This window comes from Hydrogenophaga sp. LT287 (assembly GCF_055702805.1).
Window position 1 is genome coordinate 1 of the sequence record NZ_JBVPZC010000026.1, and the last position, 52,271, is coordinate 52,271.

The window sequence follows — 52,271 nt, forward strand, 5'->3', positions numbered from 1 at the left end:
GCGTTCAGACCTGACCAAGGCCGCCGTAAGGACCACGCCAAACAACGGAAGCGATCAAATCGCCCGAGGCACCGCGCAGCGGTCCTCAAATCAGTACGCGAAACGTTCTGCCGCGCAGACTCCTAGGAGCCTGCGCGGCAGAAGGCATCGTAGCGAAACGGGTGGGAAAAGAGCCCAATTTGGCCCTGCTTTTGAGGACTGTGGCCGTCGCCACAGCCGGAAAAACAGGGGCGAAGTGGGACTTTTCTCCATCCGTTGCAGCCGATGCGCTTCTGCCGCGCAGGCTCCTAGGCCGGCAGCCATGGCCGTCTGGCGCAAGACTTGCTAGCATGGGTACGGGCCGCGACGGCAACGCGCGCGCCAGCGAATTCATTGTTTTTATCCCCTGTTGAAAGACACCAGCATGGCCATTCATGTTGCCCTGAGCCACATTACCCATTATCGGTACGACCGCCTGGTCAAACTCGGTCCGCAGGTGGTGCGGCTGCGCCCTGCGCCACACAGCCGCACCAAGGTGTTGTCTTATTCCCAACGCATCGAGCCGGCCGGCCACTTCATCAACTGGCAGCAAGACCCGTTTGCCAACTACCAGGCCCGCCTGGTGTTTCCCGAGCCCACCACCGAGTTCAAGGTCACCATCGACCTGGTGGTGGAAATGGCGGTGCACAACCCGTTTGACTTCTTTCTGGAGCCCAAGGCCGAGAAGTTTCCGTTTGCCTACGACGCCGCCCAGCTGCAAGAGCTCGCGCCGTACCTGGCCACGGCGCCGGTCACACCCCTGCTGAAGGCCTACCTGGCCAAGGTGGACCGCACCGAGCGCCGCACCATCGACTTTCTGGTGGACGTGAACCAGATGCTGCAGCGCGATATTTCGTACACCATCCGCATGGAGCCGGGCGTGCAAACGCCGGAAGAAACGCTCACGCTGGGCAGCGGTTCCTGCCGCGACACCGGCTGGCTGATGGTGCAAATCTTGCGCCACATGGGCCTGGCGGCGCGCTTTGTGTCGGGCTACCTCATTCAGCTCAAGTCGGACGTGAAGTCGGTCGACGGCCCCAACGGCCCCGAACAAGATTTCACCGACCTGCACGCCTGGTGCGAGGTGTTTTTGCCCGGCGCCGGCTGGATCGGCCTGGACCCCACCTCGGGCCTGCTGGCGGGTGAAGGTCACATTCCGCTGGCCTGCACGCCGCAGCCGTCCAGCGCGGCGCCGGTGGAAGGCGCCATGGACAAGTGCGAGGTGGAGTTCAGCCACCACATGGGCGTGACGCGGGTTTATGAGTCACCCCGCGTGACCAAGCCCTACTCCGAAGAACAATGGGCCGGCGTGCTGGCGCTGGGCGAGGCGGTGGACGCCGACCTGGACAAACACGATGTGCGCCTGACCATGGGCGGCGAGCCCACCTATGTGGCCACCGCCGACCGCGACGCCGCCGAATGGAACACCGACGCCCTCGGCCCCACCAAGCGCGGCTACGCCACCGAGCTGCTGGGCCGGCTGCGCGAGCGCTACGGCGCGGGCGGTTTTGTGCACATGGGCCAGGGCAAGTGGTACCCCGGCGAGCAGCTGCCGCGCTGGGCCCTTTCGCTGTTCTGGCGCGCCGACGGCGAACCCTGCTGGAACAACCCGGCGCTGCTGGCCGACGAACGCGACCAGGCCCGCTTTGACGCCGAAGACGCGCGCCGCTTCACCCAGGCGCTGGCGCGCAAGCTCGGCCTGTCCACCCAATACATCACGCCGGGCTATGAAGACACCTGGTATTACCTGTGGCGCGAGCGCCGCCTGCCGGTCAACGTGGACCCGTTTGACGCCAAGCTGGACGACGAGCTGGAGCGCGCCCGCCTGCGCCGCGTCTTCACCCAGGGGCTGGACGCCACGGTGGGCTTTGTGCTGCCGCTGCAGGCCGATGGCGACGGCCCGCTGTCCAACACCGGCAAGAGCGGCTACCACCGCGTGTCGGGCACCCGCTGGTCCACCGGGCCGTGGTTCTTCCGCGACGAGCGCATGTACCTGGTGCCCGGCGACTCCCCCATGGGCTACCGCCTGCCGCTGGACTCGCTGCCCTGGGTGTCGGCGGGCGACTACCCGTACCACATTGAACAAGACCCGCACACCGCCCGCGACCCGCTGCCCACCGGCGCCACCGTGAAGCACCAGGTGTCGCCCCACCAGGTGGGCGGTGGTTTTGCCGAAGGGGGCACCGTGGCCATGCAGGGCATGGACTACAACGCCACCGGCCCCGCCGTGGACGGCCTGCGCCCCGGCCAGCCCGGCCCCGGCGCGGCACCGGCGCAACCGCTCTCGGCCAAGTTTCCGCAGCGCAACGAGTCGGCCGCCTGGCTCACCCGCACCGCCTTGTGTGTGGAAACGCGCGACCCGCACCGCGCGAATGGCCCCAAAGCCGAAAAAGTAGGCGGTGGCAAAAACCAGCACATCTATGTGTTCATGCCGCCCATGCAGCGGCTGGAAGACTACCTGGACCTGCTCGCCGCCGTGGAAGCCACCGCCGAAAAGCTGGGCATGGCGATCGTGCTGGAAGGCTACCCGCCACCGCGCGACCCGCGCCTGAAAACGCTGCAGGTCACGCCCGACCCGGGCGTGATCGAGGTCAACATCCACCCCGCCCACAACTGGGGCGAGCTGGTGGACCACACCGAATTTTTGTACGGTGCGGCCCACGAAACCCGGCTGTGCGCCGAAAAGTTCATGACCGATGGGCGCCACACCGGCACCGGTGGCGGCAACCACTTTGTGATGGGCGGCGCCACCCCGGCCGACTCCCCGTTTTTGCGCCGCCCCGAGCTGCTGGGCAGCCTGGTGGCCTACTGGCACAACCACCCTTCGCTGTCGTACTTGTTCAGCGGCATGTTCATTGGCCCCACCAGCCAGGCGCCGCGGGTGGACGAGGCGCGCAACGACCAGCTCTACGAACTGGAAATTGCGCTGGCGCAGATCGAGAAAAACCGCCAGACCTACGGGCAGGACATGCCCCCGTGGCTGGTGGACCGCACGCTGCGCAACATCCTGATCGATGTGACCGGCAACACCCACCGCAGCGAATTTTGCATTGACAAGCTGTATTCGCCCGACGCGCCCACCGGCCGCCTGGGCCTGCTGGAACTGCGTGCGTTCGAGATGCCGCCGCACGCCCGCATGAGCATTGCGCAGCAGCTGCTGTTGCGTGCGCTGGTGTCGCGTTTCTGGCAACAGCCGTGGCACGGCAAGCTCACCCGCTGGGGCACCGAGCTGCACGACCGCTACCTGCTGCCCACCTATGTGCGCATGGACTTCCAGGACGTGCTGACCGACCTGGCCGACTTTGGCTACAAGTTCGACCCGGCCTGGTTTGAGCCGCACTTTGAATTCCGCTTCCCGCTGGTGGGCGAGGTGGCCGCGCGCGGCATCGAACTCACCCTGCGCAGCGCCCTGGAGCCCTGGCATGTGATGGGTGAAGAAGGCGCGCCGGGCGGCACCGTGCGCTATGTCGACTCGTCACTGGAGCGCATTGAGGTGCGGGTGAGCGGCTGGAACGACAGCCGCCATGTGATCACCTGCAACGGCCGGGCCCTGCCCCTGCACAGCACCGGCACCGTGGGCGACTACGTGGCGGGCGTGCGCTACAAGGCCTGGAGCCCGCCGTCGGCGCTGCACCCGTCCATACCTGCGCATGCTCCGCTCACGTTTGACATTGTGGACACCTGGATGCAACGCTCGCTGGGCGGCTGCCAGTACTTTGTGGCCCACCCCGGTGGCCGCAATTACGACACCTTCCCCATCAACGCCTACGAGGCCGAAAGCCGGCGCATGTCGCGCTTCTTCCAGATGGGCCACACGCCGGGCAAGATGGTGGTCACGCCCGCTGCATCGAGCCGCGAGTTCCCGTGCACGCTCGACCTGCGCACCTGATCAGCACGGATCGCCGAAGTTCGTGAAGGAAGCCCCCGGAGCTCCATCGGTGCACGGGCCGCCCGCTCCCCAGCGGGCATACTCGGAGCCCGTGACAAAAGAAGACCCCGACCCGCTGTTTGACGAGCCCAGCCCCCGCCAGCCCGGGGACTGGGCTTTGTCGCTCTCCATTCCCGCAGACGCCGGCCACCGCGACGAGCTGCGCCAGCACAGGCCAGGCAAGCCAGCCAGTGAAGATGCGCTGGACCCCCACTGGGCCAGTTTCTTTGAGCACATAGGCGCTGACGGTTTTGCCGACCTGAACCGCCGCGCCGACAACCTGCAGCGCCAGGTGCGCGACAACGGCGTGACCTACAACGTCTACGCCGACGCCGCCACCGGCCAGCAGCGCCCCTGGGCGCTCGACCTTTTCCCCACCATCGTCAGCCCGCAAGACTGGGCCCATATAGAAACCGGCGTATTGCAGCGCGCCCGCCTGCTCAACGCCATGATGGCCGACCTGTACGGCCCAGGCGAGCTGCTCAAGCGCGCCATGCTGCCCGCCGCGCTGGTGCAAGGCCACCCCGGCTATTTGCGCGCCATGCAAGGCGTGAAGCCGCCCGGCGGCACCTGGCTGCACATCGTCGCATTTGACCTGGCCCACGGCCCCGACGGCCGGTGGTGGGTGGTGGGCCAGCGCACCCAGGCACCGTCTGGCCTAGGCTACCTGCTTGAAAACCGCATCGCCATTTCGCGGCAGTTCCCCCAGGCGTTTGCCGACATGAAAGTGCAGCGCCTGGCGGCCAGCTACCGCGCGCTCATGGACGGCATCAAGGCCATGGCGCCCGAGGGCGACAACGCCCGCATCGCCCTGCTCACGCCCGGCCCCTACAACGAAACCTATTTTGAACACGCCTACCTGGCGCGTTACCTGGGCCTCACGCTGGTGGAAGGCAACGACCTCACCGTGCGCGACCAGCGCCTGTACCTCAAGACCCTGAAGGGCCTGGAGCCGGTGCACGCGCTCATCAAGCGGCTGGACGACGAGTGGCTGGACCCGCTGGAACTGCGCTCGGACTCCACCCTGGGCGTGCCCGGCCTGCTGCAGGTGCTGCGCGCGGGCAACCTGCTGCTGGCCAACGCACCGGGCTCGGCGCCGCTCGAATCCAGCGCCTTGCTGGGCTTCTTGCCCGCCATCAGCCGCCACCTGCTGGGCGAAGAACTGGCCCTGCCGTCGCTGGCCACCTGGTGGTGCGGCGAAGACGCTGCCCTGCGCGAGGTGCTGCCGCTGTTGAAAAACAGCGTGATCAAGCCCACCTACCCGCGCTCGGGCCTGGAAACCGCCATGGGCCAGAGCCTGAGCGCGCGCGAACTCGACGAATGGTCGGGCCGCATGGTGCGCCACCCCGAGGACTACACCGTGCAGGCCTGGCTGCCACTCAGCCAGACGCCCACCTGGGCCGACGAGCGCCCCCGTGGTTCGCCGGACCGTACCAAAAACGACGGCACCCCCTCAGCGGGCCAGGCAGCGCCGGGTGTGGGGTCCATTGCGCCGCGCTCGGCCATGCTGCGCGTGTTCGCCCTGGCCGACGGCCCGCAGAGCTGGCGGGTGCTACCCGGCGGCCTGGTGCGGCTGGCACCGCGCGGCCAACTCATTGCCGCCATGCAGCGCGGCGGCAGAAGCGCCGACTGCTGGGTGCTCACCGAAGGCGCGGTGGACCGCACCACGCTGCTGCAGTCAGCGCCCAGCACGCTGACCATTGCCACCCAGAAACGCCCGGTCACCAGCCGCGCGGCTGAAAACCTGTTCTGGCTCGGCCGCTACACCGAGCGCACGGAAAACAGCATCCGGCTGGCCCAGATCGTGCTGAAACACCTGGGTGGCGAAGAGCCCAACGCCCCCACGCTCATGGCCTGGCTGTCGGCCACCGCCCGCGAACACGCGCTGGTGCTGCCCGACGTGCCGGGCGCCGTCCAGTCGCCTCGTGTGTTTGCCCGCAGTCTCATGGCCGCTTTGGCGCCCCCGGCGGGCAGCCCGCAGGCCAGGCAGTCGTACAGCGTGGGCTTCAACCTGCGCGCCCTCAAGGCATCGGCTGCTCAGGTGCGCGAACGCCTGTCGCAAGAACACTGGAACCTCATTGAGCGCACCGAAGCCGCCTTCGCGCACGACTGCACCGCGATGGCGGCTGATGCCGAATACGCCACCACCGAGGCGCTGGCCGCGTTGCAAAATGCCAGCGAGTTGCTGGCAGCCATCACTGGCGCACAGACCGACCGAATGGTCCGCGACGACGGCTGGCGCCTGCTCTCGGTCGGCCGGCACATCGAACGGCTCATCACCCTGTCACGCGCCCTCAGGCTTGGGCTGGAACACGGCTGCCTGCACGACCCGGACGGCTTCGAGGCCGTGGTGGCCCTGTTCGACAGCACCATCACCTTCCACGCCCAGTACCAGCAGCGGCGCGACATGGTGGCGCTGATCGACCTGCTGGTGATGGACCGCGACAACCCGCGCTCGCTCGCCTGGGTGGTGCAAACACTGCGTGCGCGCCTGGCCAAACTGGCGCTCAGCGCCATGCCGCAAGACGCGCAACTCGCCATGGATCTGCCCGATCCCGAGACCTGGGTGCTCACCGACCTGAGCCACAGTCAGCAATCACCCGAAAGCCAGCGGACCTGGGGCGAACTGGTCACCCTGCTCGACGCCTGCGAACTGGCCGCCGGCAACCTGTCCAACGAAATTTCGCGCCTGCATTTCAGCCACGCCGACCGGCAAAACCAGAGCCTATGAACATGCTCCCCCCCGTTGCTTGCTCGCTGCGCGTAGCCGCATACCCCCTCAAGGGGGCAACACCAGCGGCCCGGCAAAGCCGGTTCCGCGGTGTTCCCGGCTGGACGCTCTTGGCATGCCAGCAACCCACGCATCGGCTGAATGGCGATCTGACATGCTCTTGAGGATTCTTCACCGCACCACCTACCGCTACCAGGGCAGCATCGACATGTCGCAGCACATGGTGCACCTGTCGCCGGTGGACACGGCGGGGCAGCGGGTGCTGTCGCACACCTTGCGCGTGCACCCCGAGCCCGCCAGCCGCAGCCAGACAACCGACGTGTTTGGCAACCTGCGCACCTTTTTTTCATTGCAAGCGCCGCACGACTCGCTTACCGTAGAAGCCGACAGCGAAGTGGAAACTTGTGCCCCGGCCGAACTGCCCCACAGCACTGCATGGCAAAAACGCACCTGGGAATCGGTGCGCGAGCACTTCCGCTACCGGGCCCGGGCCCCGTTTGACCCCGCCAGCGAATTCCTGTTTGCCTCCCCCTGCGTGCCGCGCGACGACGCCTTTTCCGACTTCGCCCGCGCCGCCTTCAAACCCGGCCTGCCCATGCTCGAAGCGGCGCGCGCGCTCATGGAACGCATCCACAACGAGCTGAAATACGAGACGGCCAGCACCGAGGTCAACACCCCCGCCCTGCAGGCGCTGGCACAAGGCAAGGGCGTGTGCCAGGACTTCGCCCACATCATGCTCGGCTGCCTGCGCAGCCTGGGCCTACCTGCACGGTATGTGAGCGGCTACATGCTCACCCGGCCGCCACCCGGCACGCCCCGCCTCATTGGCGCAGACGCCTCGCACGCCTGGGTGTCGGTGTACGTACCCTACCCGCCTGACATGCTGGGCCGTGATGCGAGCCGCGCAGCGCAAGACCCAGAAGACGCTGAAGCTGAGAACGCTGAGGAACCACAAGCCGGTGCAGAGAGCCCACCCGCCACGGCAGCCGGCGCCTGGTTCGACTTCGACCCCACCAACAACCGCTGCGGCTGGGGCAGCCCAGGCGAAGACTACGTCACCCTCGCCACCGGGCGCGACTTTTCCGACGTCTCGCCCATGCGCGGCGTCATTCAGGGTGGCGCACGCCACACCCTCAGCGTGGCCGTCACCGTGGCGCCACCCGATGAGATCGACGGGTTGGCTTGAGGCCCAACCCCGCCACTAGAATGGTTTGCACCCCTGCCGCCGCACGCGCCGCAGGCCCCGCCACCCCCACTTCTGGAGCCTTCCCATGAGCGTTTACGACAAGCTGAAGCAACTCGGCATCGAACTGCCCCCCGTGGCCATCCCCGCCGCCGCCTACGTGCCCTTCGTGCAGACCGACAACCTCGTGTTCCTGAGCGGCCACATCGCCAAGAAAGACGGCAAACCCTGGGTCGGCCAGCTCGGCCTGACCACCACCACCGAAGAAGGCAAGCTCGCCGCCCGCGCCATCGCCATCGACCTCCTGGGCACCCTGGCTGCCGCCTGCCTGGCCGCCGGCAAGACGCTCGACGACGTGACCCGCATCGTCAAGGTCATGAGCCTGGTCAACAGCACCGGCACCTTCACCGAACAACACCTCGTCACCAACGGCTGCAGCGAACTGCTGGGCGAAGTGTTCGGCCCAAAGGTCGGCGCCCATGCCCGCAGCGCCTTCGGTGTGGCGCAGATCCCGCTGGGTGCCTGCGTGGAAATCGAACTGATCGCTGAGCTGGGCTAAACCTCCACCCCTCTTCAGGAAGGAGTGAGGACATGGCCATGCAACCCATCCCGCTCGACAAGGCCAGCCGCCTGCTCAACCACGGCCCCACTGTGCTGGTGGGTAGCGCGCACGCCGGGCGCGTCAACGTCATGGCTGCGGCCTGGGCCATGCCGCTGGACTTCACGCCGCCCAAGCTGGCGGTCGTCATCGACAAAGCCACCCTCACCCGCGAACTCGTGGACGCCAGCGGGGTGCTCAGCGTCTGCGTGCCCTGCGTCGCCCAGGTCGACCTGACCCGCGCGGTGGGCGGCGAGAGTGGCAAAGACCACCCCGACAAACTGCAACGCTGCGGCGTGGTCTTCGAACTCGGGCCTCTCACGGCCTGCCCGCTGGTGCAAGGTGCCATCGCCTGGATGGAATGCCGCGTGTTGCCCGCCACCGCGCATGTAGCGGGACCACACGACCTGATCTTGGCCGAAGTGGTCAGCGCCTGGGCCGATGAACGGGTGTTCAGCCGCGGGCGCTGGCACTTCGAGAATGCATCCAGTGAACTGCGCAGCCTACACCATGTGGCAGGTGGATTCTTCTACAGGATTGATGGAAAAGCGGTCTGACACAGTTAATCAAAAAGCATCTACGCCATTAAAGGACGAAGTCAAACCAATACCTCGCTTAAAAATGAAATTCTTCAAAGATCAATCTTTTGCCCTCTTTTTTCTCTATGACGAACTGCAATTTTGCACAAATGATATCCCAGACATGATAGTAGACAAAAGCGGAAACTCATTGGTGATAGCAGCACGAGGCGGCGAACAAACAGATGGGATTCATATACTTGACAACGGCAAACACTTAGTCAAAGGCAACAACCCAGAAAATGGATGGCTGGACATTTATTTGGCCACAAATCATTTAACAAACGAGGAGAAGAATAATATATTTCAAAACAAACAAGACCTAGATTCCATAAATCATGTGATTTCACTTGGAAGTTCAAAGTTCGTCAAACATTTGGTCATTCTAGCTTACTCAGATGGCACAGAATGCGAGAATACACCAGACCGCTGCATAATTAAATCAAAAGTTGGCGGCCCTGAAATTGTCGCGGAGTTCATGCTATCGAAATTCGTCAACAATTTCCGAAGACTAACAAATGAACAAATAGAAAGAGGAGAAATCCCGACGCAAATTGAATACAACAACGACACTACAAGTTCACGCAGGTACACATTCGACTTTAGTCTAGCAGAATCACTTGCAGAATTAGACCCAACCGATGACAGCAATGTGGAAGTGGAAATGGATGGAAGCATTTGGGGAGAAGCATTTTCACGATATCAATTCAACATCAACAACGATGCCGTCAACAAGCTCGCAAAGGAGTTGACAATTCCAGATAGAGTCTTCGCAGTGTTGACACAAGAACAAAAAGAGACACTCAAAAATCAAATTCCAAAAATATTAATAGAGAGAATGGATTTCATTGGTCGTGAAATTTTCGGGCAAAAATTCCCTAGCTACGAAAGCCACATTAGACACCTTGATTCAATTGCCAGGTCCAGAAGCTGGGACCAATCAATGAGCGACCTGCTTGGCGCGGAAGGAAGATACCTTGGCAACGGAATTTCCTATAACAGCGATGGAACCCTTGAAGACTAATAATAGGCAAACCAGCAAGGGGGTCCGGCACGGCACGTAAACAGCGGGGTCAAGTCTTGCCTTTTGCCCAAAAAACCCAGCCAGGATCGACTTGACGTAACGTACTGAAAACGTACGCCTCAGGATCGCGGGCGAAAGCCATGCCCTCCACCCTCACCGCCAGCGAAGCCCGCGCCAACCTCTACCGCCTGATGGACCAGGCGGCAGAGTCGCACCAGCCTGTGACCATCATTGGCAAACGCAACGACGCGGTGCTGGTTTAGGCTGAGGACTGGCAGGCGATCCAGGAAACGCTGACTCTGCTCTCAGTGCCGGGAATGCGCAAGTCGATCAAGGAAGGCATGGCCGAGCCGGTGGACGGTTGCACCACGGAGCTGGACGGTGAGCTGGGCCGTCGTCTTCGCAAAGCACGACCTGAAAGTGGCTCGGGCACGAGGGTCAGGTCTTGCCTTTTGCCCACGCGCGGGCATGAGAGGGTCGTGGGCATGAGGGTCAGATACCGTCTTGCCTTTTGCCACCAAAATTTCCAGCTTGACCAAACGTACCTAAAAACGTACGCTCCTCAACATCAGGAGCTCACCATGACCACCACCCTTACCGCCAGCGAAGCCCGCGCCAACCTCTACCGCCTGATGGATCAGGCAGCCGAGTCGCACCATCCGGTGACCATTGTGGGCAAGCGCAACAATGCCGTGCTGGTGTCTGCCGAAGACTGGCGAGCGATCCAGGAAACGTTGTATTTGCTTTCTGTGCCGGGCATGCGTGAGTCGATCAAGGAAGGCATGGCCGAGCCGTTAGACGGCTGCGCCACGGAGCTGGACTGGTGAACTGGGAGCTTGTCTTCACCAAACACGCGCAAAAGGACGCCCAGAAGCTAGCCGCCAGTGGCTTGAAAGCCAAAGCGCAGGAACTGCTGGCTGTGATGACAGAGAACCCTTTTCAGAACCCGCCGCCTTACGAGAAGCTGGTGGGTGATTTGGCAGGGGCGTATTCACGGCGCATCAACATCCAGCACCGGCTTGTGTACCAGGTGCTCGAAAAAGAGCGCTTGGTGAAGGTGTTGCGCATGTGGTCGCACTACGCGTAACCGCAGCAAACGGGCAACGCACCCACGCAAAAAAGGCTCCCGAGGGAGCCTTTTTTGTTTCGGTGGAGCCAACGGCCCAAAGACCGTTTGCGTCAGACCGGAATCAGACAGCCTTAGCGGCTTTTTTCACCATGTCGGTGGTCTGCTTGGTGGCCACGGCAAAGTTGGCCTGGGCGGCTGCCGTGGCTTTCTTGATGCTGGCCTGGGCCGACTCAACAGCTTTCTGGCTGTTGCTCAGGGCGCTCTGGAAAGCGGCCACAGCGGTTTCGGAACCGGCTGGTGCACTCTTGACGAGCTGGTCCACCGAGGCGCCGAAGGCTTTTTGTGCGTCGGCCATGTTGGCTTCGATCTGCTTGGTGATGTCGGCGCTGCCTTCGGTGGCAATGCTCTGCACGTGCTGGAAGTAAGCGGTCGACTTTTCAGCCAGGGGCTGGAAGAAACCGGTTTGCAGGGTCATGAATTCCTGGGGCGTCTTGGCCGACATGGCGGCTTTGGCGTGGCTGAAAGACTCGCTCACGGCGGCTTTGGAAGCGGCCATGTTGAGTTCCACCAGCTTTTCTGCACCGGTGAAGGCCTTTTTGAAGGCGGCTTCGAAGGCGTCCATGTTGGCTTTGTTGGCGGCGATGATCTGGTCGGCGGGGTTGTTCATGTTCATTTCGGTTTCCTTAAAGTGGAGGTGACAGGGGAGCCGCCGGTAGAACATGCATCGGGTCGCCGATTTATGTTGCAGTGCAGCATGGGTTGAATTCTACGGGTATTCCCGCAGATGGCAAGTGTTTTTGCTGCACTGCAACAAAATTAGAGGCATTCCCCCAACACCTGCGCAGAGCCCCGGTTCTAGACGGTTTCGCCCGGCGCCGGGAAACCATTGCGTCCGGGAAACTCGGGCGCCAGGACGCGAGCGTTGGGCATCTTGAGCCACAGACGCACCATTTTTCGGTGCAGCGCGGGGTCGGCATCGTCCTGAAAATCGTTGCGCGAATGCAGCACGGCGTAGTTGTTGGCAAACTGCAGGTCGCCAGGCTCCAGCATCATGTCCAGGCGGATGCTGGCTTGGTGCATGACAGCATCGAACAGGTCCAGCGCCTCGACCTCCACCCGCGAGAGCGGCTGCTGACGGATCTCGTGACCGAGCTCAATGTATTGGCGCAGGTAACGGCAACTGAGCTTGCCCTGGTGGTGGCTGAAGATGGGCGACAGGCTGGGCTGCGGCTCGCACAAGTGGGCAAAGTACAGAGGCCGGTAATACAGGCCCAGGTACTCGGGGTGCTTTTCCAATATTTCGTTGTAGATGGCGGCCACACTCACCAAGCTGCTCAGCCCGCCCGCTCTGGCTTTGCGCACGCACAGCAGGCCCACCACATCGGACGGGTCGGAGTGGTAGGGCAAATACAGGTTGGTCTCGTAGACGCGGGTGTTTTTGTCGCTGGCATCGCCCACGTTCATCACCGTGCCCAGCAGGTCGCCCCGGGGGTTCTGCCGCACAGGCACACCGAGGTGCAAGCCCAGGCCGTAGTAAACGGTGTTGATGTCGTCGTCGGTGTAACGCTCCACCGGCAGGCCCCGCAGCACCAGGAAGCCGCGCCCATTTTCCAGTTCGTCGGCGCAACGCTGAAGATCGGGTAACAAGGCCTGGAGAGGGAAGTCTTCTTTGCTGAAATGGGGGAAGCTCAGCCCTTGTGCTTTGACGTGCGCAAGCGCTGCGTCAAGCTCCGCAACCGAGGCGCGGCTGAGTTGGTGCAGCCACGCGAAGTCACCGGCGAGATCAGCACCGCGCCAGGCCGCCGGGCCCGTGATGGGTTGTTTCAGAATCAGGCTCACAGAAGGGCTCCTTGACATCGTTCAAAAGTGCTGCGTTGACGAACCGGCCATAGACCATACCCCGTCAAAACCAGGTGGTCACAGCGTCCACCACGCGGTAGGCGTCGTCCACCACCGGCAACCAGCGCCATTTGTCGAACGTGGTGCAAGGGTGCGAGATACCGTTGGCGACCGTCTCGCCCAAGCCGGGCCATTCGGCCTCGGGCGCTGCCGGGTCGTAGCGCAGGTAGGCGTGCTGGTCATTCAGGGCGTCTATGCGCCAGTGGCTTGGCACCGGTTGTGGTGCCCCACCGTTGCCGTGTGAGCGCCACACGGGCTGTGGCAGGTCCAGGTCGTAAGACACATCGCGCTTGCCCATGCTCAGCAGCGCCAGGCCTGGCTCGGGACAGCTCTGCACGCAGGCCAGCACTTCCAGCGCGGGTTTGAGCGTTTCGCGCAGGTTCAGGCGTTCGCCCACACAGCACAGGTAGCGCGTGTAGCGCTGGTGGTCGTGCGTGAGGTAGCAGCCCGAGCGCAGCACGCCCCGCACCGGGCGGCCCAGTTCGGGTGCAAGCCGCTCGGCCACCAAGTCAAAAATGGCCGAGCCGCCGGCCGTAAAGATGATCTCGTCGTCTTGTGCAAACCAGCCGCACGCGATGGCTTCTCGCGCGACCGCGTCCACACGGTCCATGAGGTGCTGCACGGTGGCGCGGTCTTTGGCGTGGTCACACGTGGCGGTGGTGCCTTCGTAACACTCGATACCCGCCAACCGCAGCGCCGGGCTGGCGGCGATGCGTTGCGCGACCTGCCGCGCTTGCCCTGCTGTGCGGCAGCCGGTGCGCTGGCCGATCATGCCCAGTTCCAGCAGCACCTCAAACTGGCCCTTGAAACCACGGGCCGCGGCCCAGGCTTCGATCTGATCCACCTGCCCGAGCGAATCAACCAGAAACAGCGAGCGCAGCGCGGGCCGCTGTGCGTGCAGCAGCGCCAGCGCGTCCAGCTCGGCGCGCTGAATCACCTGGTTGGCGATCAGCAGCACCGGCACGCCGTGGCGCGCACCCACCACCGCCTGGAACACGGTGGCAAAGCTGATACCCCAGGCGCCGGCGTCCAGCTGCATCTGCCACAGCTCGGGCGACATGCTGGTTTTGCCGTGTGGCGCCAGATGCAGGCCACGCTGGGCGCAAAAATCGCGCATCCAGTGCAGGTTGTGCTGCAGGGCGCTTTGTTTGATGACGGCCAGCGGCAAGGCGAGGTCGCCGCGCAGCAGTTGCCAGCCTTGTTCGGCCATTTGCTCCCGCGACAGCTCGGCGTGGCCTGTAGGGAAGCCCTTGAGGTGGGGGCCGAAGCGGGGCGCGGTGGGCATCGTGGGGCTTCAGTTGCGCTTTTTGCGCGCCTGCGCACGCCGCACCTGCCGGCTTTGCCCGGCCAGCTGCTGATGCGCCTGCTGGGCCGCACGGCGGGCTCGCAGGCGTTTGCCCAAGGCGCGGGCCACGATGAAGGCCAGCACAGCGCTGGCCACGATGACGAACAAGGCAGTGGTGTCCATACCGGTCACTCCACCCGCGTGATGCGGTTGGGCTTGAAGCCCAGGTCGGCCGCCTTGCCTTTGCGGCCACGCACAGCTCGGGCGTTGTTGAGGCTGCGAATCTCCAGCGTTTCGTCGCGCTCTTTGCCGCCACGGCCGATGCCTTCAATCTTCACGCTGCGGGTGTAAGCCGCCGCACCCGCCAGGGTGTCTTTGGCGTCCAGGTCGATCAGCATCAAACCGCGCCCGCCTTTTTCCATGGCCTTGAGTTCGGCGATTTCAAAGGTCAGGATGCGCCCGCCGGTGGAGGCGCAGGCCACATGCGTGGCCGCATTCAGCGGCTGGCCGCCCGAGGTGTTGGCTGCGTGCGACGGTGCGCAGATGGTTTCGCCCTCGCCCACGCTGATGAAGGCCTTGCCGGCTTTCTGGCGCGACACCAGGTTGTCCACCGTGGCCAAAAACCCGTAGCCACCGGTGCTGGCGAGCAGCAGCGTGGCGTTGGCCGGGCCGGCAAAGTAGTGCATGGGCTGCGTGCCGCTTTCCAGCTCGATGAGGGTGGTGATGGGCTGGCCGTCGCCACGCGCACCGGGCAGGCTGGCCACCGGCACGCTGTACACACGGCCATTGCTGCCAAACACGATCAGCGTGTCTACCGTGCGGCACTCAAACGTGCCGTACAGGCCGTCACCGGCCTTAAAGGCGAAACTGCCCGCCTCGTGGCCGTGGCCGGTGCGGGCGCGCACCCAGCCTTTGCTGGAAATGACGACCGTGACCGGCTCGTCCACCACCTTGATTTCGGCCACGGCCTTTTTCTCGGCCTGAATCAGTGTGCGGCGCTCGTCGGCAAAGGTCTTGGCGTCGGCCTCGATCTCTTTCACCATCAGGCGCTTCAAGCTGCCGGGGTTGCCCAGAATGTCTTCCAGCTTGCCCTGCTCTTCGCGCAGCGAGCTCAGTTCTTGCTCAATCTTGATGGCTTCGAGCCGCGCGAGCTGGCGAAGGCGAATTTCCAGAATGTCTTCGGCCTGGCGGTCGCTGAGCTTGAAGCGCTCGATCAGCGCAGCCTTGGGCTCGTCGCTCTGGCGGATGATGGCAATCACCTCGTCAATATTGAGCAACACCAGCTGCCGGCCTTCCAGAATATGGATGCGGTCGAGCACCTTGTTCAGCCGGTGCTGCGAGCGCCGCACGATGGTGGTCTGGCGGAACTCGATCCATTCGCTCAGCATGAGCCGCAGGCTCTTTTGCGTGGGCCGCCCGTCCAGGCCGATCATGGTCAGGTTGATGGGCGACGAGCTTTCCAGGCTGGTGTGGGCCAGCAGCGCGGTGATGAGCTCCTGCTGCTCGATGCGGCTGCTCTTGGGCTCAAACACCAGTCGCACCGGGGCGTCCTTGCTCGACTCGTCGCGCACCACGTCCAGCACCATCAGCATGCTGGCTTTGAGCTGCGTCTGGTCCTGGCTAAGCGCCTTCTTGCCAGCTTTCACCTTGGGGTTGGTGATTTCTTCAATTTCTTCCAGCACCCGCTGGCTGCTCACGCCGGGTGGCAGCTCGTTCACCACCAGCTGCCACTGGCCGCGCGCCAGGTCTTCAATTTTCCAGCGCGCGCGCACTTTGAGGCTGCCGCGGCCGGTGCGGTAGGCGTCGGCAATGTCACCGGCCGGGCTGATGATCTGGCCGCCGCCGGGGTAGTCCGGGCCGGGCAGGATCGTCAGCAGGTCTTCTTCACTGAGTTTGGGGTTCTTGATCAGCGCCACGCAGGCGTCGGCCACTTCGCGCAGGTTGTGGCTGGGGATTTCGGTGGCCAGTCCCACGGCGATGCCGCTGGCGCCGTTGAGCAGGTTGAACGGCAAGCGAGCGGGCAACTGCCTGGGCTCTTCGAACGATCCGTCGTAGGTGGGGATGAAGTCCACCGTGCCTTCGTCAATCTCGTCGATCAACAAGCTGGTGATCCTGGCCAGCCGGGCTTCGGTGTAGCGCATGGCGGCAGCGCCGTCGCCGTCGCGGCTGCCAAAGTTGCCCTGGCCATCGATCAGCGGGTAACGCTGGCTGAAGTCTTGCGCCATGCGCACCAGCGCGTCGTAGGCGGCGCTGTCGCCGTGCGGGTGGTACTTACCCAGCACATCACCCACCACGCGCGCACTCTTGACCGGCTTGGCGGCGGTGTTGTTGTTCGGCCCGGAAAAGCCCAGTCCCATGCGGTCCATGGCAAACAGAATGCGCCGCTGCACCGGCTTCTGGCCGTCGCACACATCGGGCAGCGCACGGCCCTTGACGACGGAGAGCGCGTATTCCAGGTAAGCCCGCTGGGCGTAGCTGGCCAGGTTGTCTTCGCCGGGCAATTCAACCGGTGCGAGATCGAGTTCAGGGGTGTCGTTCATGGGGTTTCAGGCATTCGTACAAACAGGCGCGTGCAGAGGGCTGGATCAGAAACACCGCCGGGCTGGCTCCGCCAGACGGCTGGTGTTGCCCCCTCGGGGGGTGACGCCGCAGGCGGCGCGGGGGGAAATCAAATATCCACTTCCACCGAGTCGCCGTGCAGCTCCATCAGCTCGCGGCGCGAAGCGGCTTCGCCCTTGCCCATGAGCTTGGTGATGAGCGCCTCGGTGCCGGCAAAGTCCATGCTACCCAGGTTCACCTGCATCAGGCGGCGCGTGTCGGGGTTGAGCGTCGTGTCCCACAGTTGCTCGGCGTTCATTTCACCCAGGCCTTTGAAGCGGCTGATCTGGCATTTTTCGCGCGGCACGCCGTCCTTGGCGCATTTGTCCAGAATGGCGGTGAGCTCGCCCTCGTCCAGCGCGTACTGCTTGATGGCGGGTTTTTTGCCGCGCGCGGGCACGTCCACCCGGAACAGCGGCGGACGCGCCACATACAGGTGACCGTTTTCAATCAACTTGGGGAAATGGCGGAAAAACAGCGTGAGCAGCAGCACCTGAATGTGCGAACCGTCCACGTCGGCGTCGCTCAAAATGCAGACCTTGCCGTAGCGCAGACCGCTCATGTCGGGCGTGTCCAGCGGGCCATGCGGGTCAATGCCGATGGCCACCGAAATGTCGTGGATTTCGTTGTTGGCGAACAGGCGATCGCGCTCCACTTCCCAGGTGTTCAGCACCTTGCCGCGCAGCGGCAAAATCGCCTGGCTCTCCTTGTCGCGGCCCATCTTGGCACTGCCGCCGGCCGAATCGCCCTCGACCAGAAACACCTCGTTGTGCGCCAGGTCTTTGCTTTCGCAGTCGGTCAGCTTGCCGGGCAACACCGCCACACCCGAGCCCTTGCGCTTTTCCACTTTCTGGCCGGCCTTCTGGCGAAACTGCGCGGCCTTGATGGCGAGTTCGGCCAGCTTCTTGCCGTAGTCCACATGCTGGTTCAGCCAGAGTTCGAGCGCGGGGCGCACAAAGCTGCCCACCAGGCGCACCGCATCGCGCGAGTTCAGCCGCTCTTTGATCTGGCCCTGGAACTGCGGGTCGAGCACCTTGGCGCTCAGCACATAGCTGGCGCGCGCAAACACGTCCTCGGGCAGCAGCTTCACGCCCTTGGGCAGCAGCGCGTGCAGTTCAATGAAACCCTTCACCGCCTGAAACAGGCCGTCGCGCAGGCCGCTTTCGTGCGTGCCGCCCGCGCTGGTGGGGATCAGGTTCACATAACTCTCGCGCACCGGCTGGCCGTCTTCGGTGAAGGCCACGCACCAGCTGGCGCCCTCGCCTTCGGCAAAGCTGTCGTGGGCGCTGTCGGCAAAGCCTTCGCCTTCAAACAGCGGAATCACTGGCTCGCCGTGCAGCGTTTGCTGCAAATAGTCGCGCAGGCCGCCCTTGTAGAGCCACACCTGCGTGTCTTTGGTTTTTTCGTTGACCAGCGTCACCGTCACGCCCGGCATCAGCACCGCCTTGCTGCGCAGCAGGTGGGTCAGCTCGTTCATGGGCAGCGCGGCCGACTCGAAATACTTCGCGTCGGGCCAGGCGCGCACCGTGGTGCCCTGCTTGCGGTCGCTCTCGCCTTTGGGCGCGATCACCAGCTGTTCGATCACGTCACCGGCCGAGAACGCCAGCTTGGCCACCTTGCCCTCGCGGTAGCTGGTCACTTCCAGCCGGGTTGAGAGCGCGTTGGTCACGCTCACGCCCACACCGTGCAGGCCGCCCGAGAAGCTGTAAGCGCCGCCGCTGCCCTTGTCAAACTTGCCCCCGGCGTGCAGCCGGGTGAACACCAGTTCGACCACCGGCGCGTTTTCTTCCGGGTGCAGGCCAAACGGAATGCCACGGCCATCGTCTTCCACGCTCACCGAGTGGTCGGCGTGCAGCGTGACCTTGATCTTTTTGCCATGGCCAGCCAGCGCTTCGTCGGCCGCGTTGTCCAGCACTTCCTGGATGATGTGCAGCGGGTTGTCGGTACGGGTGTACATGCCCGGCCGTTGCTTGACCGGCTCCAGTCCCTTGAGGACGCGGATCGAACCTTCGGAATAAGCGTCGCTGGCGGCGACGGACTTGGGGGCGGCGGGTTTCTCTGTCATGCGCGGCATTGTAGTGCGCGCCCCGCCTTTTCACTGTATGCAACAACAGCTTGCCGGACTGGCGGCTTGCCTGCGTGTGACCGGTTTCGCACAGGTGGCAGCGGGCATGGGGCAAATTCGCTACATTCCCCGGATGTCCATTGCCTCACCCACCCCGTCCGGCGCGCCCCCAACCCAGGGCCCCGCTGGTCTGTCTACCCTGCAGGTGCTCGCCTGCGGTGCTTTCATCGTCACACTGTCCATGGGCATCCGCCACGGTTTCGGCCTGTGGCTGCAACCCGTCACCCAGTCTCAGGGCTGGACGCGCGAAACCTTTGCCTTTGCGCTGGCGGTGCAAAACCTGTCGTGGGGCGTGTTCGGCATTTTTGCCGGCATGGCGGCCGACCGCTTCGGCGCCTTCAAGGTGCTGGTGGTGGGTGCCGCGCTGTACGCGCTGGGCCTGGTGGGCATGGCCATGTCCACCACCTCGGTGGGCTTTGCGCTCACGGCCGGCATCTTGATTGGCGCGGCGCAGGCCGGCACCACCTATGCGGTGATTTACGGCGTGATCGGGCGGCAGATACCGGCCGAAAAGCGCTCATGGGCCATGGGCGTGGCGGCGGCGGCAGGCTCGTTCGGGCAGTTCCTCATGGTGCCGGTGGAAGGCTGGCTCATCAGCAGCTTTGGCTGGCAAGAAGCGCTCATGGTGCTGGGTGCGGCGGTGCTGCTGATCATGCCGCTGGCCTGGGGCCTGCGTGAGCCGGGTTTTGCGGGCGGCACCATGCCCAAGCGCGAACAATCTATTGTGCAGGCGCTGCGCGAAGCGTTCAAATACCGCAGCTTCCAGCTGCTCATGGCGGGCTATTTCGTCTGTGGCTTCCAGGTGGTGTTCATTGGCGTGCACATGCCCAGCTACCTGAAGGACAACGGGCTGTCGCCCCAGGTGGCGAGCTACGCGTTGGCGCTCATTGGGCTGTTCAACGTGATCGGCACGTACGCCGCTGGCGCGCTGGGCCAGCGCATGCCCAAGCGCTACATCCTGGCGTTCATTTACCTGGCGCGGGCGGTGGCCATCAGCATCTTCCTGATCGTGCCGCTGTCGCCCGCCAGCGTGTACGTGTTCTCAGCCGTCATGGGCGTGCTGTGGCTGTCCACCGTGCCGCCCACCAACGCGGTGGTGGCGCAAATTTTTGGTGTGGCCCACCTGTCCATGCTGGGCGGCTTTGTGTTTTTCAGCCACCAGATTGGCAGCTTCATGGGTGTGTGGCTGGGCGGCGTGTTGTACGACCGCACCGGCAGCTACGACATTGTTTGGTACATCTCGATTGCGCTGGGCGTGTTTGCCGCCCTGATCAACCTGCCGGTGCGGGAGTCCCCCATCGTGCGCGGGCCCCAGCGCGTGGGAGCGGCGGCGTGAAAACCACCGGCTGGAACGGTCTCTGGGCCAAGGTTGCCCTCTGGGCGGGCATCGGTGCAGCGCTGCTGGGCACCCTCAAGCTCTACAACCAGCCCGACTTTCTGTTGAACCTGGCCGACCAGCTCTGGAGTTGCTTCTGATGCCCAACACCGCCCTCCCCTCGCCGGGCAGCCCCGTGCTGCACGGCAACGAAGCCCCCTCAAGCTGGGTGCGCCGCTGGACGCACCTGATCCCCGCCGGGGGCACCGTGCTGGACGTGGCCTGCGGCCACGGCCGCCACCTGCGCTGGCTCGCCGGGCGGGGCCACACCCTGACGGGCGTGGACCGCTCGCCCGAAGCCATTGCCGCCGTGGCGCCCCTGGGCCGCGCCGTGCTGGCCGACATTGAAAACGGCCCCTGGCCGTTGCATGGCGAGACTTTTGATGCCGTGGTGGTGACCAACTATCTGTGGCGTCCTCTTCTGCCGATGATCGTGGCCAGTGTGGCCCCGGGCGGTGTGCTGCTGTACGAAACCTTTGCCAGCGGCCATGAGACCGTGGGTCGACCGGCTCGGCCCGACTTTTTGCTGCAACCCGGCGAGCTGCTGCAGGCTTGTAGCGGGCTGCGGGTGGTGGCCTTTGAAGACGGTTTTTGCAGCGCACCCGAGCGCTTCGTGCAGCGCATCGCCGCCGTGCGAGAAACCGGGCATTCCGGAGCCACGCCAGTGCGTCGTCTGCTCGACGTCACTGGGTAGAATGCAAGATTACCTGCCCACCGCGGGCCGGCCCGTCCTGACGCTGGGTCAGGGTGCATCCTTTCGAGCCTGAAGCTTATGAAAACCATCACCGGCAGCATCGTGGCCCTGGTCACGCCCCTGTTAGAAGACGGCAGCGTGGACTACCCCACCCTGCGCAAACTGATCGACTGGCACATTGCCGAGGGCACCGACTGCATTGGCGTGGTCGGCACCACCGGCGAGTCGCCCACCGTGACGGTGGAAGAACACTGCGAGATCATCCGCGTCTCGGTGGAACAGGCCGCCAAACGCGTGCCCATCATGGCGGGCTGCGGTGCCAACTCCACCGCCGAAGCCATTGAACTGGCCAAATTTGCCCAAAAAGTGGGTGCCGACTGCCAGCTGCAGGTGGTGCCTTACTACAACAAGCCCACGCAAGAAGGGCAGTACCAGCACTTCAAAGCCATCGCCGAAGCCACCGGCGACCTGCCGATCGTGCTGTACAACGTGCCCGGCCGCAGCGTGGCCGACATGTCGGTCGAAACCGCCCTGCGCCTGGCGCAAGTGCCCGGCGTGGTCGGCATCAAGGAAGCCACCGGCAACATCGAGCGGGCGCAGTGGCTCATTCGGGAAGCCCCCGAGGGCTTTGCCATTTACTCGGGTGACGACCCCACCGCTGTGGCGCTGATGCTGTGCGGCGGCCAGGGCAATGTGAGTGTGACCGCCAACATTGCACCGCGCCTGATGCACGAGCTGTGTGTGGCCGCCATCGCGGGCGACGTGAAGCGCGCCATGGACATCCAGTTCCGTCTGATGCCGGTGCACAAAAACCTGTTCGTCGAAGCCAACCCGATCCCGCTCAAATGGGCCATGGCCCGCATGGGCCTTTGCAACGAGACCATGCGCCTGCCGCTCACGCCCATGTCGCGCGCGCTGGTTCCCACGGTCGAAAACGCCTTGCAGGACAGTGGGCTGATCGCCTGAAGCAAAGGCTCCCCGCCGCCTGCCCCGTCCCTCACACACCTTTCTCTCACCGAGCGCCCCAACATGCCCACTTCCGCACCGTTTGAAACAGCATCCCGCCCGACTGCCGCGGCACACGCCGGCATCGGTCTGGCACGCCTGAGCCTGCTGGCCGCTGCGGCGGTGCTGGCCACGGGCTGCTCGATCTTGCAAGAAGACAAGATCGATTACAAAAGCGCCGAGCGTGGTGTCACGCTGGATGTGCCTCCCGACTTGACCCAGCTCAGCCGCGACTCACGCTACAACGTGCCGGGCTCGGTGGTCACAGCCAGTGGCTACCAGACCGCTCAGCCAGCCCAGGCATCCAGCAGCACCACTGCGGTCAACACCGTGGGTGACGTGCGCATTGAACGCGCCGGCAACCAGCGCTGGCTGGTGATTGACCGCCCCGCCGACAAGCTCTGGAGCCCGGTGAAAGACTTCTGGCAAGAAAACGGTTTCCTGCTCGAACTTGACCAGGAAAACCTGGGCATCATGGAAACCGACTGGGCCGAAAACCGCGCCAAGTTGCCACAAGACATCATTCGCCGCACGATCGGCAAGGTGTTTGAAAACCTGTATTCCACCGGCGAACGCGACAAATTCCGTACCCGTCTGGAACGCAACGCCGCCGGTGGCACCGAAATCTACATCAGCCACCGCGGCATGATCGAGGTGTATTCCAGCACCCAAAAAGACCAGACCGTGTGGCAGCCCCGTCCAGCCGACAGCGAACTCGAAACCGAGTTTTTGCGCCGCCTGATGGTGAAGCTGGGGGTGAGCGAAGCCCAGGCCAAAGCGGCTGCAGAGACGGCGCCGGTCCAGGCTGTGGCGCGCGTGACCACGGTCAACAACGTGCCCCTGGTGCAAATAGCCGATGGTTTTGACCGCGCCTGGCGCCGGGTGGGCCTGTCGCTGGACCGCACCGGCTTCACGGTCGAAGACCGCGACCGCACCCAAGGTGTTTACTTTGTGCGCTACGTGCCCGCTCAAGCAACCGACGCGGCCAAGCCCGGCTTCTTTGGCCGGCTGTTTGGCAGCTCGGCACCAGAGGCTACGCCAGCCAAATACCGTGTCGTGGTGCGAAGCAGCGGCGAAAGCACCACGGTGTCGGTGTTGGACGCACAAGGCCAACCCGACAGCTCGGCCAATGCGCAAAACATTTTGCAATTGCTCGCCAACGACTTGAAGTGACAGGCAGCGCTGCTGATGGCAGCGCCTGCGCGTGAAGTCCATGGGTGGACAGCGCTCCAAACGAAAAAAAGCCGCCTAAGGGCGGCTTTTTTGCGACCGGGCTCAAGGCCCGGATGCACGCATTACTGCGCAGGCTTCACAGCAGCTTTGGCGGCTTCGGCAGCAGCGTCAGCAGCGGCTTTGGCAGCATCGGCAGCGCCAGCGGCAGCAGCGTCAGCAGCGGCACCAGCAGCAGCTTCGATAGCACCAGCGACGGTGGGGGTGGCAGCAGCGTCGGTTGCAGCAGGAGCGGCATCGGCAGGAGCGGCGGCAGGAGCGGCTTCCACAGGTGCTGGAGCAGCAGCAGGTGCTGGTGCCTCAACAGGTGCTTCTTCTTTTTTACCGCAAGCGGTCAGGGCAACAGCAGCCAACAGGGTGGCGATCAGGAGGGTCTTATTCATGAGAAATTCCAATGGATGTGTACTAAACGAAGCAAAACGCTTGAATCGACCAAAAAAAAACCCGAACCTTTATTCGAGTTAAATCGATTCAGCCTGACGCCCATTTGTGAATGTGTGTCCCGGCTGGAAGGGAATGATACGCCCGAAAAAACAACCGTGTTTACCCTGATCAAGTATTTCTTTTACTCACAGATTAGCGTTGCAAAAATACAACTTTCAGCTATCTTCCTACAAACCCAAGGTGGTCGGCGGCAGTGACGGACTGCCCTTTTGCCACCAGTGATCCAGCCGCTCAGCCAGCGCCACATGGCGCCGCGCGTCGCGGCTCGCCACCATCACGCCATGGCTGGCATCGATGCGTTCCAGCGTCCAGCCGGGCGACCAGATGGCGCTGGGCAAATCGCCGGCCAAAGCGCTGCTGCAGGCACGCACCTCGATCAGATGGGCCCACGTCACGCGCCACTGCACAAAGCGCGGGTGTTGCAAGCGCAGCGACCCGAGGTCTTGGCCCAGCACCTGCAGCACCCGACCCCGCCGGGCCCAGGCTTGTAGCGAAGCGACCACCGCCCGTTCGCCCAAGGGCCAGTCCAAAAAATTCGGATCACAAAGCACCAGGCGCGGCCACCCCTCAACAGCGGCTGTGGCCAGTGCTTGGCGCACCAGGTCAGCAAACAGCAGCCGCCCCTGCAGACGACCCTCGGGCAACGGCTGCCATGCGCCGGGCGCATCAGGTGTGTGGGAAGCGTCGGTCATGGTGGTCTCCTGGCGCGCTTGATCGCAGGCCTTTCAGAAGGTCAGGCAGCGTGTAGCCATCCGGCTTCAAACCAGTCTTGCAGCAGTGCGCGCGCGTCTGCGCTGGCGCGCTGCACCTGCGCAGCCGTGAGGCGCCGCTCGTCTGCCAGCGCACGCATCAGCCGGGCATCGGCACCACCCGCATGCAGGCTCTCCCCGTTGATGAACACATGGCGCTTGTCGTACATCATGCGGGTGCGCCGGTCCAGCTGCACCGCGCCGGGCGCCCAGTCGGCCTCGGGCTCTTCAAACCACACCCGCGGCTTGGGCTCGGTCATGACCTCGCCCAAAGCACAGGCGAGCGACTGGCGCTCGGCCAGCAGGCGCTGCAGCGCGTCGACCGCAAACGCTTCGAGGGCGGGCGGCATGGCGGCGGGTGTCGCGGTGGCAGGCTGAGCCGGGTCGCGGTAGAGCGTGGCATCTTCAAAGTCGTCGGCCATGCGCTGCAACAGTTCACCGGCCAGCCCGCCGCGCTGCGGCACGCGAAAGCCCACCGAATAGGTCATGCAGTCGTCGCCCACGGCCACGCCGTCGTGCGCCCAACGCGGCGGCAGGTACAGCATGTCGCCGGGGTTGAGCAGGTGCTCTTCCTCGGGCTCAAAGTTGCTCAGAATTTTGAGTGGAACGCCCTCTTCCAGCGACAGGTCTTTCTGGCGGCCGATGCGCCAGTGGCGCTGCCCACTGGCCTGCAGCAAAAATACGTCGTAGCTGTCGAAATGCGGGCCCACCCCGCCGCCATCACTGGCCCACGAGATCATGAGGTCGTCCAGCCGGGCGTCGGGCACAAACCGAAAGCGCTGCAGCAACTCGTGTGCAGCGTTCACATGCAGGTCCACGCCTTGCACCAGCAGCGTCCAGCGCGGTTGCTTGATGGGTGGCAAGGCGGTGCGTGCCAGGGGGCCGTGCTTGAGTGTCCAGCCTTTGGCCTGGTGCACGATCAGGCGCGACTCGACCGCTTCGTCTGCGGCCATGGCAAACAGCTGCTGGCGCGTGAGAAAGGGCTTGAAGCCCGGCAACGCATTGCGGATCAGCAGCGGCTTTTTCTGCCAATGGCGGCGCATGAACTGCGCTGGCGTGAGACCCCCCAGCAGCGCGGTGGGTGCATCGGGTTGGGGATGAGCGGCCGCCACGGGGGCGCTGGCCAGGCTGGAGGGGTTGGCTTTGAACATGGGACAATTGTCCAATGAAAAGCCCTATGACCATCACCGAACAATGCGTTGTGGCCCTGACCTGGACGCTGAAAGACACCCTGGGCGAAGAACTCGATGTGCTCGACGAGCCGATAGAGTTCTTTGTCGGCGGCAACGACCTGCTGGCCAAGATCGAGGAAGCCCTGCAAGGCCACGAGGCCGGCGACACCGTGGACCTGCACCTGGAGCCGCAAGACGCCTTTGGCGACTACGACGACACCCTGCTGTTTCTGGAGCCGCGCCACCTGTTTCCCACCGAACTCGAAGAAGGCATGGGCTTTGAAGGCCTACCCGCCGGCTGCAACCCCAATGCGCCGAAAGACCGCCTGTACTTCGTGAGCGACATCTACCCCGAGCATGTGGTGCTGGACGCCAACCACCCCTTGGCGGGCATTGCGCTGCGCATCTCGCTCAAGGTGCATGCGGTGCGCGAAGCCGAGGAAAACGAAGTGGGTGCTGGCTCGCTGGGCACGGGGTTTTTCAGCATGCAGGTGAACCCAACGCCCGCGGCAGACACACCCGACGACGACACACCTACACTGCACTGAACCCAGAGGCGACACACAAAAAAAGGGCTCCTGACGGAGCCCTTTTTTTGTGCTGTCCGACGCTCAAGCGCGACCGGTAGAGCCGTAGCCTCCTGCACCGCGTTCACTGGCTGCGCCGAATTCGGACACCACATTGAACCGCGCCTGCACCACCGGCACGATCACCATTTGCGCAATGCGCTCCATGGGCTCGATGGTGAAGGCCACATCGCTGCGGTTCCAGGCGCTCACCATCAGCTGTCCCTGGTAGTCGCTGTCGACCAGTCCCACCAGGTTGCCGAGCACGATGCCGTGTTTGTGGCCCAGACCCGAGCGCGGCAGGATCATGGCCGCAAAGCCCGGGTCGGCCAGGTGAATGGCCAGACCCGTGGGCACCAGTTGCCAGGCGTTGGGCGCCAGGGTCAGGGGCTCGTCCAGGCAGGCCCGCAGGTCCAGCCCGGCGCTGCCGCTGGTGGCGTAGGCGGGAAGCTGCTCCGCCATGCGCGGGTCGAGCACTTTTACGTCGATCTGCATCTGAAGTTTCCCGTGGCTCATTCGGCCTTTTTGATCGCGTCTTCGAGCGCCTTGGCTGGGTCGATCGCAGCGCCTTCCTCGGGCGCGGGCGCTGGCATGCCGGCGTCTGCTTCGCCTGCTCCGCTTATCTCAGGCGCTGCTTCTTCGTCGCTTTGCAGGTCTTGCATGTTGTTCAGCATGTCGCTCACCGCAGCGTCGTCCACCACGGTGGCCTTGTCCAGATTGCCGGTCACGATGCCCGGGTTGAACAGAATGACCGCGACCATGATCAACTGCAGCACGATAAAGGCGATGGAGCCTTTGTAGATCTGGGCTGTGGTAACAGCCTTGATGCGCTTGCCCGTGACCACATCGTCGTAGTCGTTGCGGGCCGCCACGCTGCGCAGGTAGAACAGCGCGAAACCAAACGGTGGCGTGAGGAACGAGGTTTGCAGGTTCATCGCCAGGATGATGCCGAACCAGATCAGGTCGATGCCCAGCTTGTCGGCCACTGGCACCAGCAACGGAACCACGATGAACGCGATTTCGAAGAAGTCGATGAACATGCCCAGGATGAACACAATGAAGTTCACGACAACCAGGAAGCCGATCTGACCACCGGGCAACTTGTCAAACAGGTGCTCAACCCAAATGTGGCCGTCGGCCGCGTTGAACGTGAAGGCGAAGACCGTGGAGCCGATCAGGATGAACATCACGAAGATGGCCAGCTTGGTGCTGTTCTCCAGCGCCTGCTTGAGCAGGTTGAACGACAGCGTGCGCCGGGCACCGGCCATGATGAGCGCGCCGATGGCACCCATCGCGCCACCTTCGGTAGGGGTCGCCACACCCAGGAAGATGGTGCCCAGCACCAGGAAAATCAGCACCAGCGGCGGAATCAACACGAACGTCACACGCTCGGTGAGGCGCGACAACAGGCCGAGCTTGAACAACCGGTTCAGCAACGCAAGACCGAGAGCCAAGAACGCACCAATGGCGGTGGAGAGGATAAATACCTCGTCACCAGGTGCCGCATTTTCCCGCTCCAGCAAGGGGTTCAGGATGGACTCGTGCGCCTGCGACCACAGCACACTGGCGACCGCACACACCGACAGCAGCACCAGCAGCGACATGTGGCCGCTGGAGCCGTTGGGCTCATTGTAAATACGCGCCTCAGGCGGCAGTGCCGGTACCCAGCCCGGTTTCACCAGCGCCACCACCACGATAAACAGCAGGTACAAGCCCACCAGCGACAGGCCAGGGATCAGGGCACCGGCGTACATGTCACCCACCGAGCGGCCGAGCTGATCGGCCAGCACGATCAGCACCAGCGACGGCGGCAGCGCCTGCGCCAGCGTGCCCGATGCGGTGATGGTGCCGGTGGCGATGGTGCGGTTGTAACCGTAACGCAGCATGATGGGCATGGCGATCAGGCCCATGGAGATCACCGATGCAGCCACCACACCGGTGGTAGCAGCAAGCAACGCGCCAACCAGCACCACCGCGATACCGACACCACCGCGCAGCGGACCAAACACCTGGCCCACGGTTTCCAGCAAGTCTTCAGCCATGCGGCTGCGCTCCAGCACGATGCCCATGAGCGTGAAGAACGGAATGGCCAGCAGCGTGTCGTTCTGCATGATGCCGAACACCCGTAGCGGCAGCGCCTGGAACAGGTTGGACGGGAACAGGCCCAGCTCCATGCCGATCAGGCCAAAAAACAAACCGGTGGCTGCCAGCGAGAAAGCGACCGGAAAACCGATGACCAAAAACGCGATCAACCCGATGAACATCACCGGGACAAAGTTGGCGGACAAAAATTCAACCATGGTGAAGTCCGATCAGTGCTTGTTGGCCGAAGCGAGTGACGCTTCAAGCTTGAGTTTTTCGGCCTCGGCAATTTCTTTCGCCAGCAACTCGGTTTCGCTGGGCCCGGAGTGGCTCAGCGGGTCAGGGCCATGCCCTGTCAAAAAGGCGAAGCGCTTGACCAGCTCACTCAAACCTTGCAGGGCCAGCAGGGCAAAGCCCAGCGGAATGATCGCGTACACGGGCCAGCGAATCAGGCCGCCAGCGTTGGACGACATCTCACCCGAAGTCCACGCGTTCACGAACAGGGGCCAACCTTCCAGGATCATCAGATAACACAGGGGCAACAGAAAAATGATGATGCCGCCCACGTCGATCCAGTTGCGGGTGCGGGCCGAGAACTTGGAGGAAATGAAGTCGATGCGCACATGGGCGTTGCGCAAAAAGGCGTAGCCGCCGCCCAGCATGAACACCGCGGCAAACAGGTACCACTGGATTTCAAGCCAGGCGTTGGAGCTGGTGCCAAAGGTCTTGCGAATGACCGCATTGCCGGCGCTGATGAGGGTGGCGGCCAGAATCATCCACATGGCAGACTTGCCAATGAGGTCACTGAGGCCGTCAACCAGACGGGAGAGCTTGAGCAGGAGAGGCATAACGGTTCCCCAAATGGGTAGGGTGTGAATGGCAGCGCAGAAGTCTATAGAAACCTGTGGGCGATCACGGCGGGCCGAAGCAAAAAATGATCAGACACCGAGCCACCCTGGGAGGGATGGCTCGGTGTCGGATCAAAAAACCCCGCACAGGCGGGGTTTTTTGCCGGACAGGTGTGCCGCTTACAGCTTGGCCGACTGCATGTAGCGGTCGAACTGGGCTTCGGTAAAACGAAACCAGAGGTTTTGATCCTTACGGAATGCCGAATAGTCGGTGTAGATTTTTTTCCAGTTCGGGTTGCTGGCGCTCAACTCGGCGTAGAGCACCATCGACTGCTTGTAGGCCTCGTCCATCACCACCTTGGGGAACGGCAGCAGCTTGGCGCCACCGGCCACCAAACGCTTCAAAGCAGCTGGGTTGCGCGCGTCGTACATGGCTTGCATGGTGGTGTGTGCATGCGATGCTGCGCACTCGACGATGGCCTTGTTCTCGGTCGACAGCGCGTTGAAAGCAGTCTTGTTGACGTAGAAGTCGAGCTGGGCACCACCTTCCCAGAAGCCTGGGTAGTAGTAGTTCTTGGCAACCTTCTGGAAGCCGAGCTTTTCATCGTCGTAGGGTCCAATCCACTCGGTCGCGTCGATGGTGCCTTTTTCCAGCGCCTGGTAGATCTCGCCACCGGGGATGTTCTGGGGCACGGCGCCCATGCGGGTCATGACCTTGCCAGCAAAACCGCCCACGCGCATTTTCAGGCCCTTGATGTCGGCCAGCGTGTTGACTTCCTTGCGGAACCAGCCACCCATCTGGGCACCCGTGTTGCCACCTGGGAAGTTCACGATGTTGTACTGGTCGTAGAACTCGCGGAACAGCTTCAAGCCGTTGCCGTCGTAGTACCAGGCGGTGAGCTGGCGGCTGTTCAGACCAAACGGAATGGCCGTACCCAGGGCAAACGTGTCGTCCTTGCCGAAGTAGTAGTAAGGCGCGGTGTGACCGGCCTCCACCGTACCGGCCTGAACAGCGTCCACCACACCGAAAGCGGGCACCAGTTCGCCGGGCGCATGCACCGTCACCTGGAACTTGCCACCCGACATTTCGTTGATCTTCTTGGCAAACACATCGGCCGCGCCGTGGATGGTATCCAGCGCCTTGGGGAAGCTCGATGTCAGACGCCAGCGAATGGTCTCGCTGGTTTGAACAGCAGGCGCAGCAGGCGATGTGGCGGCGGGGGCAGCAGCCTCTTCCTTTTTGCCACAGGCAGCCAGAATGCCGGCTACTCCAGCGATTCCGGTGGCGGCAATGATGGAACGACGATCCATAGTGGGTAACTCCGTGGTTGTTGATATCCAACTGGCTTGCGCGGATGCACAAGCCATTGACGTTTAAGCCGCCCACATTCTAAGAGGCCCGAGGACCGACTCGTCAGGGGTTTTCCCTTGAGAATTTCCTGGAAATGAATGTTTTTGAGGTCATTTCCAGCCACCGCGCGGCGACGTGAAATTCCGCTCACAAGCGACGTGAAAAACCATCCGAAGAATGGCTAAAAACACCCCCTCAGGCGGTGCGTTTGTCCCTTGAAACGCGTGCATGCACGTCATGCGCATGGATGGACTCGAAGTTGGTCACATCCACCGCATAGGCGTCAATGCGGGGGTCGCGTTCCAGCGCCAGCGCCACATCGCGCACCAGGTCTTCGACGAATTTGGGATGCGCGTAAGCCCGCTCAGTCACCCACTTTTCGTCGGTGCGCTTGAGCAAGCCCCACAACTCGCAAGAGGCGTTGTCTTCGGCAAAACGCACCAGTTCGGTCCAGGCCATGGGCGCGTTGAGCAACACCTCCAGCCGAATGTGTGAACGCTGGTTGTGGGCACCATCGTCGCTGACCTCTTTGGAGCAAGGGCACAGCGACTTAACCGGCACAGTCGCGATCATGCGCACGTCGGTGGAATCGCCCACGTTGTGCACCACCGACCAACCGCCGTCGTATTCCATCAGGCTCTGCAAGCCAGACACTGGCGCGGATTTGCGGATGAAAAACGGGAAACTCACCTCGAAACCCCCGGTGGTGGTCTCCAGCAGCGCCAGCAGCTCGGGCATGGCGGTTTGCAGCCGCTCGAAGGTGACGGGCAACGCGTCACCTTCCTCTGGCTGGGTGAAACCGTCCAACCACGCCAGCAGGCGCGACATGTGCGCGCCTTTTTGCTCGGCGCGCAAACCGACATGCACATGCCAGGTGCCCACGCTGTGTTGCAGGCGTTCAGCCACCCTCAGCGCAATGGGGTAGCGCAGGTTTTTCACGCCCACTTGGGCAATCGGCATGGCGCGTGGGTCGTGGCGGCTCTGCACATCGGGCATGGGAACCGGCGCAGCAACGTTGAGCGGCTCCATCACGCTGCCGCTTTCAAACCGGCATCGGCAACCAGCAGGTCACCAAAACGCTGACGCACCGAGCGCTCAATGCCGGCGGCATCAAGGCCGACCATGGCCAGCAGCTTGACTGGGTCGCCGTGTTCAATGAACTCGTCGGGCAAGCCCAGTTGCAGCACCGGCAGGTTCAATCCCTCGGCCTGCAGGGCTTCCAGCACGGCGCTGCCGGCACCGCCCTGCAAGCAGCCCTCTTCCAGGGTCACCAAGGCCTGATGGCTTGCGGCCAGTTCGCGCAGCAGTTCCACATCAACAGGCTTGGCCCAGCGCATGTTGGCCACGCTGGCGCCCAGCCTCTCGGCCGCCGCCAGCGCGGGGTGCAACAAGGTACCAAACGCCAAAATGGCCACGCCTTGGCCCTTGCGCGTCCATTCGCCGCGGCCATAAGGCAGGCCTTCCAGGCCAGCAGGCTGCACCGCCCCCACGCCCGCACCGCGCGGGTACCGCACGGCCACTGGGTGATTTTGCTCAAAGGCGGTGCTGAGCAGCTGGCGGCATTCGGCCTCGTCGGCCGGGCAGGCCACCGCCATGTTGGGAATGCAGCGCAGGAAGGCGATGTCGTAGGCACCGGCGTGGGTGGCACCGTCGGCGCCCACCAGACCGGCGCGGTCCAGCGCAAACACCACGGGCAGGTTTTGCAACGCCACGTCGTGGATCAACTGGTCGTAGCCGCGCTGCAAGAAGGTGGAATAAATAGCCACCACCGGCTTCAAGCCTTCGCAGGCCAGACCAGCGGCGAAAGTGACGGCGTGCTGCTCGGCAATGCCGACGTCAAAGTAGCGGGCCGGGAAGCGGCGCTCAAACTCAACCATGCCAGAGCCTTCGCGCATGGCTGGCGTGATGCCGACCAAGCGGGGGTCGGCAGCGGCCATGTCGCACAGCCACTGGCCAAAGACTTGGGTAAACGTGGTTTTCGGCGGCGTGGCGGGCTTGGTGAGGCCCACCGCCGGGTCGAACTTGCCGGGACCGTGGTAGGCCACGGGATCGGCTTCGGCCAGTTTGTAGCCCTGGCCTTTTTTGGTGACCACGTGCAAAAACTGCGGGCCGCTGTCGGTGTCGAGCAAATGGCGGATGTTTTCCAGCGTGGGAATAAGCGAGTCGAGGTCGTGGCCGTCGATGGGGCCGATGTAGTTGAAGCCAAACTTTTCAAACAGCGTGGCCGGCACCACCATGCCCTTGGCGTGCTCTTCAAGGCGCTTGGCCAGTTCAAACAGGGGCGGCGCGTTTTTCAGCACCTGCTTGCCCACGTTTTTGGCGGCGGCGTAAAACTGGCCGCTCATGAGCTGAGCCAGGTAGCGGTTGAGCGCGCCCACGGGTGGCGAGATCGACATGTCGTTGTCGTTGAGCACCACCAGCAGTCGGCCTTCGGCCACGCCGGCGTTGTTCAGGGCTTCAAAGGCCATGCCGGCGGTCATGGCGCCGTCGCCGATGATGGCCACGGCGTTGCGGTTTTCGCCCTTGATCTTGGCCGCCAGCGCCATGCCCAAAGCGGCCGAAATGCTGGTGGACGAGTGCGCCGTGCCGAAGGTGTCGTATTCGCTTTCTTCGCGGCGCGGAAAGCCGCTGATGCCGCCCTGCTGGCGCAGGCTGTGCATGCGGTCGCGGCGACCGGTCAGGATTTTGTGCGGGTAGGTCTGGTGGCCCACGTCCCAGACCAGCCGGTCTTCGGGCGTGTTGAACACATAGTGCAGCGCCACGGTGAGCTCAACGGTGCCGAGGTTGGAGCTCAGGTGCCCCCCGGTGCGGGCCACGCTGTCCAGCAAAAAGGCCCGCAGCTCATCGGCCAGGGGGTGCAACTGGGTGCGCGACAGACGCCGCAGGTCGGCAGGCGACTGGATGTGGGACAGCAAGGAACTCATGGGTGGGTCGCGTCGTGCGCTGTAAAAGAACTCAAAGGGCGAGGGATGGGCTCAGTGGGCGCGTCGCCCCACCCAGTCGGCCAAAGCGTGCAGGTTGTCCAGCTGGGTCAGTCCGGTCTGACGCAGCGCGTCGTGCGCCTGGTCCAGCACCCGGTCCGCATAGGCCTGGGCCTGTTCAAGGCCCAGCAGGGAAACAAAAGTGGGTTTGTCGCAGGCGGCATCTTTGCCTGCGGTCTTCCCCAAGGTCGCAGAGTCGGCGGTCACATCCAGAATATCGTCAACCACCTGGAACGCCAGGCCCAGACTGGCACCGTACTGCGCCAGATGCGCCTGCGCCGAGGGGCTGACGTGGCCGGTGGCGGCACCCATCACCACGCTGGCCTGAAGCAAGGCGCCGGTTTTCAGGCGGTGCATGCCTTCCAGGGCGGCCTGATCCAGCGCCGTGCCCACACTGGCCAAGTCCACCGCCTGACCGCCCGCCATGCCAACGGCTCCGGCCGAGCGTGCGAGCAAGCGGCACAAACTAGCCGACATGTCGGGTGCCATGCAGCCATCGTCAGGCACCAGCAATTCGAAGGCCAGCGCCTGCAGCGCGTCACCAGCCAGCAGGGCCTGGGCTTCGCCAAAGTGCACATGCACCGTGGGCTTGCCTCGGCGCAACACATCGTTGTCCATGCAGGGCATGTCGTCGTGCACCAGCGAATAGGCGTGGATCAGTTCCACCGCGCACGCAGCCCGCATGGCCGCAGCGGCTGAGCCCCCCACGGCGGCGCTGGTGGCCAGCACCAGCAGCGGGCGCAGGCGCTTGCCGCCATCCAGCACCGCGTAGCGCATGGCCACGCCCAGGCCCGCGGGCGCGTCGGGCGACACCCACCCGGACAGCGCCTGCTCGACCGCCGCCTGCTGCGACGCGCGCCAGGCCACAAATGCTGCGTTTTCTGTGGGCACGGCGCTCATGCAGCGTCCCACGGCTTGAGCTCACCGCCTTCGAGCACCTTGATCTGGTTTTCCACCGCTTCGAGCCGCGCACGGCAATACGCCAGCAGCTCGGCGCCGCGCTGGTAGCGGGTGAGCAGCTGGTCCAGCGGCAACTGCCCGGCATCGAGCTGGGACACCAGTTGCTCCAGCTCCTCAAGTGCAGCTTCGTAGCTGGTGGCGACCGCGCTGGCAGCGCCCGCGCGGGCCGGGGATTTGGTCGGTTTGGATGGGGTGGGTGATGTCATGGGCAGCAACAGAACAGACCGGCTTGCCGTCGGGGCGGGCCACAGCCAGCACCCGGCCAGCCAGACCGTCGATCGAAGATTTTAGCCGGGCGAGGCGCGGCAGCAGCCACCCAGGAAAACCGGCGCCGCGCGCCCGGGGGCCAAGCCCCGGGCCAGCAGGGCCCCCGGGGTACAATCCGCGCTCATTTTTTCATCACTGACGGACAAGCTTTGTCCGGAGGGACGCACCACTCCACCCATCCCGCGCGAATTCGATTTTCGACCAGCGCTTACCCTGCCCCTTCATAGGGGGAGTCTCTAGGTCAAGACCACCATGTCTGATTTAAGTCTTCAATTACAGCAGGCCAGAAGCCAACTCCCGGTTTCCAGCTATTTCAACCAGACGCTCTTTGAGCGCGAACTGGAAACCCTCTTTCAGCGGGGCCCCCGGTACGTGGGGCATGAACTTGCTGTGCCCAACGTGGGCGACTACCACGCTCTGCCGCAGGAAGCCGGGGGGCGCGCTTTGGTGCGCACCGAAAATGGCGTGGAACTGGTGTCCAACGTGTGCCGCCACCGCCAGGCGGTGATGCTCAAAGGCCGCGGCAACCTGGGCACCACACAAAGCGGCAGCGCCGGCGGCAACATTGTGTGCCCCCTGCACCGCTGGACCTACAGCGGCGGCCGGGGCAACACGCCCGCCGGCAACCTGGTGGGCGCACCGCATTTTGCCAAAGACCCCTGCCTGAACCTGAACAACTACAAATTGCGCGAATGGAACGGGCTGCTGTTTGAAGACAACGGCCGCGACATTGCTGCCGACCTGGCCAACATGGGCCCGCGCACGGCCCTGAACTTTGAGGGCATGGTGCTGGACCACGTGGAGCTGCACACCTGCAACTACAACTGGAAGACCTTCATTGAGGTCTACCTGGAGGACTACCACGTGGGGCCGTTCCACCCGGGTCTGGGCAACTTCGTCACCTGCGACGACCTGCGCTGGGAATTCAAGCCCGAGTATTCGGTGCAAACCGTGGGCGCTGCCAACCTGCTGGGCAAGGCGGGCAGCCCGGTCTACCAGCGCTGGCAGCAGCAGCTGATGCAATACCGCCAGGGGCAAATGCCCGAACACGGCGCCATCTGGCTCACCTACTACCCGCACATCATGGTGGAGTGGTACCCGCATGTGCTCACGGTTTCGACCCTGTTCCCTGTCAGCGTGGACAAAACGCTGAACATGGTGGAGTTTTATTACCCCGAAGAAATTGCCGCCTTCGAGCGCGAATTTGTGGAGGCCCAGCGCGCGGCTTACATGGAAACCTGCATGGAAGACGACGAAATTGCCGAGCGCATGGACGCAGGCCGCAAGGCACTGCTGGCCCGTGGCGACAATGAGGTGGGCCCCTACCAGAGCCCCATGGAAGACGGCATGCAGCACTTTCACGAGTGGTACCGCCGCCAGATGAGTGGCGCGGCCCTGGACTGATCGAGGCCCGGGTATTCCCACAAGACCTCCTCACCACACGGGCGCCTGAACCATGCAGGCGTTGTGGATGCTGCTCGCGTCGCTGTTTTTTGCCACCATGGGGGTGTGCATCAAGTTCGCGTCTGAGCATTTCAACAGCTTTGAAATCGTCTGCTACCGCGGCATGGTGGGCGTGATCTTTTTGCTAGGGATGACCCGCGTGCGCGGGGTTTCGTTGCGCACCACGTTGCCCATGATGCATTTCTGGCGCAGTGTGGTGGGCGTCACCGCGCTCACCTCGTGGTTCTATGCCATCGCCGCCCTGCCGCTGGCCACGGCCGTCACGCTCAATTACATGAGCAGCGTGTGGATTGCGGCCTTTCTGCTGGGCGGCGCGCTGCTGGTGCAGGGGCGCAACGCACCCATCAAACAGCAAGGCCCTTTGTTTCTGGCGGTGCTGGCTGGTTTCGCGGGGGTGGCCATGATGCTGCGCCCCACCCTGAACGAAGACCAGTTTGTGGGCGCCTTCGTGGGCCTGCTTTCAGGCATTTTTTCAGCCTTTGCCTACCTGCAGGTGGCCGCACTGTCCCGCGCGGGCGAGCCCGAAAGCCGCACCGTGTTTTATTTCTCCATTGGCGCGGTGCTGGCCGGGGCGCTGGGCATGGTGTTTGTGGGCGCGAGCACATGGCACTGGCCCAGCGCGCTGTGGCTGCTGCCCATTGGCTTGCTGGCGGTGTTTGGCCAGCTGTGCATGACGCGCGCTTATGCCAGCGGCGCCACGCTGGTGGTGGCCAATCTGCAGTATTCGGGCATTGTGTTTGCGGGCATCTACAGCCTCACCATTTTTGGCGACCAACTTCCCCTGATCGGCTGGCTCGGCATGGGCCTGATCATTGTGAGCGGCATCGCCGCCACGGCCCTGCGTGCGCGGGCGGTGCCACATGCGCCGGCCGAAGAACACTGAAAACACCGGTGCGCCGGGCCCACGGCCCGCGCGCCCCTGAAAGCGGCGCTTTCGGGGCCTCGCCAAGGGCCAGCAGCTACCGCACAATGTGCGCATGCATGCCACCCTTATCTCCGCCACCGAACTGAAACAGCTGCTCAAAGCCAACACAACCGTGCTGGTGTACGACTGCAGCGCCGACCTGATGAACCCCACCGCGGGCAGGGCGCAATTTGAAGCCGAACACATACCCGGTGCCCGCTTCGTTGGCCTGGACGAGCACCTGAGCGACAAAACCAGCCCGGACAGCGCCAGCGGCGGGCGCCACCCCCTGCCCTCGCGCGAGCGCTTCGCCGCCTGGCTGGGCAGCACCGGCCTGGCCTCACCCGCCACCCAGGTGGTGGTGTACGACCGGCAAAGCGCCAACTACTGCGGCCGCCTGTGGTGGATGCTGAAATGGTGCGGCCACGAGGCCGTGGCCGTGCTGGACGGCGGCTGGGCCGCCTGGGTGGCCGCAGGCGGTTCGGCCGAAAGCGGCCCCGGCCCGGGACCAACGAACGCATCAAGCGCGTATCCACTCAGCCCGGCGCGCGCCCCCACCGCCAACACGCCCACCATTGCCCAGCGGCTGGGGAGCCCGGGCCTGACCTTGATCGATGCACGTGCGGCGGCCCGCTTTCGCGGCGAAATGGAGCCGCTGGACCCGGTGGCGGGCCACATTCCCGGTGCGCTGAACCGGCCCTTCACCGACAACATCGGGCCCGACGGTCGCTTCAAGCCTGCAGCCGAACTGCGTGCCGAGTTCGAGCAGCTGCTGGCCGGGCGCGACCCCGCCAGCGTGGTGCACCACTGCGGCAGCGGCGTGAGCGCCATTCCCAACCTGCTGGCCATGGAGGTGGCTGGCCTGGGGCGCACCGCGCTGTACCCCGGCAGCTGGAGCGAATGGTGCAATACGCCGGGCGCACCGTGTGCGCGGACTTAAGTTCGGGGCAATGTGCTCCGATATACCCCCATAGCAATGCGCCTTGCTCGCAGACCGGCGCTCAACACGCCCTGGTTCTGCACACACCCGATGCGTGCCCCACGTGAACCCCACTCCTCCGACACCTTCTGCTGACCACGGGTCCAGTGCCCTCCATGCGACACTGCGGTCGGTCTCGTTGCTGATCGGTAGCGCGGCCAGTCTGCTCACGCCGCTGGTGCACTGGAGCACCACCAACCCGCTGGAAACCTGGGCAACAGCCCTGGTGGCGGTATTGGGCTGGTTTGCATTTGCGCTGGTGCGCTCAGGGCACACACGATTCATCCCGCACCTGCTGGTGTTCGGCGTGCTCTCAGCGTCCATTTTGGCGGTGCTGGCCCACGGCTCGGTGCGCACGGCAGGCGGCTTCCTGTTTGTGGCCGCGGTGGCGGGGGCAGGCATTTTGCTGGGTCGCAACGCGCTCATGGCGTCGGTCGCGTTCAGTGTGGCGTCGCTGGCGGTGCTGACCTATGCCGAACGCAGCGACTGGCTGCACACGCCCAACTTTGAGGTCGGCTTCAAGGTCTGGCTCACCCACTCTGCCACGCTCACCGTCGTCGCCATACTGGTCTATTACAGCCGCCTGCGGGCACAGCAGGCTGCCACCCAACAGCTGGAGGAATATGAACGGCGCAAGCGCACCGAGCAAGAGAGGGACCGCAATCTGGAGCGCTTCGCCCGCATCTTTCACAACTCACCCAGCCCCATGATTGCCCAGTCGGCCCACAGCGGTGTGGTGCTGGACGTCAACCCCGCGTTTGAGCGCTGCTACGGTTACACCAAAGAACAGCTGCTGGGCCGCGTGGAGAGTTTTCTGTGGGCCGACCCGGCAGAACGCGAGGCCTATGCCTTGCGCCTGTTCAGTCAGCGCAGCATCCGGCAGCACCCGGCGCTGGGCCAACGTGCAGACGGCAGCACCTTCCACACCATGCTGTCCAGCGAACTGAGTGACGATCGAGAAGACAAACTGATCATCACCACCGTGACCGATGTCAGCGTGGAGAACGAAGCATTGGTGAAGCTTCAGCGCTCCGAAGAGCGCTTTGCCAAAGCCTTCAATTTCAGCCCGCTGAAGATGACCATCACCCGGCTGAGCGATGGCAAGTTTGTTGAGGTCAACCAGGCCCGAGACCCTGTGCAGGGTCTGGGCAGACAAGACTTGATCGGCAGAACGACGCTGGACACAGGCGGCTGGCTGAGCCCGCAGGAGCGCAATATTTTCATCAGTCGCATCCAGCGCGAAGGCCACCTGAGCGGCTACGAGACGCGCATGCGGCACGCCGACGGCCAGGTGATCGACGCCAAGATGTGGGCCGAGCTGATCGAGATCGACGGCGAGGACTGCATACTTTCCTGCTTCGTCAACACCACCGAAGAAAAACGGCGCGAAGCGCTGCTGCTGAGCGTGGCCCAGGGCATGACAGGACAGACTGGCGAGGCTTTTTTTAAGGCCTTGACGCAGCACATGGCGCAGTCGCTCGGCGCCGACATGGTGATCATGGGCGAGCTGCGCCCTGACCAGCGGATGCGCACCCTGTCGGTCTGGTCCGATGGCACCCATGGCCGCAATTTCACATTTTCGCTGGCGGGTGCACCCTGCGGCAAAGCCCTGGACCAAACCGGTCTCTGCGTCCACACCGAAAACGTGGCCCAGCAATACCCTCAAGACCCACCGCTGGCAGAAGCCGGCTTCGAGGCCTACGTGGGGCAGTCGCTGCGCGACGACACAGGTGAGCCCATCGGGGTTCTGAACGCGCTCTGGAAGCACCCCATTGCGCTCACACCCGAATTGCGCGCCCTGATGTCTATCTTTGCCAGCCGGGCCAACGCCGAGTTGCTGCGGCTGCAGCGCGACCGAGAAATTCAGCGCCTGAACGAAACGCTGGAGCAGCGGGTGCGCGAGCGCACCGCCGACCTGCAAAAGCTCAATGCCGAACTTGATTCGTTTGCCTACTCGGTGTCGCACGACCTGAAGTCACCCCTGCGCACCATCGACGGCTTTACCCGCTTGCTGGACGAGCAACTGGGCGAGCGCCTGAGCAGCGAAGAGCGCAGCATGATGCAGCGTGTGTTGGCCGCCACCCACCGCATGTCAGGGCTGATTGCCGACCTGCTGGCCCTGGCCCGCGTCAGCCAGGGCGCGCTGAGCCCGCAGCGCGTGGACCTGAGCACCATGGCCCACGAGATACTGGACCAGGCGCTTGAAAAGCAGCCCGAACGCAAGGTGGAGCGCCGTATCAGCCCCGGCCTGAGCGCCCACTGCGACGAGCGACTGGCCCGGATAGCACTGGAAAACCTGCTGAACAACGCGCTGAAATACAGCCGAAACCAGCCCTTGGCGGTGATCGAAATGGGGCAAACCGAAGCCCTGCGCGGCACACCGGCAACACTGTTCGTTCGCGACAACGGCGTGGGTTTTGACATGGCCTACGCCGACAAGCTCTTCAAACCCTTCCAGCGCTTGCACCTGCCCAGCGAGTTTGAGGGCACGGGCATTGGTCTGGCCACGGTGCGGCGCATCATTGAACGCCACGGCGGGGGCATCCGGGGTGAAGCAGCGGTGGGAAATGGAGCAGTTTTTATTTTCTCATTCGGTCCATTGAACCCGCCCACACGATCTGCAAACCCGCCGTTGGCGCTCACACACAGATGAAAAATCCCGCATCGATACCTGAGCTGGACGATCCCCTGGCCAGCGGCCAGTCAGCCTTCCTGCTTGAAAGCCAGCAAAAAGCACTGGGCGCCCTGCTGATGGCGCTCTGCCTTGCTGCGCCCACAGTTTCGCTAGGGGTGTTCCTGCGAGAAGGCTTTAGCGCGTTGGCCGGTGTTGCCTTGTCGCTGACGCTCGTTGTCTGGCTCAGTCTGTGGTTATTCCGACGCCAGCGCATGCGCCAGGCTGCCCATACCGTGATCTTTGCCGTCTTGGCGGCCTCGATCGTCGGGGTTGTCGCTCACGGCACCGTGCGCAGCGGGGCAGTGCTGGTGATGCTGGCAGGGGTTGTGGCGGCTGGCTCTTTCTTGCCACGGCGCACCATGTTCCTGACTGCATTGCTAAGCGTGGCGGCGCTGGCCGTACTCAACGCGCTGGAGACGCAGGGCGTGCTGCGCCAGCCCAACCTTCAAGCGGGGTGGGCCGTCTGGGTCACTCAGACTGGCGTTCTGGTGAGCGTGCTGTTGAGCGTGTTCCATGGGCGCCACCGCACCCGCGAGGCCTTCATTAGTCATGAACAAGCTTTGGCGCGGGCAGCGGAGGTCGAAGCCAAGCTGCGCGCCAGCGAGGCGCGCTTCATGGGGCTTTTTCGCAACACACCTGCCGCTTGCCTGGTGCAAAACATGGAAACGCGCTGCGTGCTGGACGCCAACGAAGCCTTCGTGAAAATGTTTGGCTACCCGCGCGAAGCCTTGCTGGACCAGACACCTCCCACCCTGTGGGCCGACGCCGGCGAACACCTGGCCTTTCGTGCGCGCATGCAGGTCGAGGGCCGGGTCAGCGGCATGCGGGCACAGGCGCTCCGCAGCGACGGCAGCTCTTTTGAAGCCCTTCTTTTTTCAGAAACCATCCAGCAGGGAACCGATCGGCTGGTGATGTCCATGACCCTTGATGTCAGTGCTGAGGTGGCGTCGCGCCAGGAGTTGGCGCAGTCTGAAGAGCGGTTCTCCAAAGCGTTCAACTTCAGTCCGGTCGGTACCGTCATTTGCCGGCTGCGCGACGGCACCTACCTGGAGGCCAACCCGTCCAACCAGCGCGTGCTGGGCTACAGCGCCAGCGAGTTGCTGGGCCATACATCCACCGAACTCAATGTGTGGATTTCACAGGAAGACCAGCGCGCTTACGCCAGCCAACTGCACGAACAGGGACAGGTGCTGGGTTTTCCGACCCGGCTGCGCAACAAGCAGGGCGAGGCGGTGGACGTGATGCTGTGGTCGCAGGTGATCGAACTCAACGGCGAAGTCTGCGAGCTGGCCTACACGATCAACGTGACCGAAGAACGGCGCCGAGAAGCCATGCTCATGACCGTGGCCGAGGGCGTGTCCACCCACACGGGCGAAGCGTACTTCTTGTCCGCGGCAGAACATCTGGCCAGGGCCGTGGGTGCGCAGGGCGTTGTCATTGGCGAACTCGACGCTCAGAACCAACTGGGCACACTGGCCTTGATGCAAGACGCAGAACTGCAGCCCAACCGCACCTTGCCGCTGCACCACACCGGCTACGCCCGGTTGTTGCTGCAAGACGATCTGCTGCTGCTTGACACCCGTTCGCAGCAAATCGTTCAGTCTTGCCCACCGTTTGACCCGGACCAGATGGAAGCCTTTGCGGGCGTCACCTTGCGCGATGCCGACGGCTCGATGGTGGGCCTGCTGGCCGTGACCTGGCAACGCATGCCCGACTACGGCGAAAGCATGCAGGCGCTGCTGTCCATTTTTGCCAGCCGCTGCAATGCCGAGCTGCTGCGGCTGCGCCGCGACCGCGAAATTCGCAAGTTGCAGGAAACACTGGAGCAGCGGGTGGCTGAGCGCACGGAACAGCTGGAGTATCTGAATCGGGAGCTCGAAACCTTTTCTTACTCGGTCTCGCACGACCTCAAGTCGCCCCTGCGCTCCATGGACGGTTTCATGCACCTGCTGCGCGAACAAATGGCATCGCGCATGACCACCGAAGACGAAGATCTGGTGGACCGCATCGCGGCTTCGGTGACGCGCATGAACAGCCTGATCAACGATCTGCTCGCGCTGGCCCGCGTGAGCCAGGGCCAGCTTCAGCGCATGCGTGTGAACCTGAGCGAACTGGCCGAGGACGTGATTCGCCAGGAACGCCACCGGGACCCCACGCGCGAGGTGGAGGTGGTCATTGCGCCCGGCCTGATGGCCGACTGCGACCCCCGCCTGGCCCATATCGTGCTGGAAAACCTGCTGGGCAACGCCTGGAAATACTCACGCAACCAGCCCAAAGCGCGTATCGAGATGGGCGTTTGCGCTGACGCCGTCAGCGGCCTCAAAGGCTTTTTCGTGTCCGACAACGGGGCCGGCTTTGACATGAGCCGCGCCGACCGCCTGTTCAAGCCATTCACCCGGCTGCACTCGCCCAAAGAGTTTGAAGGCTCGGGCATCGGCCTGGCCACGGTGCGCCGCATCATTGAGCGCCACAGCGGGCAAATTCAAGGCAAAGGCGCCACCGGTCAGGGTGCCATGTTCTGCTTCAGCTTTGGCAACCACACGGTCTGATTGGCTGAGCGCACCCCGCTGACCGCTCAGTGCGTGTGCGCGAAGCGGCTGACCACCGTGACCAGCCCGATGCCCGCCAGCAGCCAGGCAACCTGGGCAGCCGTCTCACGCAGCCCCAGCCGCTTTTGCAGCTGCGGAATCAGGTCGGCCAGCGCCACATAAACAAAACTGCTGGACGCCGCCACCAGAAAAAACGGCAAAAAATCGTCGAGCTTGCTGAGCAAAAAATACCCCACCAGCCCGCCAATGGCCGTGACGGTGCCGGCCAGAGACACCTTCACCAGCGCCGCACGCGGTGTGCCCGAGGTGTGCCGCAGCACCACCAGGTCGCCCATGTGGTGGGGCACTTCATGGGCCAGCACAGCCACAGCGGCCACCACGCCCAGCTTCATGTCGGCCATGAAAGCCGAGGCGATCAGGATGCCGTCGCCAAAAGCGTGCACGCTGTCGCCCGCCAGCACCGCCCAGCCGCCCGAGCGCGGCCCGTGGTGGTGCGTGTGAGCGCCTGCGTGGGCGGCCGCGCTGGCGTGGCTGTGGTGTGCATGGCCGTGCCCGTGCGCGTGGCCATGTGCGTGCTCAGACTCGGGCATCGCCTCGTGGTGGTGCTCATGCCCGTGGTGCCACAGCTCGGCCTTGTCGAGCAAAAAGAAAAACACGAGGCCCGCCAGCAACATGGAAAACAGCTCGTGTGCGCTGGCCTGGCTCTCAAAAGCCTCGGGCAGCAGGTGCATAAACGCGGTGGCCATGAGCGCGCCCGCCGCCAGGCTCAGCATGTGTTGCGTGTAGCGCGCCAACATGGCGAAGCTCAGCAAGGCAGCCAGCCACACGCTGCCCACCCCCGCCAAAATGGTGCCCACCAGGATCGCTAACAAAGTCATGTTGTTCTGCTCAATTCACCCGTCAAACGCCCTGCCCAGGGCCGCCGCCGCCAAAAAAAAGGCCGCTAAACAGCGGCCTTGGTGCACATGCAGCACATACGTTATGCCACGCCGTGCTGCTTGAACCATGCCATGGCGCGCTTCCAGCCGTCTTCGGCCGCGTCCTTGCGGAAACTCGGCCGGTAGTCCGCGTGGAAGGCGTGCGGGGCTTCGGGGTACACCACAAAAGTCGACGCCTTGGCCGCTGCGTTGCCAGCCGCCAGCGCGGTCTTCATCTTATCAACTGTCACCAGCGGAATGCCCGTGTCGGCACCGCCGTACAAACCGAGCACCGGCCCATGCAGGCCAGCCGCCACGTCCACCGGGTGCTTCGGGTTAGGTGCGCTCGTCTCGCCCACCAGCCGGCCGTACCACGCCACACCCGCCTTCACCGCCGGGTTGTGTGCGGCATACAGCCAGGTCTGTCGCCCACCCCAGCAAAAACCCGTCACACCGATTTTGCTGGCGTCGCCCCCGTTGGCCGCTGCCCACTTCACCGTCGCGTCCAGGTCGGCCAACACCTGCGCGTCGGGCACCTTGGAAATCACCTCGGCAATCAGCTTGGCCATTTCGCCATAGCCTTGCGCATCGCCCTGGCGCACAAACAGCTCCGGCGCAATGGCCAGGTAGCCGGCCTGCGCAAAGCGGCGCGCGGTGTCGGCAATGTATTCGTGCACGCCAAAAATTTCGGACAACACCAGCACCACCGGCAAGCCGGTTTTGCCGGCAGGCGCAGCCCGGTAGGCCGGCATCGAATAGCCGTTGACGTCAATCATCACGTCGCCCGCCGTGAGGCCGGTGGCCGGCGTGTTGATGGCCGTCTGCGCCATGATGGGCAGGGCTGCGGCGGCATAACCGACACCGAGGGCCGCCTTCAGCGCGGTGCGGCGCGTGGTACCGGCTTCGGTGGACTGGCCAGGCAGCAAGGCCGACAGGTCCTGGGTCTGGGTTTCATTGAGCATGGGTCATCTCCTGTTGTTGTGATGGGAAGATCAAATGATTCTGCATGCACGGGAAAGTTCGCAAAACGCCCCAACATATCCCCGTCAAGCGCGGGCTCCCAGCCAAGAAACACCGCGGAACCGGCCGCCGGGCCGCAGGTGTTGCCCCCTTGGAGGGGGTGACGCCGCAGGCGGCGCAGGGGTATGTCGCCGTCAGTGCGCCTTGTCCCAGTTCGGCCCCACGCCCACCTCGGCCAGCAGCGGTACCTTGAGCTGGGCCACGCCAGCCATGAGGTTTGGAATCTCGGTCTTGATCCAGTCCACCTCGGCCTCGGGCACTTCGAACACCAGTTCGTCGTGCACCTGCATGATCATTTTGGTGCCCTTGCCTTGTGCATCCAGAGCCTTTTGCACCGCCACCATGGCGAGCTTGATGAGGTCGGCGGCCGTGCCCTGCATGGGGGCGTTGATGGCCTGGCGCTCCAGCCCGGCCAGGCGGGCGCCCTTTTCGTTCTGGATGCCGGGCAGCACCAGGCGGCGGCCAAACACCGTTTCCACATAGCCCTGGGCTTTGGCCAGGGCGCGGGTGTCGTCCATGTACTGCTTCACACCCGCAAAGCGGGCGAAGTAGCGATCGATGTAGGTCTTGGCGGCGGCGTTTTCGATACCCAGCGACTTGGCCAGACCGAAGGTGCCCATGCCGTAAATGAGGCCGAAGTTGATGGTCTTGGCGTAGCGGCGCTGCTCGGTGCTGACCTGGGCGGCGTCCACGCCAAACACCTCGGCGGCGGTGGCGCGGTGCACGTCAACGCCTTCGTGAAAGGCCTTGAGCAGGGCCGCATCACCGCTGATATGGGCCATGATGCGCAGCTCGATTTGCGAGTAGTCGGCGCTGGCGATGACGCTGCCTGCGGGCGCCACAAAAGCTTCGCGCACTTTGCGGCCCTCGGGCGTGCGGATAGGAATGTTTTGCAGGTTGGGCTCGTTGCTTGAAAGCCGCCCCGTGACCGCCACGGCCTGCGCGTAATGGGTGTGCACGCGGCCGGTGCGCGGGTGGGCCAGCTGGGCGAGCTTGTCGGTGTAGGTGCCTTTGAGCTTGGACAGGCCCCGGTGCTCCAGAATTTTGGCGGGCAGCGGGTAGTCTTCGGCCAGTTTTTCCAGCACCTCTTCGTCGGTGCTGCGGGCGCCGGTGGCGGTTTTCTTGATGACCGGCAAGCCGAGCTTGTCAAAGAAAATTTCACCCAGCTGCTTGGGGCTGGCCAGGTTGAACGGCTGGCCGGCAATGTCGTAAGCCTCTTGCTCCAGCGCGTGAATGCGCGTGCCAATGTCGTGGCTCTGCTTGGCCAGGGTGGGCGCGTCGATCAGCACGCCGTTGCGTTCAATGCGGTACAGCGCTTCGCTGCTGGCCATCTCCAGCTCGTAAATGAAACGCAGTTTGTCGTCGGCCTGCAGCTGAGGCCAGAGCACGCGGTGCACATCCAGCGTCTGGTCGCTGTCTTCACACGAATACTCGGCGGCTTTGGGCACGTCGACCTGCGCAAACGGGATCTGGTGCGCGCCCTTGCCGCACAGGTCTTCGTAGCTGATGCCGCTTCGGCCCAGGTGGCGCTCGGCCAGGCTGGCCAGGCCGTGGGGCTTGTGCACTTCCAGCACGTAGCTTTGCAGCATGGTGTCGTGCGCGTAGCCCTGTACCTCAATGCCGTGGTTGGCAAACACATGGCGGTCGTACTTGATGTGCTGGCCGAGCTTGTGCCTCGCCGGATTTTCCAGCCAGGGTTTGAGCTGGGTCAGCACCTCGTCAAAAGGCAGTTGTTCGGGCGCGTCGGGCCCGGCGTGGCGCAGCGGGATGTAGGCGGCTTCGCCGGGCTTCACGCTGAAGCTGATGCCCACGATCTCGGCGCGCATTTCGTCGAGCGACGTGGTTTCGGTGTCCACCGCCACCAGCTCAGCGCTTTGCACCTTGGCGAGCCAGGTGTTGAAGGCGTCCCAGGTGAGGATCGTTTCGTAGGCGAGGTTCGGTGCGCGCGCGGGGGCAACGGGTGCCGGCTCCGAGAAAAGATCCCGTTCGCCCTGAGCCTGTCGAAGGGCTTCGACAGGCTCAGCCTGAACGGTGGTTTTCGCGCCGAGCGACTGCGCCAGGCCCTTGAAACCGTAGGTTTCGTAGAAGCTGCGCAGCGGCTCGGTCTGCGGTTGCCCCATGCGGATGGCTTCAAGCGCGGGCATGTCCGGCACCCAGCCGTTGAGGTCGCAGTCGGTCTTGATGGTCAGCAGCTGGCGGCCGGTGGGCAGCCAGTCCAAAGCCTTGCGCAGCTTGTCGCCCACCGCACCTTTGATCTGATCGGCCTGCGCGATCAGGGCGTCCACCGAGCCGTATTCCTGCAGCAGCTTCACGGCGGTCTTGGGGCCCACGCCCTGCACGCCGGGCACGTTGTCCACCGTGTCGCCCACGAGCATCTGGTAGTCCAGCATCAGGCGGGCGGGCACACCGAATTCGGCCTCCACCCCGGCCAGGTCGCGCACCTTGCCGCTCATGGTGTCGATGATGGAAATGTGCTCGTTCACCAGCTGCGCCAGGTCTTTGTCGCCGCTGGAAATGACGACCTCAATCCCCTGGCTCGCCGCCGCCGCTGCCAGCGTGCCGATCACGTCGTCGGCCTCCACGCCCGGCACATCGAGCACCGGCCAGCCCATCAGCCGCACCACCTCGTGAATGGGCGCTATCTGCGCGCGCAAGTCGTCCGGCATCGGGCTGCGCTGGGCCTTGTAGGCGGGGTAAATGGCGTCGCGAAAGGTGGGGCCTTTGGCGTCAAACACACACGCGCCGTACACCGAAGGAAAGTCCTTCAGCAGCTTCTGCATCATGTTGATCATGATGCGAATGGCGCCGGTCTTGTAGACCGTGCCGTCGGGCAAGGTGGTACTCATGGACTCGCCGCCGGCAAAAAACGCGCGGTAGAGGTAGCTGGAGCCGTCCACCAGCAGCAAGGTGGGTGGGCGCGCGGCATCGGGCGCTGCGCTGGGCGGGGTTGGGGTCGTGGGTGCTTCTGACATGGCGCCATTGTGGAGGAGTTTGGGACAGCCCCTGCCGCGCCGGCGTCCACCCTGGTTGCCTACAATCGGGCATGCACTCTACTTTGCGTCTGTTGACGTTGCCTACCCTGTGTCTGGCCCTGAGCGCCGCGGCCCAGCCCCCTGCCGCGGTGCCCGATGCGCCTGCGCCGCTGCCCCTGACGCCGCGCGTGGAGCGCATCACCCATGAAGACGCGCTGTCTCGCATTGACGAGCTGCGCGTGGGCGGGCAAACCCAGCGCATCGACGTGCAACCCAAAAACGGCGCACCCGCCTACCAGATACAACCCGGCCAAGGGCAGCCTGCTGGCTTGGACAGCGCCACCCAACCCACCGGCAATGCCGGGCGCAGCAGCTGGCGCATCCTGAGTTTCTGAACTTTTTTGCTTTCACATGGCCGTTTACACCGAAGTCCCGTTTGAAGAAGCTGCCGCCCTGCTGCGCACCCTGAACCTGGGTGAACTCACCCAGCTGCAGGGCATCAAGGGCGGTATTGAAAACACCAACTATTTCGTCACCAGCGAACGCGACGGCGCGGTGCTGGAACACGTGCTCACCCTGTTTGAGCGCCTGGGCTTTGAGCAGCTGCCGTTTTACCTGCACCTCATGAAGCACCTGGCGGGCAAAGGCATAGCCGTGCCCGACCCGGCCGCCACAACCCAGGGCGACATCCTGCACCGCGTGCAGGGCAAGCCTGCTGCGGTGGTGAACAAACTGCGCGGCAAAAGCGAGCTGCGCCCCAACGCGAGCCATTGCCACGCCGTGGGTGACATGCTCGCCCGCATGCACCTGGCCGGGGCCGATTTCGCCATGAGCCAGCCCAACCTGCGCGGCCTGCCCTGGTGGAACGACACCGTGCCGGTGGTGCTGCCGTACCTGAGCGCGGCCCAGGCCGACCTGATCCGCTCAGAACTGGCTTTTCAAAACCATGTGGCCGCCAGCCCGGCCTATACCGCGTTGCCCCGCGGGCCCATTCACGCCGACCTGTTCCGCGACAACGTGATGTTTGACGGCGACGAGCTCACCGGCTTCTTTGACTTCTACTTTGCCGGCTGCGACAGCTTTTTGTTCGACATCGCCGTGTGCCTGAACGACTGGTGCGTGGCACACAGCGCCGACGACCAAGACGGCGCCCACGAACCCGAGCGAGCGCAAGCTTTTCTGGCCGCTTACCAGGCGGTGCGCCCCCTGAGTGCTGCCGAACGCAGCCTGCTGGGCGCCATGCTGCGCGCCGGCGCCCTGCGCTTCTGGGTCTCGCGCCTGTGGGACTTGCACCTGCCCCGAGAAGCCGCCATGCTGCAAGCGCACGACCCCGCGCATTTTGAACGTGTGCTGCGCCTCCGCGTCCAACACGCCCAAACCCTCTCATCGGCCCTGCTCGATACGCCCTGCCTGGCGCACTGAGCCCGCTACAACCTGCGTCCCCCTCATGAAACTCAATGTCGTCCCCGCAAGCACCGGCCTGTCCTGGGTCAAGCTGGGGGTGAAAACCTTCTTTCGCCAGCCACTGGCCATGTCTGGGCTGTTTTTCATGTTCATGGCGGTGGTCTCGGTGCTGTCGGTGGTGCCGTTCGTTGGCACGGCAATTTCGCTGGCCCTGGTGCCTGCGGCCACCGTGGGCCTGATGGCCGCGAGCCGCGAAGCCACAGCCGGGCGCTTTCCCATGCCGGTGCTGTTGCTCACGGCGTTTCGCTCGGGCATGGACCGCGCACGCCCCATGCTGATCTTGGGCGGCATGTACGCGGGAGCGCTGCTGCTGGTGCTGGGTATTGCGGCCCTGCTCGGCCCCACTGGCGGCACACCCGTGCCGGTCACCGATGGCGAAGTCACCCCTGAAGCGATGCGCACAGCCTTGGTCAGCCAAGGCATGTGGGTGGCCATGCTGGCCTACGTGCCGGTGCTCATGGCCTTTTGGCATGCGCCTGCGCTGGTGCACTGGCACGGCGTGAGCCCGGGCAAAAGCCTGTTTTTCAGCGTCATGGCCTGCTGGGGCAACAAAGGCGCCATGCTGGTCTACACCTTTGGCTGGGTGGGTGTTTTCGTTTTGATGGGTCTGGTCGTGAGCCTGCTGGGCGCCATGCTGGGCGGGGCCAGCGCGCTGAACCTCATCATGTACCCCATGGTGCTGTTCATGGCGTCCATGTTTCACACCTCGATCTACTTCACCTTTCGTGACAGTTTTGTACTTGATGACAGCTCGTCCACCGCAAGTTTGAGGAACCTCGTGGAGAAGAATGGAGTTTGGGCTCCTGATGAAAACTCAGACGAATCGAAAAAGCCCTAAAAGCAGGATCATCCAAAATGAACCAGATACACACCCTTCAAGGCCGCAGCGAAGCAGAAGTGACGTGGTTTCAACGCCGCGATACCCTCAAGGCGGCGGCGGCCTGGGTGGCCATGGGCGGCATGCCCGCGGCACTGGCCCAGCAGCGCAGCAACGTAGTGGAATTTGTGGGCGACGTGCTGCTGAACGGCCAGCGCATGCGGCCACAGCAAACCATACAGACCGGCGACGAAATTTTGACCGGCCCTGCTTCGCGTCTGGTGTTTCTGATCGGCAACGCCGCGTTTCATGTGCGGCAAAACTCGCGCCTCACCGTCGAGCGCGGCAACACGCTCAACACCGTGAGCCTGCTTCGCCTGCTCACGGGGGCGGTGGTCAGCGTGTTCGGGCGCGGCGGCTGTTGATTCATCAGTACAACTGAGCCAGTGATCACGTCGAATACTGAGCCACCGGGTTGATGGGTTTTTTGGCTATTCGGTTGTGGATAAGTCTATAGGGTCCGCTGGTTTTCGATCTCCTTTCTGAGTCTTTGGGCGTTGCTTTGGCAGTGCCGCGCCAGCGGCACTGGAATGCTTGAATCGCCAGCTCTCGTTGCCCGTCTCCACGATGTGGCAGTGGTGCGTGAGACGGTCGAGCAAGGCGGTGGTCATCTTGGCGTCGCCAAAGACGCTGCTCCACTCCGAGAAGGTGAGGTTGGTGGTGATCACCACGCTCGTTCGCTCATAGAGTTTGGAGAGCAGGTGGAACAGCATCGCGCCGCCCGACTGCGTGAACGGCAAGTAGCCCAGTTCATCCAGGATCACCAGATCGACATACATCAGGCGATGTGCCAACTGCCCAGACTTGTTCTGAGCCTTCTCCAGCTCCAGGGCGTTGACCAACTCCACCGTAGAGAAGAAACGAACCCGCTTGCCGTGCATGCGGATCGCCTCGATCCCCAGGCTCGTAGCCAGGTGGGTCTTGCCCGTGCCGGGGCCACCGACCAGCACCACGTTGTGCGCCGACTCCAGGAATCGAAGGGTGTGCAGCTGGCGCACCAGCGCTTCATCGAGTTGCGCATGGACGAAGTCAAAGCCAGCGAGATCGCGGTGCGATGGGAACCGCGCCACGCGCATCTGGTAGGCCATGGAGCGCACCTCGCGCTGCGCCGTCTCAGCCTTGATGAGCTGGTGCAACACGGCCTCATGGTCGAGCGACTTCATGCGGGCGGTGCCCAGCACCTCCGGCCATGCACTGGCCATGCCGTGCAGGCCCAGCGCTTTGAAAGCATCAATGACATCATGCATGGTCGGACTCCGGTGACGCCTCATGAGGCTGGGGGTTGCGCAGTGCGTCATAGCGCCGCAGGTTGGCCAGTGGTGGCGTATTGAGCGTGAGCATCGTGGCCACTGGCGGCTCGGGCGCACGCTGCTCCTGCAAGCGAGAGAGCACGTTGAGCACGTGCTCGGCACTCACCCGCCCGGACTGCAGCGCCAGCTCCACCGCCACCTGCACGGCCTCCAGCCCGTGCAGGCTCACCCCCATGAGCACCTGCGCCATCACCCTGTCGCCCCCGCTGTGGCGCAGCAACTGGCGCTGCAGTTCCTGTAGGGGTTCGGGCATGGTCTTGAAGGGCGCACCATTGCGCAGCGCACCGGGCTTTCGCTCGACCAGCGCGATGTAGTGCATCCAGTCGTAGATCGTCTGATCCCGCTCGAAGCTGCGCTCCAGCCGCACCTGCCGCCCATCGG

Annotated in this window: 45 protein-coding genes and 1 pseudogene; 24 read left to right on the plus strand and 22 right to left on the minus strand. The window is 63.8% G+C overall.

The window, feature by feature from the left end:
- The first annotated feature begins 403 nt into the window (after positions 1-403).
- The 9 genes from AC0GNR_RS15635 (at position 404) to AC0GNR_RS15675 (ending at position 11,147) form a co-directional block, all read left to right on the plus strand.
- Complete coding sequence (locus AC0GNR_RS15635) at positions 404-3,907, plus strand: transglutaminase family protein (protein WP_472901827.1); 3,504 nt, start codon at positions 404-406, stop codon at positions 3,905-3,907.
- Between the two features lie 91 nt (positions 3,908-3,998).
- Positions 3,999-6,677, plus strand: a complete 2,679-nt coding sequence (locus AC0GNR_RS15640) for a circularly permuted type 2 ATP-grasp protein (protein ID WP_472901828.1) — start codon at positions 3,999-4,001, stop codon at positions 6,675-6,677.
- A gap of 154 nt (positions 6,678-6,831) precedes the next feature.
- On the plus strand, positions 6,832-7,863 hold the full coding sequence (locus AC0GNR_RS15645) for a transglutaminase family protein (protein ID WP_472901829.1): 1,032 nt from the start codon (positions 6,832-6,834) through the stop codon (positions 7,861-7,863).
- Positions 7,864-7,948: 85 nt separating this feature from the next.
- Positions 7,949-8,419: a RidA family protein gene (locus AC0GNR_RS15650; protein ID WP_472901830.1), complete on the plus strand. Its 471-nt coding sequence runs from the start codon at positions 7,949-7,951 to the stop codon at positions 8,417-8,419.
- 32 nt (positions 8,420-8,451) lie between these two features.
- The gene (locus AC0GNR_RS15655) at positions 8,452-9,015 is read left to right on the plus strand and encodes a flavin reductase family protein (protein WP_472901831.1); all 564 of its coding nucleotides are present in this window, start codon (positions 8,452-8,454) and stop codon (positions 9,013-9,015) included.
- Positions 8,978-10,060, plus strand: coding sequence for a hypothetical protein (locus AC0GNR_RS15660; RefSeq protein WP_472901832.1), 1,083 nt, complete (start codon positions 8,978-8,980; stop codon positions 10,058-10,060). The genes AC0GNR_RS15655 and AC0GNR_RS15660 overlap by 38 nt, the downstream gene beginning before the upstream one ends.
- A gap of 140 nt (positions 10,061-10,200) precedes the next feature.
- Positions 10,201-10,323: a type II toxin-antitoxin system Phd/YefM family antitoxin gene (locus AC0GNR_RS15665; RefSeq protein WP_472901833.1), complete on the plus strand. Its 123-nt coding sequence runs from the start codon at positions 10,201-10,203 to the stop codon at positions 10,321-10,323.
- A 318-nt stretch (positions 10,324-10,641) separates the two neighbouring features.
- Positions 10,642-10,887, plus strand: coding sequence for a type II toxin-antitoxin system Phd/YefM family antitoxin (locus AC0GNR_RS15670; protein ID WP_472901834.1), 246 nt, complete (start codon positions 10,642-10,644; stop codon positions 10,885-10,887).
- Positions 10,884-11,147 carry a Txe/YoeB family addiction module toxin gene (locus AC0GNR_RS15675; RefSeq protein ID WP_472901835.1) on the plus strand — a complete coding sequence of 88 codons (264 nt, stop codon included), beginning with the start codon at positions 10,884-10,886 and terminating at the stop codon, positions 11,145-11,147. The genes AC0GNR_RS15670 and AC0GNR_RS15675 overlap by 4 nt, the downstream gene beginning before the upstream one ends.
- Before the next feature lie 103 nt (positions 11,148-11,250).
- Here AC0GNR_RS15675 and AC0GNR_RS15680 read toward each other — a convergent pair whose 3' ends face one another.
- The 6 genes from AC0GNR_RS15680 to AC0GNR_RS15705 form a co-directional block, all read right to left on the minus strand.
- Entirely contained in the window at positions 11,251-11,802 is a 552-nt protein-coding gene (locus AC0GNR_RS15680) for a phasin family protein (RefSeq protein WP_472901836.1), read from the minus strand.
- Positions 11,803-11,984: 182 nt separating this feature from the next.
- Complete coding sequence (locus tag AC0GNR_RS15685) at positions 11,985-12,968, minus strand: TauD/TfdA family dioxygenase (RefSeq protein ID WP_472901837.1); 984 nt, start codon at positions 12,966-12,968, stop codon at positions 11,985-11,987.
- A 64-nt stretch (positions 12,969-13,032) separates the two neighbouring features.
- Positions 13,033-14,313: an amino acid deaminase gene (locus AC0GNR_RS15690; protein ID WP_472901838.1), complete on the minus strand. Its 1,281-nt coding sequence runs from the start codon at positions 14,311-14,313 to the stop codon at positions 13,033-13,035.
- A gap of 9 nt (positions 14,314-14,322) precedes the next feature.
- Positions 14,323-14,496 carry a hypothetical protein gene (locus AC0GNR_RS15695; protein WP_472901839.1) on the minus strand — a complete coding sequence of 58 codons (174 nt, stop codon included), beginning with the start codon at positions 14,494-14,496 and terminating at the stop codon, positions 14,323-14,325.
- A 5-nt stretch (positions 14,497-14,501) separates the two neighbouring features.
- Entirely contained in the window at positions 14,502-16,853 is a 2,352-nt protein-coding gene (gene parC, locus AC0GNR_RS15700; protein ID WP_472901840.1) for a DNA topoisomerase IV subunit A, read from the minus strand.
- Between the two features lie 128 nt (positions 16,854-16,981).
- Positions 16,982-18,976 carry a DNA topoisomerase IV subunit B gene (locus tag AC0GNR_RS15705; RefSeq protein WP_472901841.1) on the minus strand — a complete coding sequence of 665 codons (1,995 nt, stop codon included), beginning with the start codon at positions 18,974-18,976 and terminating at the stop codon, positions 16,982-16,984.
- Positions 18,977-19,109: 133 nt separating this feature from the next.
- Here AC0GNR_RS15705 and AC0GNR_RS15710 point away from each other — a divergent pair, with 133 nt between their 5' ends.
- The 5 genes from AC0GNR_RS15710 (at position 19,110) to bamC (ending at position 23,283) form a co-directional block, all read left to right on the plus strand.
- The gene (locus AC0GNR_RS15710; RefSeq protein ID WP_472901869.1) at positions 19,110-20,372 is read left to right on the plus strand and encodes an MFS transporter; all 1,263 of its coding nucleotides are present in this window, start codon (positions 19,110-19,112) and stop codon (positions 20,370-20,372) included.
- Positions 20,369-20,512: a hypothetical protein gene (locus tag AC0GNR_RS15715; RefSeq protein ID WP_472901842.1), complete on the plus strand. Its 144-nt coding sequence runs from the start codon at positions 20,369-20,371 to the stop codon at positions 20,510-20,512. The genes AC0GNR_RS15710 and AC0GNR_RS15715 overlap by 4 nt, the downstream gene beginning before the upstream one ends.
- Positions 20,512-21,105, plus strand: a complete 594-nt coding sequence (locus AC0GNR_RS15720; RefSeq protein ID WP_472901843.1) for a class I SAM-dependent methyltransferase — start codon at positions 20,512-20,514, stop codon at positions 21,103-21,105. The genes AC0GNR_RS15715 and AC0GNR_RS15720 overlap by 1 nt, the downstream gene beginning before the upstream one ends.
- Before the next feature lie 78 nt (positions 21,106-21,183).
- Positions 21,184-22,071, plus strand: a complete 888-nt coding sequence (dapA, locus tag AC0GNR_RS15725) for a 4-hydroxy-tetrahydrodipicolinate synthase (protein ID WP_472901844.1) — start codon at positions 21,184-21,186, stop codon at positions 22,069-22,071.
- Between the two features lie 63 nt (positions 22,072-22,134).
- Positions 22,135-23,283, plus strand: coding sequence for an outer membrane protein assembly factor BamC (gene bamC, locus AC0GNR_RS15730; RefSeq protein WP_472901845.1), 1,149 nt, complete (start codon positions 22,135-22,137; stop codon positions 23,281-23,283).
- A 122-nt stretch (positions 23,284-23,405) separates the two neighbouring features.
- Here bamC and AC0GNR_RS15735 read toward each other — a convergent pair whose 3' ends face one another.
- The 3 genes from AC0GNR_RS15735 to AC0GNR_RS15745 all read right to left on the minus strand — a co-directional run bounded on the left by AC0GNR_RS15735 (position 23,406) and on the right by AC0GNR_RS15745 (position 25,576).
- Positions 23,406-23,723: a hypothetical protein gene (locus AC0GNR_RS15735; RefSeq protein ID WP_472901846.1), complete on the minus strand. Its 318-nt coding sequence runs from the start codon at positions 23,721-23,723 to the stop codon at positions 23,406-23,408.
- 228 nt (positions 23,724-23,951) lie between these two features.
- Positions 23,952-24,476, minus strand: coding sequence for a hypothetical protein (locus AC0GNR_RS15740; RefSeq protein ID WP_472901847.1), 525 nt, complete (start codon positions 24,474-24,476; stop codon positions 23,952-23,954).
- Positions 24,477-24,517: 41 nt separating this feature from the next.
- Positions 24,518-25,576 (minus strand): JmjC domain-containing protein, encoded by a 1,059-nt coding sequence (locus AC0GNR_RS15745; protein WP_472901870.1) that lies wholly within the window; start codon positions 25,574-25,576, stop codon positions 24,518-24,520.
- 134 nt (positions 25,577-25,710) lie between these two features.
- On the opposite strand from AC0GNR_RS15745, the gene AC0GNR_RS15750 reads away from it, so the two are divergent.
- On the plus strand, positions 25,711-26,253 hold the full coding sequence (locus tag AC0GNR_RS15750; RefSeq protein ID WP_472901848.1) for an FKBP-type peptidyl-prolyl cis-trans isomerase: 543 nt from the start codon (positions 25,711-25,713) through the stop codon (positions 26,251-26,253).
- 63 nt (positions 26,254-26,316) lie between these two features.
- Here AC0GNR_RS15750 and dut read toward each other — a convergent pair whose 3' ends face one another.
- The 8 genes from dut to xseB form a co-directional block, all read right to left on the minus strand.
- Positions 26,317-26,766: a dUTP diphosphatase gene (gene dut / locus AC0GNR_RS15755; RefSeq protein ID WP_472901871.1), complete on the minus strand. Its 450-nt coding sequence runs from the start codon at positions 26,764-26,766 to the stop codon at positions 26,317-26,319.
- A 17-nt stretch (positions 26,767-26,783) separates the two neighbouring features.
- Entirely contained in the window at positions 26,784-28,571 is a 1,788-nt protein-coding gene (locus tag AC0GNR_RS15760) for a TRAP transporter large permease (protein ID WP_472901849.1), read from the minus strand.
- A 12-nt stretch (positions 28,572-28,583) separates the two neighbouring features.
- Positions 28,584-29,201, minus strand: a complete 618-nt coding sequence (locus AC0GNR_RS15765; protein ID WP_472901850.1) for a TRAP transporter small permease subunit — start codon at positions 29,199-29,201, stop codon at positions 28,584-28,586.
- A gap of 180 nt (positions 29,202-29,381) precedes the next feature.
- Positions 29,382-30,512, minus strand: coding sequence for a TRAP transporter substrate-binding protein (locus AC0GNR_RS15770; RefSeq protein ID WP_472901851.1), 1,131 nt, complete (start codon positions 30,510-30,512; stop codon positions 29,382-29,384).
- A gap of 235 nt (positions 30,513-30,747) precedes the next feature.
- Positions 30,748-31,581, minus strand: coding sequence for a GTP cyclohydrolase FolE2 (folE2, locus tag AC0GNR_RS15775; protein ID WP_472901852.1), 834 nt, complete (start codon positions 31,579-31,581; stop codon positions 30,748-30,750).
- Positions 31,581-33,476, minus strand: a complete 1,896-nt coding sequence (dxs, locus tag AC0GNR_RS15780) for a 1-deoxy-D-xylulose-5-phosphate synthase (protein ID WP_472901853.1) — start codon at positions 33,474-33,476, stop codon at positions 31,581-31,583. Before dxs ends, folE2 begins: the two co-directional genes overlap by 1 nt.
- A gap of 51 nt (positions 33,477-33,527) precedes the next feature.
- Complete coding sequence (locus AC0GNR_RS15785; RefSeq protein WP_472901854.1) at positions 33,528-34,433, minus strand: polyprenyl synthetase family protein; 906 nt, start codon at positions 34,431-34,433, stop codon at positions 33,528-33,530.
- Positions 34,430-34,699, minus strand: coding sequence for an exodeoxyribonuclease VII small subunit (gene xseB, locus AC0GNR_RS15790; protein WP_472901855.1), 270 nt, complete (start codon positions 34,697-34,699; stop codon positions 34,430-34,432). Before xseB ends, AC0GNR_RS15785 begins: the two co-directional genes overlap by 4 nt.
- A 313-nt stretch (positions 34,700-35,012) precedes the next feature.
- Between xseB and AC0GNR_RS15795 the strand changes: the two genes are divergently transcribed.
- The 5 genes from AC0GNR_RS15795 to AC0GNR_RS15815 all read left to right on the plus strand — a co-directional run bounded on the left by AC0GNR_RS15795 (position 35,013) and on the right by AC0GNR_RS15815 (position 43,330).
- Positions 35,013-36,164 carry an aromatic ring-hydroxylating oxygenase subunit alpha gene (locus tag AC0GNR_RS15795; RefSeq protein ID WP_472901856.1) on the plus strand — a complete coding sequence of 384 codons (1,152 nt, stop codon included), beginning with the start codon at positions 35,013-35,015 and terminating at the stop codon, positions 36,162-36,164.
- Positions 36,165-36,216: 52 nt separating this feature from the next.
- Positions 36,217-37,107, plus strand: coding sequence for a DMT family transporter (locus tag AC0GNR_RS15800; RefSeq protein WP_472901857.1), 891 nt, complete (start codon positions 36,217-36,219; stop codon positions 37,105-37,107).
- A 94-nt stretch (positions 37,108-37,201) separates the two neighbouring features.
- Positions 37,202-38,068, plus strand: a complete 867-nt coding sequence (locus AC0GNR_RS15805; RefSeq protein ID WP_472901858.1) for a sulfurtransferase — start codon at positions 37,202-37,204, stop codon at positions 38,066-38,068.
- A 178-nt stretch (positions 38,069-38,246) separates the two neighbouring features.
- Positions 38,247-40,760, plus strand: coding sequence for a PAS domain-containing sensor histidine kinase (locus AC0GNR_RS15810; protein ID WP_472901859.1), 2,514 nt, complete (start codon positions 38,247-38,249; stop codon positions 40,758-40,760).
- Positions 40,757-43,330, plus strand: coding sequence for a PAS domain S-box protein (locus AC0GNR_RS15815; RefSeq protein ID WP_472901860.1), 2,574 nt, complete (start codon positions 40,757-40,759; stop codon positions 43,328-43,330). Before AC0GNR_RS15810 ends, AC0GNR_RS15815 begins: the two co-directional genes overlap by 4 nt.
- Positions 43,331-43,356: 26 nt before the next feature.
- Here the strand turns inward: AC0GNR_RS15815 and AC0GNR_RS15820 are convergent, their stop codons facing one another.
- From AC0GNR_RS15820 to polA, 3 genes are all read right to left on the minus strand, one after another.
- Positions 43,357-44,208 (minus strand): ZIP family metal transporter, encoded by an 852-nt coding sequence (locus AC0GNR_RS15820; protein WP_472901861.1) that lies wholly within the window; start codon positions 44,206-44,208, stop codon positions 43,357-43,359.
- 101 nt (positions 44,209-44,309) lie between these two features.
- The gene (locus AC0GNR_RS15825) at positions 44,310-45,209 is read right to left on the minus strand and encodes a dienelactone hydrolase family protein (RefSeq protein WP_472901862.1); all 900 of its coding nucleotides are present in this window, start codon (positions 45,207-45,209) and stop codon (positions 44,310-44,312) included.
- 192 nt (positions 45,210-45,401) lie between these two features.
- Positions 45,402-48,239, minus strand: coding sequence for a DNA polymerase I (polA, locus tag AC0GNR_RS15830; protein ID WP_472901863.1), 2,838 nt, complete (start codon positions 48,237-48,239; stop codon positions 45,402-45,404).
- A gap of 71 nt (positions 48,240-48,310) precedes the next feature.
- On the opposite strand from polA, the gene AC0GNR_RS15835 reads away from it, so the two are divergent.
- Genes AC0GNR_RS15835 through AC0GNR_RS15850 form a run of 4 tightly spaced genes read left to right on the plus strand, consistent with a single transcriptional unit; the run spans position 48,311 to position 50,945 of the window.
- Positions 48,311-48,634, plus strand: a complete 324-nt coding sequence (locus AC0GNR_RS15835; protein WP_472901864.1) for a hypothetical protein — start codon at positions 48,311-48,313, stop codon at positions 48,632-48,634.
- A gap of 16 nt (positions 48,635-48,650) precedes the next feature.
- Positions 48,651-49,661, plus strand: coding sequence for a homoserine kinase (locus AC0GNR_RS15840; protein ID WP_472901865.1), 1,011 nt, complete (start codon positions 48,651-48,653; stop codon positions 49,659-49,661).
- Between the two features lie 25 nt (positions 49,662-49,686).
- A complete protein-coding gene (locus AC0GNR_RS15845) occupies positions 49,687-50,541 on the plus strand; it encodes a BPSS1780 family membrane protein (RefSeq protein ID WP_472901866.1) in 855 nt (284 codons plus the stop codon).
- 17 nt (positions 50,542-50,558) lie between these two features.
- The gene (locus AC0GNR_RS15850; protein ID WP_472901867.1) at positions 50,559-50,945 is read left to right on the plus strand and encodes a hypothetical protein; all 387 of its coding nucleotides are present in this window, start codon (positions 50,559-50,561) and stop codon (positions 50,943-50,945) included.
- Between the two features lie 66 nt (positions 50,946-51,011).
- Here the strand turns inward: AC0GNR_RS15850 and istB are convergent, their stop codons facing one another.
- A complete protein-coding gene (istB, locus tag AC0GNR_RS15855) occupies positions 51,012-51,827 on the minus strand; it encodes an IS21-like element helper ATPase IstB (protein WP_472901868.1) in 816 nt (271 codons plus the stop codon).
- Positions 51,820-52,271, minus strand: a pseudogene (locus AC0GNR_RS15860) (IS21 family transposase); the annotation flags it as partial. The gene istB and the pseudogene AC0GNR_RS15860, both read right to left, overlap by 8 nt.

Coding starts and splice junctions, on each gene's coding strand:
- AC0GNR_RS15785 (WP_472901854.1), bottom strand. CDS start 34,433: ATGAGCGCCGTGCCCACAGAAAACGCAGCATTTGTGGCCTGGCGCGCG.
- xseB (WP_472901855.1), bottom strand. CDS start 34,699: ATGACATCACCCACCCCATCCAAACCGACCAAATCCCCGGCCCGCGCG.
- folE2 (WP_472901852.1), bottom strand. CDS start 31,581: ATGGAGCCGCTCAACGTTGCTGCGCCGGTTCCCATGCCCGATGTGCAG.
- AC0GNR_RS15710 (WP_472901869.1), top strand. CDS start 19,110: ATGTCCATTGCCTCACCCACCCCGTCCGGCGCGCCCCCAACCCAGGGC.
- AC0GNR_RS15845 (WP_472901866.1), top strand. CDS start 49,687: ATGAAACTCAATGTCGTCCCCGCAAGCACCGGCCTGTCCTGGGTCAAG.
- AC0GNR_RS15835 (WP_472901864.1), top strand. CDS start 48,311: ATGCACTCTACTTTGCGTCTGTTGACGTTGCCTACCCTGTGTCTGGCC.
- AC0GNR_RS15770 (WP_472901851.1), bottom strand. CDS start 30,512: ATGGATCGTCGTTCCATCATTGCCGCCACCGGAATCGCTGGAGTAGCC.
- AC0GNR_RS15665 (WP_472901833.1), top strand. CDS start 10,201: ATGCCCTCCACCCTCACCGCCAGCGAAGCCCGCGCCAACCTCTACCGC.
- parC (WP_472901840.1), bottom strand. CDS start 16,853: ATGAACGACACCCCTGAACTCGATCTCGCACCGGTTGAATTGCCCGGC.
- AC0GNR_RS15750 (WP_472901848.1), top strand. CDS start 25,711: ATGACCATCACCGAACAATGCGTTGTGGCCCTGACCTGGACGCTGAAA.
- AC0GNR_RS15745 (WP_472901870.1), bottom strand. CDS start 25,576: ATGCGCCGCCATTGGCAGAAAAAGCCGCTGCTGATCCGCAATGCGTTG.
- AC0GNR_RS15825 (WP_472901862.1), bottom strand. CDS start 45,209: ATGCTCAATGAAACCCAGACCCAGGACCTGTCGGCCTTGCTGCCTGGC.
- dapA (WP_472901844.1), top strand. CDS start 21,184: ATGAAAACCATCACCGGCAGCATCGTGGCCCTGGTCACGCCCCTGTTA.
- AC0GNR_RS15635 (WP_472901827.1), top strand. CDS start 404: ATGGCCATTCATGTTGCCCTGAGCCACATTACCCATTATCGGTACGAC.
- AC0GNR_RS15850 (WP_472901867.1), top strand. CDS start 50,559: ATGAACCAGATACACACCCTTCAAGGCCGCAGCGAAGCAGAAGTGACG.
- AC0GNR_RS15740 (WP_472901847.1), bottom strand. CDS start 24,476: ATGACCGACGCTTCCCACACACCTGATGCGCCCGGCGCATGGCAGCCG.
- polA (WP_472901863.1), bottom strand. CDS start 48,239: ATGTCAGAAGCACCCACGACCCCAACCCCGCCCAGCGCAGCGCCCGAT.
- AC0GNR_RS15840 (WP_472901865.1), top strand. CDS start 48,651: ATGGCCGTTTACACCGAAGTCCCGTTTGAAGAAGCTGCCGCCCTGCTG.
- AC0GNR_RS15650 (WP_472901830.1), top strand. CDS start 7,949: ATGAGCGTTTACGACAAGCTGAAGCAACTCGGCATCGAACTGCCCCCC.
- AC0GNR_RS15720 (WP_472901843.1), top strand. CDS start 20,512: ATGCCCAACACCGCCCTCCCCTCGCCGGGCAGCCCCGTGCTGCACGGC.
- dxs (WP_472901853.1), bottom strand. CDS start 33,476: ATGAGTTCCTTGCTGTCCCACATCCAGTCGCCTGCCGACCTGCGGCGT.
- AC0GNR_RS15705 (WP_472901841.1), bottom strand. CDS start 18,976: ATGACAGAGAAACCCGCCGCCCCCAAGTCCGTCGCCGCCAGCGACGCT.
- AC0GNR_RS15800 (WP_472901857.1), top strand. CDS start 36,217: ATGCAGGCGTTGTGGATGCTGCTCGCGTCGCTGTTTTTTGCCACCATG.
- AC0GNR_RS15690 (WP_472901838.1), bottom strand. CDS start 14,313: ATGCCCACCGCGCCCCGCTTCGGCCCCCACCTCAAGGGCTTCCCTACA.
- AC0GNR_RS15680 (WP_472901836.1), bottom strand. CDS start 11,802: ATGAACATGAACAACCCCGCCGACCAGATCATCGCCGCCAACAAAGCC.
- AC0GNR_RS15670 (WP_472901834.1), top strand. CDS start 10,642: ATGACCACCACCCTTACCGCCAGCGAAGCCCGCGCCAACCTCTACCGC.
- AC0GNR_RS15735 (WP_472901846.1), bottom strand. CDS start 23,723: ATGAATAAGACCCTCCTGATCGCCACCCTGTTGGCTGCTGTTGCCCTG.
- AC0GNR_RS15795 (WP_472901856.1), top strand. CDS start 35,013: ATGTCTGATTTAAGTCTTCAATTACAGCAGGCCAGAAGCCAACTCCCG.
- AC0GNR_RS15695 (WP_472901839.1), bottom strand. CDS start 14,496: ATGGACACCACTGCCTTGTTCGTCATCGTGGCCAGCGCTGTGCTGGCC.
- bamC (WP_472901845.1), top strand. CDS start 22,135: ATGCCCACTTCCGCACCGTTTGAAACAGCATCCCGCCCGACTGCCGCG.
- AC0GNR_RS15765 (WP_472901850.1), bottom strand. CDS start 29,201: ATGCCTCTCCTGCTCAAGCTCTCCCGTCTGGTTGACGGCCTCAGTGAC.
- AC0GNR_RS15815 (WP_472901860.1), top strand. CDS start 40,757: ATGAAAAATCCCGCATCGATACCTGAGCTGGACGATCCCCTGGCCAGC.
- AC0GNR_RS15805 (WP_472901858.1), top strand. CDS start 37,202: ATGCATGCCACCCTTATCTCCGCCACCGAACTGAAACAGCTGCTCAAA.
- istB (WP_472901868.1), bottom strand. CDS start 51,827: ATGCATGATGTCATTGATGCTTTCAAAGCGCTGGGCCTGCACGGCATG.
- AC0GNR_RS15760 (WP_472901849.1), bottom strand. CDS start 28,571: ATGGTTGAATTTTTGTCCGCCAACTTTGTCCCGGTGATGTTCATCGGG.
- AC0GNR_RS15820 (WP_472901861.1), bottom strand. CDS start 44,208: ATGACTTTGTTAGCGATCCTGGTGGGCACCATTTTGGCGGGGGTGGGC.
- AC0GNR_RS15645 (WP_472901829.1), top strand. CDS start 6,832: ATGCTCTTGAGGATTCTTCACCGCACCACCTACCGCTACCAGGGCAGC.
- dut (WP_472901871.1), bottom strand. CDS start 26,766: ATGCAGATCGACGTAAAAGTGCTCGACCCGCGCATGGCGGAGCAGCTT.
- AC0GNR_RS15655 (WP_472901831.1), top strand. CDS start 8,452: ATGGCCATGCAACCCATCCCGCTCGACAAGGCCAGCCGCCTGCTCAAC.